General features: G+C 41.3%; 63 protein-coding genes, 1 pseudogene and 1 other annotated feature (1 of these 65 only partly in view). Of the genes and pseudogenes, 43 read left to right on the top strand and 21 right to left on the bottom strand.

Annotation, left to right across the window (positions count from 1 at the left end; translation table 11 throughout):
• The 4 genes from AE2B122_RS10425 to AE2B122_RS10410 form a co-directional block, all read left to right on the top strand.
• A protein-coding gene (locus AE2B122_RS10425; protein WP_175074027.1) for a lasso peptide biosynthesis B2 protein crosses the window boundary here: on the top strand, positions 1 to 312 show its 3' portion. Its footprint begins 75 nt before the window's first position; only the last 312 of its 387 coding nucleotides appear in the window; its start codon lies off the left edge, out of view; it ends in the stop codon at positions 310 to 312.
• Between the two features lie 10 nt (positions 313 to 322).
• Positions 323 to 1984: an asparagine synthase-related protein gene (locus tag AE2B122_RS10420; RefSeq protein WP_175074026.1), complete on the top strand. Its 1662-nt coding sequence runs from the start codon at positions 323 to 325 to the stop codon at positions 1982 to 1984.
• A 42-nt stretch (positions 1985 to 2026) separates the two neighbouring features.
• A complete protein-coding gene (locus AE2B122_RS10415; RefSeq protein ID WP_175074025.1) occupies positions 2027 to 2161 on the top strand; it encodes a lasso RiPP family leader peptide-containing protein in 135 nt (44 codons plus the stop codon).
• Between the two features lie 86 nt (positions 2162 to 2247).
• Positions 2248 to 3876 (top strand): ABC transporter ATP-binding protein, encoded by a 1629-nt coding sequence (locus AE2B122_RS10410; RefSeq protein ID WP_175074024.1) that lies wholly within the window; start codon positions 2248 to 2250, stop codon positions 3874 to 3876.
• Between the two features lie 55 nt (positions 3877 to 3931).
• On the opposite strand, the pseudogene AE2B122_RS10405 reads toward AE2B122_RS10410, so the two are convergent.
• A pseudogene (locus tag AE2B122_RS10405) lies at positions 3932 to 4395 on the bottom strand (8-oxo-dGTP diphosphatase).
• 1 nt (position 4396) lies between these two features.
• The gene (locus AE2B122_RS10400) at positions 4397 to 4756 is read right to left on the bottom strand and encodes a Lin0512 family protein (RefSeq protein ID WP_095219699.1); all 360 of its coding nucleotides are present in this window, start codon (positions 4754 to 4756) and stop codon (positions 4397 to 4399) included.
• 112 nt (positions 4757 to 4868) lie between these two features.
• Between AE2B122_RS10400 and AE2B122_RS10395 the strand changes: the two genes are divergently transcribed.
• A complete protein-coding gene (locus tag AE2B122_RS10395; protein WP_095219700.1) occupies positions 4869 to 5321 on the top strand; it encodes an NUDIX hydrolase in 453 nt (150 codons plus the stop codon).
• 62 nt (positions 5322 to 5383) lie between these two features.
• Here AE2B122_RS10395 and AE2B122_RS10390 read toward each other — a convergent pair whose 3' ends face one another.
• Positions 5384 to 5665, bottom strand: a complete 282-nt coding sequence (locus AE2B122_RS10390; RefSeq protein WP_095271890.1) for a hypothetical protein — start codon at positions 5663 to 5665, stop codon at positions 5384 to 5386.
• 74 nt (positions 5666 to 5739) lie between these two features.
• Positions 5740 to 6735 (bottom strand): LacI family DNA-binding transcriptional regulator, encoded by a 996-nt coding sequence (locus AE2B122_RS10385; RefSeq protein ID WP_175074023.1) that lies wholly within the window; start codon positions 6733 to 6735, stop codon positions 5740 to 5742.
• Positions 6736 to 6914: 179 nt separating this feature from the next.
• Here AE2B122_RS10385 and AE2B122_RS10380 point away from each other — a divergent pair, with 179 nt between their 5' ends.
• Complete coding sequence (locus tag AE2B122_RS10380; protein WP_175074022.1) at positions 6915 to 8243, top strand: 6-phospho-beta-glucosidase; 1329 nt, start codon at positions 6915 to 6917, stop codon at positions 8241 to 8243.
• Positions 8244 to 8513: 270 nt separating this feature from the next.
• Positions 8514 to 8957 carry a hypothetical protein gene (locus tag AE2B122_RS10375; RefSeq protein WP_175074021.1) on the top strand — a complete coding sequence of 148 codons (444 nt, stop codon included), beginning with the start codon at positions 8514 to 8516 and terminating at the stop codon, positions 8955 to 8957.
• 172 nt (positions 8958 to 9129) lie between these two features.
• On the opposite strand, the gene AE2B122_RS10370 is transcribed toward AE2B122_RS10375, so the two are convergent.
• A complete protein-coding gene (locus AE2B122_RS10370; protein WP_175074020.1) occupies positions 9130 to 9570 on the bottom strand; it encodes a hypothetical protein in 441 nt (146 codons plus the stop codon).
• 262 nt (positions 9571 to 9832) lie between these two features.
• Here AE2B122_RS10370 and AE2B122_RS10365 point away from each other — a divergent pair, with 262 nt between their 5' ends.
• Positions 9833 to 10006: a hypothetical protein gene (locus AE2B122_RS10365; RefSeq protein WP_175074019.1), complete on the top strand. Its 174-nt coding sequence runs from the start codon at positions 9833 to 9835 to the stop codon at positions 10004 to 10006.
• Positions 10007 to 10191: 185 nt separating this feature from the next.
• Here the strand turns inward: AE2B122_RS10365 and AE2B122_RS10360 are convergent, their stop codons facing one another.
• Together AE2B122_RS10360 and AE2B122_RS10355 are read right to left on the bottom strand one after the other, a co-directional pair.
• Positions 10192 to 10584, bottom strand: a complete 393-nt coding sequence (locus AE2B122_RS10360) for a hypothetical protein (protein WP_175074018.1) — start codon at positions 10582 to 10584, stop codon at positions 10192 to 10194.
• A gap of 683 nt (positions 10585 to 11267) precedes the next feature.
• The gene (locus AE2B122_RS10355; protein ID WP_175074017.1) at positions 11268 to 11765 is read right to left on the bottom strand and encodes a PH domain-containing protein; all 498 of its coding nucleotides are present in this window, start codon (positions 11763 to 11765) and stop codon (positions 11268 to 11270) included.
• Positions 11766 to 11996: 231 nt separating this feature from the next.
• Here AE2B122_RS10355 and AE2B122_RS10350 point away from each other — a divergent pair, with 231 nt between their 5' ends.
• The 12 genes from AE2B122_RS10350 (at position 11997) to AE2B122_RS10295 (ending at position 22985) form a co-directional block, all read left to right on the top strand.
• Positions 11997 to 12392 (top strand): phage tail tube protein, encoded by a 396-nt coding sequence (locus tag AE2B122_RS10350; protein WP_175074016.1) that lies wholly within the window; start codon positions 11997 to 11999, stop codon positions 12390 to 12392.
• Positions 12393 to 12405: 13 nt separating this feature from the next.
• Positions 12406 to 13041, top strand: a complete 636-nt coding sequence (locus AE2B122_RS10345) for a hypothetical protein (RefSeq protein WP_175074015.1) — start codon at positions 12406 to 12408, stop codon at positions 13039 to 13041.
• Positions 13034 to 13384, top strand: a complete 351-nt coding sequence (locus AE2B122_RS10340; protein ID WP_175074014.1) for a hypothetical protein — start codon at positions 13034 to 13036, stop codon at positions 13382 to 13384. Before AE2B122_RS10345 ends, AE2B122_RS10340 begins: the two co-directional genes overlap by 8 nt.
• A 194-nt stretch (positions 13385 to 13578) precedes the next feature.
• Entirely contained in the window at positions 13579 to 15321 is a 1743-nt protein-coding gene (locus AE2B122_RS10335) for a hypothetical protein (protein ID WP_175074013.1), read from the top strand.
• Positions 15322 to 16086 (top strand): distal tail protein Dit, encoded by a 765-nt coding sequence (locus AE2B122_RS10330; protein WP_175074012.1) that lies wholly within the window; start codon positions 15322 to 15324, stop codon positions 16084 to 16086.
• Positions 16087 to 16097: 11 nt separating this feature from the next.
• A complete protein-coding gene (locus tag AE2B122_RS10325; protein WP_175074011.1) occupies positions 16098 to 17012 on the top strand; it encodes a hypothetical protein in 915 nt (304 codons plus the stop codon).
• 7 nt (positions 17013 to 17019) lie between these two features.
• A complete protein-coding gene (locus AE2B122_RS10320; protein WP_175074010.1) occupies positions 17020 to 18498 on the top strand; it encodes a phage tail spike protein in 1479 nt (492 codons plus the stop codon).
• A 13-nt stretch (positions 18499 to 18511) separates the two neighbouring features.
• Positions 18512 to 18697, top strand: a complete 186-nt coding sequence (locus AE2B122_RS10315; protein ID WP_175074009.1) for a hypothetical protein — start codon at positions 18512 to 18514, stop codon at positions 18695 to 18697.
• A 5-nt stretch (positions 18698 to 18702) separates the two neighbouring features.
• Positions 18703 to 19329, top strand: a complete 627-nt coding sequence (locus AE2B122_RS10310) for a hypothetical protein (protein WP_175074008.1) — start codon at positions 18703 to 18705, stop codon at positions 19327 to 19329.
• Positions 19326 to 21887, top strand: coding sequence for a glycosyl hydrolase family 18 protein (locus AE2B122_RS10305; protein WP_217468079.1), 2562 nt, complete (start codon positions 19326 to 19328; stop codon positions 21885 to 21887). The genes AE2B122_RS10310 and AE2B122_RS10305 overlap by 4 nt, the downstream gene beginning before the upstream one ends.
• Before the next feature lie 13 nt (positions 21888 to 21900).
• A complete protein-coding gene (locus AE2B122_RS10300; RefSeq protein WP_175074007.1) occupies positions 21901 to 22233 on the top strand; it encodes a hypothetical protein in 333 nt (110 codons plus the stop codon).
• A 308-nt stretch (positions 22234 to 22541) separates the two neighbouring features.
• Positions 22542 to 22985: a transcriptional regulator gene (locus tag AE2B122_RS10295; RefSeq protein ID WP_175074006.1), complete on the top strand. Its 444-nt coding sequence runs from the start codon at positions 22542 to 22544 to the stop codon at positions 22983 to 22985.
• Between the two features lie 392 nt (positions 22986 to 23377).
• Here AE2B122_RS10295 and AE2B122_RS10290 read toward each other — a convergent pair whose 3' ends face one another.
• Positions 23378 to 24034 carry a hypothetical protein gene (locus AE2B122_RS10290; RefSeq protein WP_175074005.1) on the bottom strand — a complete coding sequence of 219 codons (657 nt, stop codon included), beginning with the start codon at positions 24032 to 24034 and terminating at the stop codon, positions 23378 to 23380.
• 514 nt (positions 24035 to 24548) lie between these two features.
• Positions 24549 to 24899 carry a hypothetical protein gene (locus tag AE2B122_RS10285; RefSeq protein ID WP_175074004.1) on the bottom strand — a complete coding sequence of 117 codons (351 nt, stop codon included), beginning with the start codon at positions 24897 to 24899 and terminating at the stop codon, positions 24549 to 24551.
• An 817-nt stretch (positions 24900 to 25716) separates the two neighbouring features.
• On the opposite strand from AE2B122_RS10285, the gene AE2B122_RS10280 reads away from it, so the two are divergent.
• From AE2B122_RS10280 to AE2B122_RS10270, 3 genes are all read left to right on the top strand, one after another.
• Positions 25717 to 25950, top strand: coding sequence for a phage holin (locus tag AE2B122_RS10280; protein WP_175074003.1), 234 nt, complete (start codon positions 25717 to 25719; stop codon positions 25948 to 25950).
• A gap of 18 nt (positions 25951 to 25968) precedes the next feature.
• Positions 25969 to 26751, top strand: coding sequence for an N-acetylmuramoyl-L-alanine amidase (locus AE2B122_RS10275; protein ID WP_175074002.1), 783 nt, complete (start codon positions 25969 to 25971; stop codon positions 26749 to 26751).
• Positions 26752 to 26952: 201 nt separating this feature from the next.
• Positions 26953 to 28209 (top strand): DNA polymerase IV, encoded by a 1257-nt coding sequence (locus tag AE2B122_RS10270; RefSeq protein ID WP_175074001.1) that lies wholly within the window; start codon positions 26953 to 26955, stop codon positions 28207 to 28209.
• A gap of 1 nt (position 28210) precedes the next feature.
• Here the strand turns inward: AE2B122_RS10270 and AE2B122_RS10265 are convergent, their stop codons facing one another.
• The 4 genes from AE2B122_RS10265 to AE2B122_RS10250 form a co-directional block, all read right to left on the bottom strand.
• Complete coding sequence (locus AE2B122_RS10265; protein ID WP_175074000.1) at positions 28211 to 29530, bottom strand: MATE family efflux transporter; 1320 nt, start codon at positions 29528 to 29530, stop codon at positions 28211 to 28213.
• A 62-nt stretch (positions 29531 to 29592) separates the two neighbouring features.
• The gene (locus AE2B122_RS10260) at positions 29593 to 30744 is read right to left on the bottom strand and encodes an FtsW/RodA/SpoVE family cell cycle protein (RefSeq protein ID WP_175073999.1); all 1152 of its coding nucleotides are present in this window, start codon (positions 30742 to 30744) and stop codon (positions 29593 to 29595) included.
• Between the two features lie 100 nt (positions 30745 to 30844).
• Positions 30845 to 31345, bottom strand: a complete 501-nt coding sequence (locus AE2B122_RS10255) for a FixH family protein (protein WP_095219709.1) — start codon at positions 31343 to 31345, stop codon at positions 30845 to 30847.
• The gene (locus AE2B122_RS10250) at positions 31338 to 32717 is read right to left on the bottom strand and encodes a PepSY domain-containing protein (protein WP_095219710.1); all 1380 of its coding nucleotides are present in this window, start codon (positions 32715 to 32717) and stop codon (positions 31338 to 31340) included. Before AE2B122_RS10250 ends, AE2B122_RS10255 begins: the two co-directional genes overlap by 8 nt.
• A gap of 268 nt (positions 32718 to 32985) precedes the next feature.
• Between AE2B122_RS10250 and proC the strand changes: the two genes are divergently transcribed.
• From proC to AE2B122_RS10210, 8 genes are all read left to right on the top strand, one after another.
• Positions 32986 to 33855: a pyrroline-5-carboxylate reductase gene (gene proC / locus AE2B122_RS10245; protein WP_255212176.1), complete on the top strand. Its 870-nt coding sequence runs from the start codon at positions 32986 to 32988 to the stop codon at positions 33853 to 33855.
• 45 nt (positions 33856 to 33900) lie between these two features.
• A complete protein-coding gene (proB, locus tag AE2B122_RS10240; protein WP_175074094.1) occupies positions 33901 to 35004 on the top strand; it encodes a glutamate 5-kinase in 1104 nt (367 codons plus the stop codon).
• Between the two features lie 16 nt (positions 35005 to 35020).
• Complete coding sequence (locus AE2B122_RS10235; RefSeq protein WP_175073998.1) at positions 35021 to 36283, top strand: glutamate-5-semialdehyde dehydrogenase; 1263 nt, start codon at positions 35021 to 35023, stop codon at positions 36281 to 36283.
• A 240-nt stretch (positions 36284 to 36523) separates the two neighbouring features.
• On the top strand, positions 36524 to 37471 hold the full coding sequence (locus AE2B122_RS10230) for an iron-hydroxamate ABC transporter substrate-binding protein (protein ID WP_175073997.1): 948 nt from the start codon (positions 36524 to 36526) through the stop codon (positions 37469 to 37471).
• Positions 37472 to 37474: 3 nt separating this feature from the next.
• Complete coding sequence (locus tag AE2B122_RS10225) at positions 37475 to 38488, top strand: iron ABC transporter permease (RefSeq protein WP_175073996.1); 1014 nt, start codon at positions 37475 to 37477, stop codon at positions 38486 to 38488.
• Entirely contained in the window at positions 38478 to 39515 is a 1038-nt protein-coding gene (locus tag AE2B122_RS10220) for an iron ABC transporter permease (protein ID WP_175073995.1), read from the top strand. The genes AE2B122_RS10225 and AE2B122_RS10220 overlap by 11 nt, the downstream gene beginning before the upstream one ends.
• Positions 39516 to 39519: 4 nt before the next feature.
• Positions 39520 to 40266 (top strand): alpha/beta hydrolase, encoded by a 747-nt coding sequence (locus AE2B122_RS10215; RefSeq protein ID WP_175073994.1) that lies wholly within the window; start codon positions 39520 to 39522, stop codon positions 40264 to 40266.
• Between the two features lie 71 nt (positions 40267 to 40337).
• Positions 40338 to 40979, top strand: coding sequence for a FusB/FusC family EF-G-binding protein (locus AE2B122_RS10210; RefSeq protein WP_175073993.1), 642 nt, complete (start codon positions 40338 to 40340; stop codon positions 40977 to 40979).
• 41 nt (positions 40980 to 41020) lie between these two features.
• On the opposite strand, the gene AE2B122_RS10205 is transcribed toward AE2B122_RS10210, so the two are convergent.
• On the bottom strand, positions 41021 to 41692 hold the full coding sequence (locus tag AE2B122_RS10205) for a hypothetical protein (RefSeq protein WP_175073992.1): 672 nt from the start codon (positions 41690 to 41692) through the stop codon (positions 41021 to 41023).
• A gap of 334 nt (positions 41693 to 42026) precedes the next feature.
• Between AE2B122_RS10205 and AE2B122_RS10200 the strand changes: the two genes are divergently transcribed.
• The 6 genes from AE2B122_RS10200 to AE2B122_RS10175 all read left to right on the top strand — a co-directional run bounded on the left by AE2B122_RS10200 (position 42027) and on the right by AE2B122_RS10175 (position 46098).
• Positions 42027 to 42413: a PH domain-containing protein gene (locus AE2B122_RS10200; protein WP_095219721.1), complete on the top strand. Its 387-nt coding sequence runs from the start codon at positions 42027 to 42029 to the stop codon at positions 42411 to 42413.
• Positions 42414 to 42617 (top strand) — a binding site (T-box leader).
• Between the two features lie 40 nt (positions 42618 to 42657).
• Positions 42658 to 43116 carry an HIT family protein gene (locus tag AE2B122_RS10195; protein WP_175073991.1) on the top strand — a complete coding sequence of 153 codons (459 nt, stop codon included), beginning with the start codon at positions 42658 to 42660 and terminating at the stop codon, positions 43114 to 43116.
• Positions 43103 to 43888, top strand: coding sequence for a protein phosphatase 2C domain-containing protein (locus tag AE2B122_RS10190; protein WP_175073990.1), 786 nt, complete (start codon positions 43103 to 43105; stop codon positions 43886 to 43888). The genes AE2B122_RS10195 and AE2B122_RS10190 overlap by 14 nt, the downstream gene beginning before the upstream one ends.
• Positions 43875 to 44345, top strand: coding sequence for an ASCH domain-containing protein (locus AE2B122_RS10185; RefSeq protein WP_175073989.1), 471 nt, complete (start codon positions 43875 to 43877; stop codon positions 44343 to 44345). Before AE2B122_RS10190 ends, AE2B122_RS10185 begins: the two co-directional genes overlap by 14 nt.
• Positions 44346 to 44395: 50 nt before the next feature.
• Positions 44396 to 45049, top strand: a complete 654-nt coding sequence (locus AE2B122_RS10180; RefSeq protein ID WP_175073988.1) for a DUF3298 and DUF4163 domain-containing protein — start codon at positions 44396 to 44398, stop codon at positions 45047 to 45049.
• 86 nt (positions 45050 to 45135) lie between these two features.
• Positions 45136 to 46098 carry a Gfo/Idh/MocA family protein gene (locus AE2B122_RS10175; protein ID WP_371809517.1) on the top strand — a complete coding sequence of 321 codons (963 nt, stop codon included), beginning with the start codon at positions 45136 to 45138 and terminating at the stop codon, positions 46096 to 46098.
• A 37-nt stretch (positions 46099 to 46135) separates the two neighbouring features.
• Here the strand turns inward: AE2B122_RS10175 and AE2B122_RS10170 are convergent, their stop codons facing one another.
• Genes AE2B122_RS10170 through AE2B122_RS10150 form a run of 5 tightly spaced genes read right to left on the bottom strand, consistent with a single transcriptional unit; the run spans position 46136 to position 50246 of the window.
• The gene (locus AE2B122_RS10170; protein ID WP_095219728.1) at positions 46136 to 46792 is read right to left on the bottom strand and encodes an ABC transporter permease; all 657 of its coding nucleotides are present in this window, start codon (positions 46790 to 46792) and stop codon (positions 46136 to 46138) included.
• Between the two features lie 15 nt (positions 46793 to 46807).
• The gene (locus AE2B122_RS10165; protein WP_175073987.1) at positions 46808 to 47725 is read right to left on the bottom strand and encodes an osmoprotectant ABC transporter substrate-binding protein; all 918 of its coding nucleotides are present in this window, start codon (positions 47723 to 47725) and stop codon (positions 46808 to 46810) included.
• 18 nt (positions 47726 to 47743) lie between these two features.
• Positions 47744 to 48397, bottom strand: coding sequence for an ABC transporter permease (locus AE2B122_RS10160; protein ID WP_175073986.1), 654 nt, complete (start codon positions 48395 to 48397; stop codon positions 47744 to 47746).
• 18 nt (positions 48398 to 48415) lie between these two features.
• Positions 48416 to 49546: a betaine/proline/choline family ABC transporter ATP-binding protein gene (locus AE2B122_RS10155; protein WP_217468078.1), complete on the bottom strand. Its 1131-nt coding sequence runs from the start codon at positions 49544 to 49546 to the stop codon at positions 48416 to 48418.
• 16 nt (positions 49547 to 49562) lie between these two features.
• The gene (locus AE2B122_RS10150) at positions 49563 to 50246 is read right to left on the bottom strand and encodes a TetR/AcrR family transcriptional regulator (protein WP_095271953.1); all 684 of its coding nucleotides are present in this window, start codon (positions 50244 to 50246) and stop codon (positions 49563 to 49565) included.
• A gap of 162 nt (positions 50247 to 50408) precedes the next feature.
• Between AE2B122_RS10150 and AE2B122_RS10145 the strand changes: the two genes are divergently transcribed.
• The gene (locus AE2B122_RS10145) at positions 50409 to 52457 is read left to right on the top strand and encodes a CocE/NonD family hydrolase (protein WP_175073984.1); all 2049 of its coding nucleotides are present in this window, start codon (positions 50409 to 50411) and stop codon (positions 52455 to 52457) included.
• Between the two features lie 331 nt (positions 52458 to 52788).
• Here the strand turns inward: AE2B122_RS10145 and AE2B122_RS10140 are convergent, their stop codons facing one another.
• The gene (locus AE2B122_RS10140; protein ID WP_175073983.1) at positions 52789 to 53442 is read right to left on the bottom strand and encodes a DUF975 family protein; all 654 of its coding nucleotides are present in this window, start codon (positions 53440 to 53442) and stop codon (positions 52789 to 52791) included.
• Positions 53443 to 53636: 194 nt separating this feature from the next.
• Between AE2B122_RS10140 and AE2B122_RS10135 the strand changes: the two genes are divergently transcribed.
• From AE2B122_RS10135 to pbp4b, 5 genes are all read left to right on the top strand, one after another.
• The gene (locus AE2B122_RS10135) at positions 53637 to 53975 is read left to right on the top strand and encodes a PadR family transcriptional regulator (protein ID WP_175073982.1); all 339 of its coding nucleotides are present in this window, start codon (positions 53637 to 53639) and stop codon (positions 53973 to 53975) included.
• A complete protein-coding gene (locus AE2B122_RS10130; protein ID WP_175073981.1) occupies positions 53962 to 54711 on the top strand; it encodes an HAAS domain-containing protein in 750 nt (249 codons plus the stop codon). The genes AE2B122_RS10135 and AE2B122_RS10130 overlap by 14 nt, the downstream gene beginning before the upstream one ends.
• 100 nt (positions 54712 to 54811) lie before the next feature.
• Entirely contained in the window at positions 54812 to 55006 is a 195-nt protein-coding gene (locus AE2B122_RS10125) for a helix-turn-helix transcriptional regulator (protein ID WP_095219736.1), read from the top strand.
• A gap of 2 nt (positions 55007 to 55008) precedes the next feature.
• Complete coding sequence (locus AE2B122_RS10120; RefSeq protein WP_095219737.1) at positions 55009 to 55476, top strand: hypothetical protein; 468 nt, start codon at positions 55009 to 55011, stop codon at positions 55474 to 55476.
• A gap of 119 nt (positions 55477 to 55595) precedes the next feature.
• Positions 55596 to 56927, top strand: coding sequence for a penicillin binding protein PBP4B (pbp4b, locus tag AE2B122_RS10115; RefSeq protein ID WP_175073980.1), 1332 nt, complete (start codon positions 55596 to 55598; stop codon positions 56925 to 56927).
• Between the two features lie 28 nt (positions 56928 to 56955).
• Here the strand turns inward: pbp4b and AE2B122_RS10110 are convergent, their stop codons facing one another.
• Positions 56956 to 57549, bottom strand: coding sequence for a C39 family peptidase (locus tag AE2B122_RS10110; protein ID WP_175073979.1), 594 nt, complete (start codon positions 57547 to 57549; stop codon positions 56956 to 56958).
• Positions 57550 to 57671 lie beyond the last annotated feature (122 nt).

Genomic DNA, 57671 nt, shown 5'->3' with positions numbered 1-57671 from the left:
ATAATTGAAAATATAGAGAATAGATATGAAGAGCGAAAAGGAAACGAAGATTGGGAACAAATGAATTCCATATGCAAAAAAGTTAATGAAGCTGGTAGTATGCTCCAATTCAGAAATACTGAGATTTGTCTTCAAAGATCAATGGTAGGGTATTTCCTTTTAAGAAAGTTAGGATTTCATACTATCGAATTTCATATTGGGGTCGGGAAGGAAACCTTTGAGGCACATGCATGGCTAGAATGCGACGGAAATATTATCAACGATGATGAGGAATTTATTAGAAAACGTTACATACCTACTTTCTCAAAATGAGGTGATCTAAATGGATTATATTGGTTTTGTTTCAACACATAATGCTTACTCCAAAAGGAAGGATACTTACGTAGACTTGCTAGAATATGAAGTGCAAATTCAAAATAAAACTTATTATGTGTTTGTATCGGGAAGGATCCATAATCACAATAGTAAAGTTTATAAAGAGATTCAGGAGTATATCGTCAATAAATATTTACAAGAGGGATTAAATTTCTTAAATAACATAGAGGGATCGTACTCCATAATTTTGTTCGATCAGGCAAACAATAGTCTTATTTTAGGTAAAGACCCTATAGGTTTAAAACCATTATTTTATACTATTAATGGAGATGGAGTATTTTGGTACTCACGCATATCACTGTATACTAGTGACCATATCTCAAGCTTAAATGAAAGTTATATTAGTAACTTTATAATGAAGGAGCCATCTGCTCATAGTGCTACTCCATATCAAGAAGTACATCGTATAGAGCCAGGACATGTGGTACAAATCAAACTTGATTCACTTATGATTAGTAATCATAAGTATTATAAATTTCCTCAATACTCCATCGGGAGGAAAGGAGAAACGGAATTATTCTATGAGAAATTCTCTAACGCATTAAAAAATACATTCTCGGATATAAAAGATGAAAAGATAGGATTCTCACTCAGTGGCGGTTTAGACTCTAATAGTATTTATAATCTAGCAATACATCTAGGTCTTATTGCTCCTGAAAATGCTTATACATACTCTTTAACTTACAGTAGTCCAATGGCAAATGAAGATAGATATATTGAACAAGCACTACACTTAAATAAACCAAAACATAGTCAATTTATAAATGGAGATGACTTGTGGAGTTTTAAAGGAGGGATTGAAAAAATAAGCATATATGACGAACCTTATCCTTTTTTAACTCACCAACTAGCTAGTAAGATTCCTGAAGCATTACAGAAAGATAAAATAAGATATGTAATTAGCGGCCATGCTGGAGATCATGTTCTGCAATCCCAACTAGGAGTCTTTAGAGAAATGATACGAAAAAAGCAACTCACCCAATTTGTCTATCATTTTTTATATGTAACGCTAACCACCGGTATAAAAAACGCATTCTATTCTGAGTACTGGATGAAGACTCAATTTAAAAAAGATATACCTTGGATAAAAGCAAATTCTCATGTAGAAAATGACTTTACGTCGATACCTTATGGAACAGATGCTGCAAGTAAAGAGTCATACTTTAATGCAATTGTGTATCAAAATGGTCATGAATGGATTGCACCGTATATATACGGAAGAAATAATATAGAAATAAGATATCCATTTCTTGATCTTAAATTAATTGAATATTTATTAAATTTATCGCCGTTTTCTAAGATGGATTATCAATTTGACAAGCTCCTCCTGAGAAAATCATTAAAAAATGTATTACCCGAAGGCATTAGGACAAGAAATAATAAATCTACTAATGGACATTTAATAATTAAAGGATTCCAGCAAGAATGGGAAAATATAACCGATTTTTGGGATTTAGAGTTGGTTAATGAATTTGTACAAGTAGATAATAAACTATTTAAGGAAAGCGTTCAGAAGTTTTATCACGGCATTGTATCGGATTTATCTAACGTATCTTCTATTGGAAGGGCTTTGGCTTTAGAAGCTTGGTTAAGAAAAAGACTTTGTTAAAAGAGTAGTGGACCCATGTGAAATACTTAGGAGGAATATTGAATGAAAAAAAAATATACAGCACCTAAATTGGTTGAAGTCGGAAATGCAGTTGAGTTAACTAAAGGAAACTTCTTGTTTAATCTTGCGGAAAATTTAGAAGGAACAGCCTTTTATAGAACAAAAAAACACGTATAAACTGAAATGCTGTAACTGAATTGTAATTTAATATACTAAAAAATAACACATGGGTCCACCACTGTTTAAATAAAGGGATGTTCAATATGCTGAATAAAATAACTAAAGAGTTTTTGTTTAAAAATAAGTTGTCACTAGCTTTAATATCAATATCATTATTATTATTTGCCGCATTAAGTAGTATATTGCCGCTAATAAATAAGTTCCTAATTGATATTGTATTACCTAGGAATGATCAGAGCCAATTAATAATTATATTAGTATGTATCTCCTTTTTGGTTTCACTAACCATGTTATTTAACTGGTTGAAAAACCTGAACATAATTTTACTAGCGGACAAATATCAGTATGAACTTCAGAGTAAAGCCTTAGTCAGTATTGAAAACAAAGATTATATGGATATTAAGAATAATAAACAACTTCATAGTTATTTCTTTAATGATATAGTCAATCTTAAGGAAATTTTTCATAATATAATACCTTTAATGATTCAAATATCATTTCAATTGATAGGTGCTTTTTTGGTAATAAGCTACTTGAGGTGGGAATTTTTATTAATACTTCTTTTGATAATACCTCTAATGGTCTCTATATCTCTAAGGTTAAAGCCAAAATTAGAAAAGATGTCTTATATTTATCAGAAGAAAACGGGTTATAACCAGAATGCAATACTTTCGGTAACTAATAATATAAATGAATTAATGCTTTTACAAGGGCAAAAACCATTTTTGGATAGAAATAGGAAAAGACTTTATTCACAAATTAAGTATAGTAAGAAAATGGGTCATCTAAATGGATTATCTTCAACAATGAGCCAGTTAACCTATTGGATAACTGTTATTATATGTCTCTGTGTGAGTTCATTGTTCTTACTTCAAAATACTATCAGTGTTGGAACTTTCGTAGCATTAAATACGTATTTAATAACTCTTATTACTCCAGTAATGGGGGCTATCGAAATCTATTACCAGTGGAATTACTTAAAAGGATCAATTAAGAGATATAACGAATTGACTGAAGAAATACCAACGAGGAAATCAACATTGGAAGATTCCATTTACTCTATAAGTGTTAAAGCCACAACTATAAAAGTGCACAAATCCACACAGCCTTTACTCGATAATATAGAGTTGTCAGTAGCATCTGGGGAGCTTTTAGCTGTAACGGGTGAGAATGGAAGAGGTAAAAGTACTTTACTATATACTGTTATGGGATTATATGATAATTATGAAGGTCTTATAATTATTAATAATAAATTTTTATTGAAAGAATATAGGATTAATAATAAATTATCTTATCTTGGTCAGAAGATTGTAACATTTAAGGGAACCGTAAGAGAAAATATTACCTTATTTGGTGCATATGAAAATGAAGTATTGATGGAGATGCTAATTGAAACAGGCTTTCTAGATTTCATCTTGAAGTTTGAGGATGGTTTTAATCATTTAATTCATAGTGAGAATGAGCTATCTGGTGGACAAAGACAAAAAATTGCAATTGCAAGAGCATTAATGAAGAATGCAGATGTAGTCATTCTAGACGAACCCACGTCAAGTTTAGATGAAGAATCAGTAAGAAAATTTAAACTAGTCCTAAGCTATTTACTTCAAATGAAAAAAATTGTGATTTTGACCACTCATGACCAGAAGATTGTTGAATGCGCTAATAAGAATCTAAAGCTTGGCAATTCCAAACTTGTTGAATCTGTCTCTTAATGATTTCCTTGAATGATAAAGAATACCAAGAGGAAGTTGATAGACTTCCTCTTATCTATGTGTGAAGAATTACTTGTTCGTACGGTGGATCTTCAACTTCCGCATGCAGGTACAATTCAAATGTACCTGCATGCGGAAGAATAACGGAAAAACAGTACGGACTACATCCTGCATCGGTAGTTCCATTGCTTTAGATTTCGGAATCCACGTTGGATTGCCTTCTCTGGAATTTGTCAGCAGAGTGCCGGAAAAGGAGTACGTTACATAATAGAAGATTAGATAACGGACATTCTGTTTTTCATTCACATAATGCTGTACACCTTTATACTCCAGATTCCAAACGTCCAGCCCTGTCTCTTCCTTCACTTCGCGAATGGCACTTGCGGTGAGGCTCTCAGGGAAATCAACCTTCCCGCCGGGCGGGATGAAACCGCTGAAGTCATCATGCTGCCGGTCTAACAGAAGCACCTGATCTTCATTATGTATCATCACCATATTATAGATCTTGTGCTCGATCATATCAGTATCCTGTCTCGACGGAGGCATTCACGATATACATCATGTCGTTTTTATCCTGTTTCTCCTCCAAGTAGATAGCACTGGTAGTCAGCATACCGCCATCAATTACTTCTACTGTTACAGTTCCGTATGGAATGCGGGCTTTAACTTGCTCGATATCCAGCTTGTCCTTATCCGCAGGAACGGCCAAACGGACATTCACCTTCATATTATGCAGATCGTTTTCTGGCAGGACACTCGTAATACCAGGCATGGAGTTTGTATGTATAGCATTGACTACTGCACGTACTGCTGCCTTTGTGACGTTCTGACCGTGAACATCGACACCGAATCCGGTTTGGATGAACATGATTTTTTCCATATTATCACTCCTAGTTCGTTCTGATATAGTTACTGTATCATATTAAGATTAAAGAATTCTATCAGCTATATGTAAGATTTGGTAAACTGGTTGAGAGAAAGGGGATGTGCTTGTGAACTATGTGGAGAATCTTCGGAAGTACGTCGGGCATCAGCCTGTCATTTTAGTCGGAGCGTTATGCCTTCTTTTTGATGAAAAGCAGCATATCCTTTTACAGAAACGAATCCACCCGCCCGAAACATGGGGCTTGCCCGGCGGATTGATGGAACTGGGTGAATCAGCTGAACAGACAGCGGCCAGGGAAGTCCTTGAAGAAACAGGACTGACAGTGGAGGAACTGCAGCTGGTCGATGTGTATTCCGGTAAAGATAATTTTGCCGTCGCTGCTAATGGTGATGAATTTTATAATGTGACGATTGTTTACCAGACAAGTCAATATCATGGAGAATTAATGCTTGATGAAGCGGAATCTATGCAGCTGGCCTTTTTCCCGCTTGATGAACTGCCGGAAAAGATGGTCAGAAGCCACCGCCGATTTATAAATGATTTCAGCGAAAAGGAGTAGCTAATCAGCTATTCCTTTTCTGCTTCTTGAACATCCAATGTGATAGTTGCTAATTTAACTACTCATGGCATGGAAGCGACCGTATATTCAATTAGCACAGAAACGAGTGCGAGCACTACGATAAATACGGTGGATATAGCTAATAACCGATCACTGCTATCCAGCATATTTTCGCTTTGACGTCTCCGTATCATGAAAAATAAGGCTCCTAGTAATGCAGAACCTCCCCAAATTACCAAACCCGTCATAGTGAAAAGCTGCTCCCATGCTGCCAGCCAAAAGGTGAGTATACCCAGATGGATAGCGCATACCGTATAATTGGCTGTTCGCCTTAAAATCAACATGTTATCTCTCCTATAGCACTATCCTAGCACGCGGAACGATTCTACTTATATAAAACTTCTTGATAGCCTCATACCTAGACTTGTTTAACACCTCTGCTAGTAGACTGACGCTCTGTCAAGGAGAAGGAAAGATCAGCTGCTGTATATGGCGTTTCAGTCAACACTGCATACATGCGGCGGAACACTTCTGCTCCCATTTGTTTCAGTGGATTGCGGACATGCGTCAGCTCCATTAGCCCAGCTACATCGCTTTGGTCGGACTCGAAGCCGACTAATCCTAATTCATCGGGGATGCTGATTCCTTGCGCACGTGCTTCAGCTGCCATGCCAGCTGCAACATAATCACTTGCATGAATGACAGCATCAGGCATATCTTTACCGTTTAGAAGCTTCTGAAGAGCTATGCGTCCGTCATCGACAGTGAATGTCTCATCTAAGATCCATTCGGAATGGACGGGAAGGTTATGCGTTTGCAATATATCTTCAAATGCCTTCTTCCGTTCCAGGCTGTTTCGGCTTTCGGCTCTTCCGATAGTACAGGCAATACGGGTGTAGCCTTTCTCGATCAAATGCTCCAGCCCGAGCATGAACCCTTCGTAATGATTCATATATATAGATTGGATCTTTGGATGCTGCAGGGGCTCACATGTCATAATCGGACCGTACTTTGTATAGGTGGCAACCTTTTCCCAATCTAATCCGCAGCGCAGGATGATCAATCCGTCGAGACGCTTCTGACGCAGCATTTCCAATGCCTGTAATTCCTGATCGGCTTTCTCATTCGTTTGGTAAAGTAAGGTTTGATAATGGCAGGAGGTGCCAGCTTCGGCGATACCTTGAACAATTTGCATGAAATAATGACTGATGGAAGGAGAAACGACACCAATTGTATTGGTTCTGCCTTTTTTCAGCTGTACTGCATTACTGTTTTGGATGTAGTCGAGCTTATCAATGACTTGCTGGACCTTACGCCGAGTATCTTCATGGACGTGTGGATGGTGATTGAGGACACGTGAAACAGTGCTGCGGGAAACGCCAGCCATCTGTGCAATCTGCTTGATATTACTCATGTACATCACCTCTTTAGAAATCGCTTTCTTACCTTTATTTTAGCGGAAAATGTACGTTTTGTAAGCTTTGGACGACCTGTTTACAAATTCCTTACGAATTTGTGCTTGACCTGGGATGCATTCCAGCATTTAAGCTATGGCTGTAGATCCAAAACGTAACCATATAGGAGGCTTTAATCATGGGAAAATTGAAGATCGTTACAATCGGCGGCGGTTCCAGCTATACTCCGGAAATCGTAGAAGGGTTCATTAAACGCTATGATGAATTGCCAATCACGGAGCTTTGGCTTGTTGATGTAGAAGCAGGAAAAGAAAAGCTTGAGATTGTAGGAAATATGGCAAAACGTATGGTCGAAAAAGCAGGCTTGCCAATCGATGTGCATTTGACATTGGATCGCCGGGAAGCTTTGAAGGATGCAGACTTTGTTACAACGCAATTCCGTGTTGGACTATTGGATGCACGTGCGAAGGACGAAAGAATTCCTTTGAAATATAATGTAATTGGACAGGAAACGAACGGACCAGGCGGATTGTTCAAAGGTCTGCGTACTATTCCAGTTATCCTTGATATTTGTAAAGACATGGAGGAGCTTTGCCCGAATGCATGGCTCGTAAACTTCACGAATCCAGCTGGCATGGTAACAGAAGCTGTGCTTCGTTATTCTAATATCAAAAATGTCGTCGGCTTATGTAATGTACCGATCATGATGAAAATGCAAGTGGCGGAGTTGCTTGGTGCCGATGGAGATCGGGTACACATCGACTTTGCTGGTCTGAATCACATGGTATTCGGCTTGAATGTATACTTGGACGGAGAAAATGTGACCGATACCGTGCTCGACAAGATGACAAGCGCTGATAAAAAAGAAATGACAATGAGAAATATCAAAAATCTTGACTGGGAACCTAGCTTTATTAAAGGTTTGAAAGCTATCCCGTGTCCATACCATCGCTACTACTACAAAACGTCACAGATGCTGGAAGCAGAGCTTGAGGAAGCAGATAACGAAGGTACGCGTGCCGAGGTCGTGCAAGGCGTGGAGCGCGATTTGTTCGAGCTTTACAAAGATCCTAATCTGGCACATAAGCCGGAGCAGCTGTCCAAGCGCGGCGGTGCGTACTACAGTGACGCAGCCTGCAGCCTGATCAACTCCATTTATAATGACAAACGCGATATTCAGACAGTGAACACAATCAATAATGGTGCTATCCAGAGCATCCCGAATGACTCTGCCATTGAAATTAACTGTGTCATCACAAAAGACGGTCCAAAACCAATCGGTATTGGTGACCTTCCAGTTCCAGTACGCGGACTTGTGCAGCAAATCAAATCATTCGAGCGTGTTGGAGCTGAAGCAGCTGTAACAGGTGATTACAACACTGCTTTGCTTGCAATGACAATCAACCCGCTTGTACCTTCTGATGAGATTGCGAAGAAGATAATGGATGAAATGTTGGAGGCTCATAAAGAGCATTTGCCACAGTTCTTTAAAAAGGTAGAAGCATAAGAGAAAATCTCAAATTTTTCCGATAGTGAAATATTAGACTACTATATTATCCTATTGCTTTTATAGAGGGTAATTAGTAGTCTGTTTTTTTGGTATTAAAAATGTTTACTCTAAACCTCACAATCCATAGACCTTGGATAAGATGATCCAATTAGATGGGAGTAGAGCTATCTTTCTTTTGTTCTGGATGTAATAAAAATACATAATAAAATTCATTTACCATTATTGTAATAATATGATATATTGAGATGAGTTTAAGGAGGTATTGTGGTGAAGAAAAAAATCTTAGTTCTTTCTATGGCACTTGTTATTTCGTTGTTAACCGTTTTTGTTGGTAGTTCTGATGTTTCCGCATACAGCAGTACGAGAGACCTGAAAATGAACAGTAATTGGGGATATGCTGGTACTTCTCATATGCAAGTAAATGATAGTGGTGGAAGTTCTACTATTCAGGTAACTTACATACCCCATCGTCAATCAGATGTATGGGTAAAAGCTACGGTTCAAAGATATTATTCAGGTAAATGGCATAATATTGAATCGAAAAGCGGCAGTGCAAAAAATTATGCGGGAGCCACTTATAAGAATTTTAATGCCGCTTTTTACGGCTATGCAAATAAAAAACAAAAAGTACGTGTAAGATTCCAACTATCAGATCCATCTGATAAGTCAGATATTTTGCAAACAGGATATTCATATAGTTGGGTTAAGTAATTAATAGGATTATTTAAAGGCTGTCAATTCATTAAGATATGATATTGACAGCCTTCTTTTAATGTTTCTCATCTCGAAACAGTATTTGTAAGTTTAAAAAACAAGAAAGATAGTATAATCTATCAGTTATTATGTATGTGATATAAAATAAACACTAATTTGTTTCGGACCGTTATTTTGTCCAAGAATAGGAGTAACCCGTTTGCATTACAGAACTGCCTTTACTGCCTCTTAGAGTATACCTAACCCTTACCTTCTGGTTTTTATTGGCGTAACCATAAAAAGTTGCATTGAAATTTTGTTTCTTAACACCCCATCCGTACCTAGCAGTACCGCTTTTAGATTCAATAGTCTTCCAATTTCCACTTACATATCTTTGAACACTAGCTGTAACATAAGTATCTTGATGATATGCAGGCTCAAAAGTACTATAAATTGTCGATCCGCTATCCCTTACATGCATGTATGCTTTTCCGGCATACGGCCATTGAGAATTCAGGTTCAAAGTTTTTGTGCCTGAATATGCCGAAGCATCTCCACTATTACTTAAAAAGACAAATCCCACACATGCGAAAATAAAAGTTAGTAATAATAGTTTTTTACTTTTTTTCATAATTATTCCTAATAATAAGTTTTATCTTATCATATAAAAGCATCTTGTGAACTAGTTTAGTAAAAAATGTTAAAAACATATAAATATGGAGATTAGTTACTTATGAACAAGAGTGTGAGGATATAGGAATTACTAAGGATATAGGGGTAGTGACTTAGTTCCCTGGTATATAACTTTTGAATATCTTTACTATTTATAGAGTTTTAATAGAAATAAATATATTAATTATGTATTACGATTACCATAGAGAGGAGGGCAAACAATGATTACAGATTATTTAAGTGAAACGATCCTTATTTCTATGTTAGATAGAGATTATCATATTGGTATTCTTACCAACTACGATGAAGTCAGTCAAATGATCACGTTATCCGTAGACCAAAAGGAAAAGTTGCTAAATACAAGATTTATCAAATCTATCGAGCTTCACGATTAACACTCATTAAGAATCCTGTACTTCAATAGTTTTTTTTGAAACCGAAGCAATTTGCCTCGGTTTTCTTCTGTATTACTCTTGGCTTTTGAGATGTAAAGCATCTTTTATGATATGCCTATGTTCTCTTTTTTACTAAAGTTGCGTTACTTTAAACTATATTTCTTTCATAAGTTTTATCTTAAAAGCTATTTAACAGTAAATGTGTTAGAGACATTTAAAAGTGATCCAGTTGGACCGAAATAAAACTTTGCAATGTAGTCATCACCAGCATCCCAAGCTGAACTTGTTTTTATTGTTGTATTAAAGTCTCCATTGGCATCTAGATATACATAACTTTCTGTTATGTATTCACCAAAAAGGGGATCACCTTTAACAATTTCGACTTTATATTGAGAGCCTGGGGGATAAGTATCAGAGGTTCCGGTGATTACAATGTTTTCACCCTTTGGATAAACAGCTTTATCGGTTGATGCATATGTAGCAGCCGATACTGGTGAACTTACTAAAAATAGTGAGATTCCAAAGGCTATAATAAAGCCGAGATAAATCTTCTTACTTGTAAGAATGTTCTGTAACATATTACTACCTCCTCTTTCTATTTTTAATTATTCGCCACAGAAAGCTAATTTCCTTCTTTATTATGGTTTTTATATCAAAAATATACAAAATTGGTAATGTGTAACATTCCATTATCCATTAGTAGGGGGATTTTTAAATATTAGTCTTAACAATTGAATGATGTTTTCTTATATAAGAGGGAGATTCTTCTTATTAATAAATTATAACAAGAATAGTTGCGCCGAACTTCTCTTTTTCTTTTTCGATGAGTTTCTTTACTTAAATCTTTAAGAAATCGTTGATTATATCACGCATAAGTCTTAATCCTTGTTTACTACAGAAAAACTCATTTGTCTGCCTGAATTTTTAAATGTGCTTCTTTAAAACTTTTTCTATAACTTAAAGAATGAATATCTTCGTAGTTTACTTATTTGAATGCTTCTCCAGAAAATAAAGTTTTACTTCCAAATACGGCACTGTTTAGGGGGAGTCGCCATTCCGCCTAATTTTTTTCACTTTATCCAAACATACTAAAACTAGATTCTTCAGCAATGGGTTCTTAAACATTGATTCTAAACTTTCTATATTGGTCACGTTAAGGCTTTTTAAATTATAATCTCTTTTGGTATGCATTACTGGTTAATCGATTTTTATAAAAGAATTTAGGACATTAACTAATAGCAATAGAAAAAAGGTAATTATATTATTCGATTAACTTATTTTTTAAATTATTAAACTCTGTATCAGTTATATATCCATCCTCTTTCATTTTTACTAATTGTTGAAGTTTCTCTATTGAATCATCTCCTCCTTTATTTTCATAGCTATTCGATTTATCTTCTTTTATTTGGTCTGTAATCTCAATTAACGCATTTCTCATAGCTCTTAAGCTGGTTTTACTAGTGCTATAAAATTTTAAAACACGCCCTGAATTCCTAACATATATATCTATTGTTGCACCTTTATAATTTTCGTTATATTCAATATAATGAATATCCTCATAATATATATCCTCAAATGCTTCACCAGAAAATAGTGACTTGCTGCCAAAAATGACACGAGATGGGGTAGCTGCTAGCTCTCCTAATTTTCCGTTTTTTTCTCCATAGACGCTATATCCTATTTCTTCGGAGACTGGATCTTTCATCATTGATTCTATATATTTGATATGTTTTGTCATCTTTACATTTTTATATGCCATTAATAGCCCTCCTATAAATTATTTTCCTTTTCTTCTGGACTTGCCCATTAACAATTCACAATTTTAAAACACATTGTTGTATTTATGATAACAAAGCAACTTAAATCTGTGAAACATAAGAAATGATGTAGTTTAACAGGATTTTTTATAGATTTTCACTTCAGGTACTGAGCTTCAATGACCTTTAAGATTAACTTGTAAGTTAAAAAAACACGAAAGGAAGATGACAATATGTCTCTTGCAGGAAAAAACACAGTAGTAAAAGTTTCAACGGATGGTGAAGCATTCACTCAGATTCAGGATCTAAATGAAGTTACTATGCCAATGGAGAGTGACAACCAAGATGTAAGTACTTTTGGATCAAGCAATGTCAAACGTCTTTATGGTTTAAAAGATACTTCTTTTGAATTAAATGGATTCTTTAATCCGGAAGACGCAGAAGGCCAGTTGAAGATCCGCCAAGCCCTGGTAGATAATTCTCCTTTGTTCGTTCAGTTTCTCCCAGATGGAACAACTGGTTTCCAACAAGAAGTGAAGGTAGCAAGCTATGAAGTTTCGGCTTCTGCTGATGGTGTAGTAGAGCTGGCAATCGAATTGGAAGGAACTGGGGCAGTAACCCTTATATAAGGAGGAGATTCACTTGGCATTTAGTGGCTATCAAGCACAACTACTGGCAGCAGGTTCTCCTGTTTCCTTTTCGGAAGAAGCAGGGTCAACAAGCGATTATCAAAAGTTTGTGATCACTGATGATCAAAAAAGCATTTTTGATCATCAAGCAGAGCTTACGGTTGAAGAAAGCAAAGACGGTTCTAGTTGGACCTTATCGGATTCTGCTTCCTATACTGTTAATCGGCTGGAAGGCTCCGTTACTTTTCTTAAACCTAGAGAAACGAATATTTCTATTCGTTTCTCAGGCTCTTATCTGCCGTTGTCAAAAGCGGGGCAGTCATACGAATACACGTATACGATAGAAGTGGAAAATCAGGAAGTGCCTGAATTTGGAACTGCTTATCAAAAACGCGCAAAAGGACTGACATCTGTAAGCGGTGAAATTGCAAATTGGTACAATACCAATTCGTTACTAGGAACAGCATTACAGGAAAATAAAATAGTGGTTATACAATTTAGATCCATTGATGCTGCTGTACCTGATTTATCCGTGTGGGCAACAATCAGTGCATCTGAAGTAGCTAGTACTGCTGACGGTATAGTAGAAGAAAGTATTGAGTTTGAAAGTACAACAGATTCAGATGGAAGGATGTTTAACTTTGGGTAAATTACGCGATAGCATTTTGAACATTAACGATATTAAAGTGGAGAAGCTGTATATCCCGGAATGGGCTGTAGAGGTAGAGGTTCGAGGTCTTAGCGGATCTGCACGAAATCGTATTCTAAGTAAGGCCTTGGATAAAAAAGGAACGTTGGATCTTGATTCCATGTACCCTGATCTTATTATTGCGTCTCTTTATGAACCGGAATCCAATGAGAGAATTTTCGATGCCGCAGATCGGGATCAGCTTAACGCGAAAAGTGGAAAGGCACTCGAGCGTATTGCGCGAGTTGCTATGGCACTATCAGGTCTGGATGAAGGACAGGTAGAAGATAAAGTAAAAAACTAAAGAAACACCCTGAACGCAGGTTTTATTTCGATTTAGCCGAGCGTTTAGGGTGTACTGTTTCAGAGCTATTGGCAAACATCTCTTCTGAGGAGTTAACCGAATGGATTGCATACTTCAAAATTCTGAATGAAGAGCAAAAAGAAGAAGAGAGAAAACAAAACGCAAAGAGAAAACATTAGAAAGGAGGAACACTATTGCCTGCTAATAATGCTACTGAGGTTATAACACGAAATGCTGATGAAACTGCTAACACAGCTAGAAATTTAGAAGTACTTCGACAAAGATATGAAAACCTTGGTAATACTATGACGCAATTCTCCGGCTTTGCAACAGCTGCTGTTGCGCCATTGGTAGCGTTCCAAGCAACAGCACTGGCAGGTGCAAAACAAACAGAGGAAGGAAAAGCTGCTTTAGAAGGGTTTCAGGCTACTATTACCAGCTTGCAGACGGCATTAGCACCATTTGCTACCGCCCTACTACAGCTTGGCACAACAGTATTGACGCCATTAATTGGTATCATCCAGCAAGTAGGTGCATGGTTCAGCAGTTTATCTCCTACCTTGCAGATGGTAGTGACTGGATTTATGACATTTGCGGCGTTCCTGCCAACGATCATTACATTTATTGGTGGCCTGTTAAGCACATTTTCAATGCTTATACCTGTTCTTACTGTAATTGGTACAGCAATTGGAAGTTTAGGCGGAGTTATGGGCTTATTGATTAATCCAGTAACATTGGTTATTGCAGGTATAGCGGCTCTAACAGCAGCTGTAATTTATGCTTGGAATAATTTCGAATGGTTCCGGAATGTGGTTACCTCTGTGTGGACTGCCATCAGTACTGGATTTAGCGCTCTTGTAGCTTATCTCCAGCCAGCGATTACTGCTGTCGTGAGTTTCTTCTTACAGCAGTTCAATCAGATTAAAGCATGGTGGGCAGAAACGTGGCCGCTAATACAACAAATATTAGTGAATGTTTGGAATTTCATTTCACCATTTCTTCAATCCGCTCTATCTGGCATCGTGAGTGCAATGCAGGCAGCGTGGGGATTTATTGGACCACTTATACAAACGACGATGAACGGTATTATGACCGTTATGCAGTATGTGTGGCCGCTTGTTGAATCACTAATTGTTTCAGTTTGGAACAATATCAAGGGTGTCATCAGTGGAGCGATTGGTGTAATAACAAATATTCTTTCACTTTTTGCTAACTTGTTTACAGGTAACTGGTCTGCTGTTTGGGATAGTGCTTTAAACATTCTTAAAAATGCTTTTACACTTATTTGGAATTTGGTGCAGTTATGGGGGATTGGTAAGGTTCTTGGGCTGTTCTCAAAACTGGGATCATCTGTACTGGGAGTATTCCGTAATATGGGTTCTTCCATCATGGGTGCATTCCGGAATATGTGGAGTACTCTGACAAGCAGTGCGAGCTCAGGCCTCTCCACGATAACAAGCTCGATCCGAACAGCTTTCAGTGGCATTCTAAGCTGGTTCACCAACTTGGGATCCAGTTTCTTTAACGCCGGAAAGGGCTTGATTACGCAGATTTCCAATGGAATTAAGAACGCTGCCACTGGGGTTCTAAACACAGTGAAAGACTTGGCCGGAAAGATTCGGGACTTTTTGCCATTCTCACCTGCAAAAGTAGGACCATTATCTGATTTAAATCATTTGGATTTTGCTGGTCCTATTCAGTCCTCCATCGCAGGCGGCATGCCTAAAGTGCAAGGTGCAATGAGCCATTTGCTCCGTATGCCAACATTAGATACTGGAATGGCAAGTGGTGTCCAAGTGTCATCCGGCAGTGGAATCGTTAATAATTTCAATATCAGTGAACTGGTGGTACGTGAAGAAGCAGATATCGAATTGATCTCGCAGCAGCTTTATAAACAGCAAAAACGTTCATTACGCGCATCGGGGGTGAATGCTTAAATGAGCTTTGGATTCACTTTTAATGGCAGGCATAGCAAGGAGTTCGATATATCGGTAACCAATGTTGAACGACCTATCTTGCCGGCTGTTCAATCAAAGACCGTTACATTTCCATCTGCTCACGGTGCCCATTACTTTGGTTCGACCTTTGATCCTCTAGAGATCACGGTAGAAGTCGTGTTTTCAGAAGTAAGTCTTAACAGATTACAAATAGTTAAGAGAAATATTGCTGCATGGCTTTCTCCCGTCCTGGGAATCACAGATTTGATCTTGGATGATGAACCAGATAAGAAGTACCGAGCAGTTGTATCAGGGGAGACCAGCCTGGAACAGATCCTGGCAATTGGCAGAGGAGAAATCACATTCCTTGCACCAGACCCGTTTGCTTATGCAGTCGACGATGAGGAATTCACCTATACAGCACGTGGAAATTTCAATTTTAACCGTCCTGGTACAGCAGAATCGTTCCCGCTTATTTCGGTAACAGGGAATATGGGAGCAAGTGCTTTGCTGCGATTGACACTTAATGGAACGGCTGTGACCTTTACTGGAGAACTTACAGAAGATGAGGAACTTCTAATTGATTGTGCCTTAAAGACAGCTTCCATTTTAAAAAATGGTTCAGAGAGCAAAAGTGCCATTAATCACTTGGATGATTTACGATTTCCCATTGCTGTACCTGGAAACAATGAATTGATCATTTCATCTTCTGGTGAAGTGACAATCAATGAAATAACCATCACTCCTAGAAGTAGATGGATTTAGGAGGAAGGTATATGTCGATTACACCTTATCATGATCTTAAAAGTACTGATATATTATCAGCACATATCTCTGGTCTGCAGCATTCCATCAATAAGCTGGAATCCGTTCTCGATATGAAAACACAGTCTATTGCCGGACATACGCTGGCAGCTGTTAATGATCAGGCGGATTCAGCTTATCATTATCGAATCTATGAAGGTAGTATAAGGAACTGGCTTGAAAACCCAGTTCCTCGTATTTACCGCAATAATATGGAAGTCGCAGGTGATGAATATACCATTCAGCCTTCTTATGGTGTTGTGGTGTTTCATGAACAGCAATCCCCAGAGGATATCATAACTGTAGATGTGAATTATGTCGATTCAGGCAGTAATTTCAGTGACCAGTTAATCGGAATGACTCCATTTTTGCAAGCATCAGGCGTTTGGAGAACGAATTCCATGAATGCTAGTAATGTCACTCCGAAAATCTTGATTGCAGCTAATTTAATGGATGCCTTCCCTTTTCCGGTTTCTGAGAAAACCACCTATGACGCTATTGCAATAAAAGTGGATGGTGCTGGAGCATCAGGAACTAAAGCTCGTCTGGGAATTTTCAAGGATAACGGGAATTGTTACCCCGGAGAATTGGTAGCAGACGCTGGTGAGGTAGGGACAGACACAACAGGTGTGAAATCTCTACCAATTTCGTTGACTCTACAAAGAGGCCTATATTGGATTGTGCGTAATTCGAATGGTGGACCATCTGTATCGGGAATTGCTAACACGGATGCTATCAATCTGGGTATCGATGACAGTCTGTCAGGTGCGCATGCAGGTGCTTATCGTATTACAAGCTCTTACAATGCACTGCCAAAAACTTTTACCAGCGGGGCGGATCTATTGTATCGTACTGCTTATGCTTCGGTGTGGCTAAGAAAGGGTTGAGTGATGTATGTCACAATATAACACTTTAAACACACAATATAACTCGCTAAATAAACAAAAAAGCTACAATTCATTTTTTAAGAGTCAATTTCTTGTTTTTCATAATCAGCTTCCAAAAGCAAGACCTGTTATTTTAGATCAAAATCAGCAAGTACACTGTATTATAGAAAACCCACTGGAGCTGCAGCTGAATCAAGAATTAAACGGAAAAGATACAATCGAATTCACCACCCCTTATGTTGACGCGAATGCCAAATATCTGGTGAACGAAGCAATTGTAAGGCTGCTCGATTCTGACTACATTATTCGAACAGTTACAAAAACACGGGACCGTGACGGGAAGAAGACAATTTCTGTTTATGGAGAAGCACTGTGGTACAACTTGCAGTATGCAGCTCCTTTAGGCACCACTTCCTGGACGGAAACAACTCCGAAACATGTATTAAGGGATATCCTAAAGGACACAGAATGGTCATTAGGAGAAGTAACCAGTGCCACACTGCGTGATTTCAGCATTGATTCGGAGCTCACAAACCGATTGAAAGCACTTCGAGATGCAACCGATTTGTGGGGAGGGACACTTGTCTTCGATATCAAGAATCGCATGGTTCATTTAGTGGAAGGAGATCTGGGTGATCCGGGTGTTTCCATTGTTTATCAGAAGAACATGAAAACAGTTGAAGCCATATACGACACGCAAGACTTGATCACAAGATTATATCCCTATGGAAAAGGCAGCTTAACAATTGAAGATGCAAATGACAATCAGTTATATGTTGAGAACTATCAATATACGAATGCTGTAAGGGTCAGAACATTTAAAGATACTAGGTTCACAAACCCGTATTATCTGAAAGAAAAAGCAGAAGAAATCCTCGATCAATTGAGTATCCCGCGAGCCAGCTACAGTATTACAGCGGCTGACCTTTCTGATTTGACTGGACTAGAGCATGAAGCATTCAAATTAGGCTATCTTGTCCGTGTGTATGACGAAGAACTGGATGTAAATCTAAAAACGCAAATTGTGAAGTGGTCTTACAATGTGTTGGAGCCTTGGAACACAGAATTGGAATTATCTACTTCTACCCCTGGCTTGGAAGATTTATTGAAAAATGTAACAGAAGCTGCTAATCAGGTTCAATCTGAAGATTCCCTGAGTGAGACAGATATTTTGAATCTTTCACCCTACAATTATTTATTGAATTCCCGTGCAGAAGACGGGGATGCTTATTGGGTGAATAATGGCTGGCAGATTGACAGTACAGAAGGTTATAGCGGAACTTCTTCCTTCTTTTCACAAGGAGAGTATGATGTTGAAAAAACGCTATCGCAAACTGTGTATCCTTCTAATCGAGAAATGTATACTTTGAGTTTTCGCTCCATGACCGAAGGGTTGACAGTAGGTACTGACGGAAGAGTAGGTATAGAAGTGACAGTCACTTATGAAGATGGTACAACCGACACGGAATTCCTTTCACTAGCATAGGAGGAGGGATTATATGTTATATGATAAGAATGCGATGACAGTTAACATGAATGGCAAGGTGGAGAGCATTAAAGTGGAATTAGTTATGCGAAATACCCGGGGGTCAGTAAAGATATCTGATCTCCTCCTTCAAGGAGGAAATGTTGCTACTGAATGGACTAGTCACCCAGCTGAATTGAAATGGTCATTGGATGGGTGATGTCAGTGGAAAATTGGACACGATATTTCAGCAGTATTCAAGTAAATAAAAATAAGGCAGTTCATTCACTGCGTATCACTGTTGTCAATGACAAGACAGAAGGGAAGCTCTCTTTTACTGACCTTATGCTGCAGGAAGGGGAAGTAACTTCTGGCTATATAACAGCAAATAAAGAGATGCTGGCGAAGGAAGTCATAAACAATGAAGAGATCGCCACCCGACATTTTAATGCCGTCATAAGAGGAAAACAATCATTAGGTATTCCGAATCGATCCCTACCTGTTAATGAAATCGATTTGAATGCGCGTACTACAGGCGGCATGGATTTCACCGTGCATGCAACTTCCCCAGTAGCACAAAAAGGAATAAAAATCGATCAATATTATGGCACTCGCCCTTTTAATCTGATACGTGGATTAAATCAAGGGGATACATTTCAATATAAAGCAAGCAGCAGAGAGCTTCTGATAAACGCACAGCATTTTGAACAGCCGGATGTAAGGTTCCAACAAATTCCTGCAATCAGCGGGAAATTTAACATTGAGATGCAGCAAGAGGACAGACCCAGCTCTGGATACGTACTGTGCGAGGTGGAAACGTGGTTGAAAGGGAAGGGCAGTGAACGATTATGAGTATATTGAAAACAAAAAATCGTCATATGATGGTTTGGCCTACCGGTTATGGACATCTTCAAAGAATCAGTGATGTTGGAGATAAAATCACTCAGGTTGGGTTATTTTTCTTCAATATTAAATCAGACGGATCTATTTGGAGTGCTCTGGACACTGATAGTAACAATTTGAGTGGAAATTACCCCAATTTGGACTCGACTATGGATTATGCTCGATCACTAAGCGCAAAGTGGCCCCATATTAAAATGCTGATTACAGTTAAGAACGATGGCTTTGAATCAATATTACGCTCCATATTGACCTCTCCCGTTGCTACTGAACGTTTTATTAACCATATTAATCAATGGCTGGATCATTATTCTTGGGTGGATGGTGTGGATCTAGATTTGGAAAGACTTCCAAACGACTTGGAGCAGCAGATATATCAATTATATAAGAAAATTCATGTAAGTCTTAAAAACAGAAGCGCTAGTCGACATATTCATGTTGATTTACCGCCAATGACAGGTCCCGGCGAAACTGTGGGACCTGAAACGTGGTGTGACTACGGGCGTATGCGACCATTTGCTGATACATTTCAAATTATGACGTACGGATTCGCATGGGCAGGTTCTGCTCCAGGACCGACTTCCCCGGTTGAGTGGCTGAAGCGTGTATTGGAGTATGCAGTGAGTGCTTTTGATCGAAATACAGTATTTACTGGTATCCCAGCCTACGGTCACAGATGGCAAATCTATGATTATCCAAAGAATTTAGATGATAATTATCGTGGAACCGCTGGTGCATACGATCCATTCCTACAATGGATGCTTGGCGATTTATCTCATACTGACAGTTACCGTACTGGGACCGAAACACAGGCTTATGTTCCTTTTGCTTCCTTTATTGATGAGGATCTCTATCATTGGCTGTATCTTCACGTTTATGACTATCCAGGAGCTAAAGATGTAAATGCGACTGACCTATCGGTTGGAACATATGGAAATAAAGATTTCTTGACTGCTTATCAGAAATTCCAGAAAACTGCTTTTACTGGTGAGATCATATCGCTAAAGGGTACGGATTATTCCAAAAAAAGCGGAGCCATTGGTGAAAATGAAAATACTGGTGTTGTATATCCAAGACGACCTGCACCCCTAGAGGATAGCAATGGGGAAATAGCGGGTTATGAGGATGAAGGAGAATTGATTTGGAATTTTACCATCCCTGAGCCTGGTGTGTACACGCTGGCGTTGGAAGTGAATTTCACATGGTGGAACAGTCAAAAATTGTCCTTTTTATTAGATGGGAAAGCGTACGCGGTTGGAAATGTTGAGCAGTGGTATCCGTATTATCGTCTCAATCACTGGTACAAGCTGGACGCAAAATCTTTTGCAGCTGGAGAACATACCTTAGTTTTGAAGGGGGCAGACAGTGAATATAACACGCAACTTTATCAAATCAAAGTAGTGAGAGGATTCACGGAAGAATTCACGTGCGGTAATGCTAATTTCGAGTTAAAGCCGCGCCATTTCATCGATAAAGACCGCAATCCTGCTTGGCCATATCAGAATAAATTCAGACTGACGCTAGAAACACTCCGCAGGGATCCGGAGAATGTAACGATGTGGTATGACGATTTTCGTGATTGGTCCTCTTCACTGCCAAGTACGTATTACAATGCTAACGGCAACTGGGAAATCGAGAAACCAAATGATACCGGAACAGCCCGTGAATATACCACCCTTCAAGGCAGTGGTCATGTTGAGATAGACTATGCATCTTTTCAAAGTGTACATGTCAAAGCAAGAATTCGGTTAGATCAAGAAAACAACAAGGCTGGTGTTACATTTGCTAATCTTTGGTGCTGCTTAAATAATGCTACCCAGACGATTCAGTTATATGAAGGATCAAATCTGCGTCGCGAATATTCTTTGAACAATCCAATTACAGCTGAGACATTTTACACAATATCGCTACGGATAAGAGACAATATTGCGGCTGTCTTTTTGAATGACTTTAAATTATTTGAAATCAGCTTGAATAGTGGAGTGCGTAATGGTTATTGTGGTTTGAAAGCCGACCGTGGTGTTACCAGTGATTTATTTGTCATCTCTGATTCCTATTGGTATTACCCGCAGGAAGCGTTTGATGTAGTTATTCCAAACGGAGAAACTGTCCGTTTGGGCCGCATACCGCGGGAGAATATTGAATGGGAGGACAGATGGGGTTATTTCAAGGTAGCAGAAGGGGAAGAAATTGATACCCGGCTAGCTCCGGAAGATGGGCTCAGCAGTTCCATCAGTATGGACTGGGATTATTTGCATTCAAAAGTTTTTGAATTAGCTGAACCGGCCGACTATCCTTTATTGGTAAAACCTTTGGATATAGGGGTTTGGTTATCTATTGTGTTCTTAGGGGATGCAGATGGTTATAGCATTGTTTGTTTCCCGGATGCGGATACGCTGATGAATCTAGGGAATATTGCTGCCTATGAATTTGCCATACATGGAACTGGCATGTGGAATATCGGGCAGGAAGATGATAGGTTTTGGAATATGTTAGTCAGTCATGTATAAGGAGGGGATTGACTTGACGAGAGAGACACCAGGTGTAATGATTACCCTTCGAGAAATTTATGATTCTGTTCAAGGTGTCGGGGACTCTTTAGAACGCATGGAGGGTAAGTTGCTGCACTTGGAAGAGAAATCATTGCTTGCTGTAAAAGCTGATGAAAGAAGCCAGGATGCCCTTGATATGGCTAAAGAAGCATACAAGCTTGCTAAAGAATCCAATGAGGCTATAGAAAGCTACCAGCAGACGAAAGAGGAACAAAAACAATGGTATTCGCGTACGATCATTGCAGCCGTTATACCATATATCATATCAGCCATTCTCGGCTTACTTTATATCTTGGGCAATTGAACATTTGGAAAGAGCGTAGATGACATCTACGCTCTTTTTTACAACCTGAAGTAAGGAATATAGATAAACTTTAGAGTTTTAACACATTTATCGATAACGAAAATGACAGATACTAGAAGTTATTGCTAGTAAAATAAGGATATAAGAAGGGACCTGATAGAACAAAAAATAAAGTCTGAGGAAATCATACTATTAAAAGTCATTTTATACTAATTTATTTCCATATACGCATTGTTTTTGGGTATAATAGTTAAATAAAAGGGGAACTTATGTTCGGTTTTTATATAAAGAAAGGGGACTGATCATACATGTACTTGCACCAGGAAATCAGTAAATCCGAAAGAAAGAAACTTGTAAAGAATATTGAGAAGCATCTGAAGAATTATAACAACTACAAGGTAGCTATCCTCAACTTAAATAAACAACTCGAATTCATATCTTCAAAAGAGAGCAAAGAGCAAATCTTTGCCGGTGATATTAACGCCAGAGGTATTATCATTCATCCGCAAACATCCATTGATAGACTATCTTATGAGCTCCAGCAAATTGAGCTTATTAAGGAATCCATTGACGTATCCATGTCGGAATTAACCGAGGTAGAGAGGCAGTTTGTTACCTATCGTTATTTTAAAAATTGGTCCATTGAAAAAAGTGCTATGGAGATCGGTTACAGCGATAAAGCACTATTTGTGATACGCAATCAAGTCATGGATAAGCTGCTCATTAGCTTGGGCAGTGTTATACTCATGTGATGTTAAATATCCAGTAAGATACAGCTGGATCAGAAAATCCGAAAATCAATGCAAATTCTTTAGAAGAATTGCATGAGTTCGGATTTTTTGTTTTGGTTAGTTAATAGGTGCAAGCTTATTATGTGACGAAATACACCTGGTTTACTTGGGTCGATGATAATGAAATAACAAAAACATACTTTCTATAAGCATCAAAAAGATTACATTCACCCTAATAGGAACATGCGTATTCAAACCCAAACAACCAATTACTGATACAATATCAGTAATTGACTATCTAAGGCGATATGATTCCTGTCTCAATAAGGTGGTTCTCACTTTTTCGTTATTATCCGCGTTTATTTTGTCTAGTTTACAAGTCTGTATAGGCTTATTAAAGTAGCCAGATATTATTACAAATTGTGGGCTAAAAACGCTCTGAAATTCTCTTTTGCCCTTTCTACCCGTTTTCTAACTACACTACTGTATGGTTTTTTAAAAAGGTACCATGAGAGGTCTTTGCCATAATATCCTTTGTAAAGTGAAATGATGATCTTTGCTTGATTTCTATTCTGTTCGGCAAATCTTTTAAAGATATCTTGGATTGTATAAACCTCGAGATACTTTTCTTCTGCTGACGGAATTTCACCAATAGAATCTAAAATAGTTTTATCAAATTCGTCATTATTTGAAGGAGAATTTATTGATAACCACCTTGCTTTTTCGTAGGTTCTATTATCTTTATCAGTTTTTCCTCCTTTTACTTCGTAGTGTTTCCAGACGGAAGCTTCAGCTAATTTTAACCTATATAGTATCAACGGCTTAAAATCTCCATCAAAATCTTGATAATCGTTAAGGGTACGCCATAAACAAAAGGTAAATGAAGAATAAAATTCTTCGATCGGTATAGCTAATTGAAAAGCTAATGCTCGTTTTTCTGCGTTTATTGCACACTTCCACAGATAACCTTTAAAATCTCTGTATATCACATTAAATGTAGTTTCATCACCTTCATTATAGGTAGATGCTAGATCCTGAATTTTGTTCCAATAAGATATTCTGTTTTTCACTTTGCCAACCCCTTCTTCATGCTTTACGTCAAAAGTAACTGAAAAAGGGGGAGCTAAATTCGAAACTAAATCTATAAAAAAACAGCTTGTTCTCAAGATGAAAGCGTATATTTTTCAAAATCATTTCTGGTTTTTGTATATAGAAAATGATTAGTTTTTATGGCCAGCTGTATTAAAAATAAAAATTATTAATATATCCTCTTAAGTTAAATTTCTCAAATGTTATAAGCACCGAGTTTATGAAGGAACAGATTATTCGATCCATTCCCCAAGTCTAATTTTGACACAGAAGCCCTCTGTAATCGTGGTTTGCTATCCTCTCCTGTAGAGAAATATATATAACTGATTATTACAACCATTTTGTTTACCATTGTTCTATTTTTTAAAATTGATTTTAATGCTCAAGATCATCCTAGGATCAGAGATTTTCTTTCTCTAATCTTTTGTTGGATTCATATTCCTAAATTGGATAAAAAATAAAACAGAGACGCAATTAAAGCATCTCTGTTTCATATTAGCGAGTAAACTCGTAGCTGTAAGCAGTTTGCATTAAATTAGTATAGCCTGTGCCACCATCATACAAATAAACACGAACTTTGAAACGTCTAGCTCCAGCGGTAGAGTAATTGTAGAAAGTTACACTTCTTGAGCTACCGCTAGAAGCACGACCGCCGTTTTTCGTTTCTTTAATCCTCCAAGAATAGTTTACAAATTCCATCAATTCAAATTTAACGTTGACATCACTGTTTCTGGAAGAATTAAATGAAGCGTAAATATTTTTATAATCCTGAGACGTTGAAATTGAAACTTGTTCACCTGCGTAAGCAAAGCTGCTGTCTAATTTGAAATTAGTATATTGTGCCATAAATAATTATTCTCCCTTTTTTCTAATTTGAGCATTTTACCGTCTTGCTCAGGACAAATCATAATAAATTATTGCTCACTTTTTTTGTAACTTTCGGGTCACCTATAGTTAATATGATCTCTTCAACCTATAATGGTTGTTGGTCCCCAGTTACTTCATTAATGCAAGTCCTACGTTAATAATGTAGAACCCTGTCTTCTCCAGAATCTTTACAAACAGCCATCAAACCAACTCCTTCGTTTTTTGTTTAAGGGATTTCATTGTCCTCACAATAGAATGTAGATTTATTGATTCCATTTGTGACATTAAAAGATATATGTATAAAAAATATCGTAGTCGTGATTAGCTAATTCGTAATAAGAATGATGGTTTAAGTAGAGAGAAAAAAGCTCCTGCTATTTTATAAGTTATCTATCTTTATAAGAAGAAAGATAGACATTGAATAAATTGTAGGCATGGTTAACCAATAATGCTTATCAGTCTTTTATAGCGATTTGACTTTATTAGATAACTATACAACTCTGGCTTCTTCCCACGTTCCTAACAGATTCTTATACATAGTATGGTTAATTAATTTCGTATTACATTTGAGATAAATGTCACATTCTATTATTTATTGCGACTTATTTATTAGAAGGTTAATATATTGGCGGTAATAAAAATAGCCGTCACAAATCAAAGTTAACCTTTAGAAAGTACAGCTTTGATTACGGGTATTGGTTGGAATGCATTTAGTATTAAAGACATATTTGGTGTCACCATCTAAAGAAAACCCAAGCTTACTTGTAGAACTGTATAAACAAAGGAGGTTCTTATTTTGGACAGAGGGACATTTGTTAGAACTCTAGTACTTTTCATTGCTTTAACTAATCAATTACTTACTATCTTCAATAAATCGCCCCTTCCGATAAAAAGCGAGGATTGGGAGCAATTTGTGTCTCTGCTTTTTACTTTTGCAACATCCATTTGGGCATGGTATCGAAACAACTACATTACTGCTAAAGGAAAAGAGCAAAAGCGGATTTTAGAAAAGGAAAAATTGATTAAATAGCGGAGTGGAGGTTATAGAATGGCTAAAGTTTTTATTGATCCTGGACATGGAGGAAAAGATTCTGGTGCTTCATCGTTTGGTTTGAAGGAAAAAGACATCGTGCTTATGATAGCCAAAAAAATCGCGAGCCAGCTTAAGGAGAACTATAACGACATTGAGGTGATGATGAGTCGTACGGATGATGTATTTATCTCGTTAAGTGAGCGTGCAAGTATGGCTGACAAACGGGGAGCTGAATTGTTTGTTAGTATTCATATAAATGCTGGAGGTGGGGAAGGATTTGAAACCTACAGATACATCAGTACTTCCGAATATGGAGATACTGGTCGTGCTCAGGATGTTCTTCACGAAGCAATTTACAAAGAGATTAAGGCAGAGAATGTTAAAAATCGAGGGAAGAAAGTTGCCAACTTTGCTGTATTAAGAGAAACCTCAATGAAAGCAATACTGACTGAAAATCTATTTATTGATAATGAGAAAGATGCGGCTCTTCTAAAAGAGAGTGGATTCTTAGATAGAGTAGTGCTTGGCCATGTTAAAGGAATAGCAAATATACTTGAATTAGAACAAGCAGGGAATGAAGCTGATAAAAACAGCAATAGTCTTGTTGTTGTTAAAGATAATTCGGACGGCTGGCTATGGACATATAATTCAGCGGATTGGGATGACAAAGCGATAAAGGTTAAACCTAATGAGGCCTTTACAATTGTAGGTACGTATATGGTGAATGGTAGTAAAATGTATAAGTTAAAATCGGGATTATATATCACCGCGTCTCCTAAATTCGTAAAAATTAAATAGTTTACAGGTAGTGATATTTGAGAGATGCGCAATTATTATTGTGCATCTCTTTTTAAATAATTGGCTTTTTCTAACATTGAACAAGGTAAAGGTGGTAACTGAGACTGTTTTTCCTCCCCATCCAAAAATTACAGCTACTATAACTGGCTCAAATCGGGTAATCTAAAGTAAGAACATTTGTTCCCTTTGGAGGTGGAGAAGATGGATTACAGCGGATTTCAGCAGCATGAGGTATTGTGTGTGGATATGCGAAGCTTCTATGCAAGTGTGGAATGTGTGAAACGCGGGCTTGATCCGATGACAACACTGCTTGCGGTGGTCGGGGATACGAAGCGGCCAGGGAGTATCGTGCTGGCTGCCAGTCCTGCATTAAAGAAGAAGCATGGCGTCAGTAATGTGAGCCGTTATTTTGAACTGCCGGAAGATCCGGAAATCGTTATTGCCGAAGCACATATGAAGGATTACTTGGAGGTTTCGGTGGCAATCACTGAGCTTGTGCATGAGTATGTCCCGATGGAAGCAATCCACGTTTATTCAGTCGATGAATTCTGGGTGACACTTGATGGTACGGAAAAGCTGCACGGAACTGCGGAAGAGACGGCTGCCAAGCTGCAGGCGGATATCCTGGAGCAATTCGGTGTTACGGCAGCTATTGGAATCGGCGATAACAAGTTCCTGGCCAAGGTTGTGATGGATATTCATGCAAAGAAACAGACCTCTGGTATTGCTATTTGTCATTATCAGGATGTACCGCGTTTATTATGGCCGGTTCCGATTCAGGATATTTGGGGGATTGGACGACGCATGCAGCGTAATTTGAACCGAATGGGTATTGTTACGCTTGGACATCTGGCTCACACTTCCTTGGAACAACTCAAGAAACGGTATGGTGTGATGGGTGAGCAATTATACTGGCATGCATGGGGAATCGATGAGAGCGAGGTGCTCGGTGATTTCGTCAAGCAGGAACAAAAAAGCTACGGACACGGCATCACACTGCTGCGTAATTATCGGGGAGAAGAAATTCCGACCATCATTCTGGAGCTGTGTGAGGAGGCATGCAGACGGGCAAGACGAGATAGGAAGGAAGGCAATACAGTCCATCTGGCCGTTGGATATGCCAGTCAGCATGGTGGCGGCTTCAGCCGGTCCCGTTCCTTTACGAGCCCTTCGAATCTGACGACGGATATGTATAAGCTCTGCCTTGAACTATTTCATGAGCACTACCAAAAAGGCCACGAAGTCAGACGGGTGTCTGTCTCCCTGACCAATTTATACGATGAAGAAGCAACGCAGCTTAGCTTATTTGAGGACAAAAGCAAGCAGAAGGATCTGAGTCGGACGATGGATCAGATTCGTGCGCGTTTCGGCACGACTGCCATTCTGCGCGCCAGCAGCCATACAGCTGCTGGGATGACAATTGAACGCAGTACGAAAATTGGAGGCCATCAAGCCTGACTTATGCTGCTGCCGTCTGCTGGAACAGCCGGCGCAGCTTTGGTACATACATGATAAGAAAGACGGACCGGCCGAGACTGAACAGCAGGAAAGCAATCCAGAGTCCATGATTGCCAAGCGGCTGCAGAGCATAAAGTGCGGCTAGATAAAGCAGGACAGCAAAAATCATAGAGTTACGGACAAAGCGAACTTCTGTCACGCCTGTGAACACGCCATAGTGGACAAGGCCAAGGCTGGCAACAAGCGGAAACAGGACAAGCCAGTTGGCATAGGAACCTGTCAGCTCAATAATATGCTGCTGATCGGAGAACAACGGATAAATCCACTTTTGACCAGCAAGGAACAAAAGCGCGAGAGTCACCCCGATACCAAGCCCCCATTGCAGCGATAGACGCAGAGACTGTGAAAAGAGTTTCTCATTGCGTTCCCCAAGTGCCCGACCGGCCACAATGCTGGATGCATTAGCGAACCCGTCAAAGAAATAGGCCATCATATAGTGAATCTGGATCAGAATGGCATTGGCTGCTAGCATATCTTCCCCAAACGCAGCGCCCTTTGCTGTAAATAGGTTAAAGACAATAAGCAGGCATATCGTCCGGATGAATAAATCTTGGTTGACTTTCATCATCTGCCACATCGGTTTAGGATCGACTGCGCGTCGTAAAACCTGCACGAATGGGTGCTGCCAGATGCCTCCAGCATATTTCCGCAGCAGGACAATGCCGAATACACAAGAAAAAATCTCTGCAATCAGCGTAGAAGCACCTACACCTGCCACTCCCAAATCCCACACATGAACGGAAAGAATACAAAGGATAATATTCAGTACATTCGTGCTTATTTGGAGAATAAGCGTTGCTTTGATATAGGACATGCCGATTAGCCAGCCAAGGATGACATAGTTGGCAAGCGCAAATGGTGCACCCCAAATCCGGATTGAGAAGTAAGCCGAAGCACTGCTATTCACTGCATCACTCGCTCCTAAAAAGGAGAGGGAGTAGTGCAGGATCGGCTGTTGTATGAGAACGAATAGCAGACCGACAATAAAAGCAACCAGGAAAGGACGCATTAGCGCCATTGCATGTTTTTCTTTATCCAGACTGGCAGATGCTTGAGCAGCAAACCCAGAGGTGCTCACCCGAAGAAATCCGAAAAGCCAGTACATCGTATTAAATATGATCGTACCGATGGCGACTCCGCCAATATAAGAAGCATTGGAAAGTTGGCCGACAACAGCCGTATCAACAACACCGAGCAGCGGAGTTGTAATCGTCGATAGAGTCAGCGGAAGAGCCAGCGCTAAGTAGTTTTTATGCTGCATACACTCACCTTAATAGTAGTAATTACGATATAATATACCGCACATATTCGCAGAAGTAAACGCTATTTGTTTCCGAACATAAACGTCATCGTATTAACACGCATATTAAGTATTAATCCTAGAGAAGCGAGTGTAATAACGAGTGCACTGCCTCCGTAGCTAATAAGCGGCAATCCTAGTCCAGTAACGGGCATTAATCCGATACTCATACCGACATTTTGGAATATCTGAAAGGTCAGGAAACCAGCAATTCCTGCACCAATCAAGGTACCGAAGGAATCATGATAGCGCTGAGAAATCATGACGATTTTATAGATGAGCATAAAGTAAAACAGCAAGACGATACTTGTTCCGACGAAGCCGAAAACACCGCCAATGACGGCGAATATCAGGTCTGAATAGGCGTATGGCACATGCGGCAGGTGTTCATAGCCGCTCACATTACCAGATCCAATCGCCATGATTGATTGATTCAGCTGATAGCCGGAAATAGTATATTTCTCTGGCTGCAGCCAGCCGTAAAATCGGCTTGCTTGATAGCTTGGCAGCATACCGAGTATCCGATCAAGAAAGAAGTCAGTTGCAACGAAGTATGTAATTGTCAATGCAAGGATGATCGTTAATGGTACAGAGAAAATAATTAGTATTGTTTTTATCCGGACGCGGGAAACAAGCAGCATCGCCCCGTAAATAGCAAGATAGACCATCGCATTACCGAAGTCCGGAAATTGCATCACGACAGCAACAGGGATTAATGTGATAACCGTAAGTTTGCCGACAAGCAGTATTTCCTCTTTTAGTGTAGGAGATGCATCGGTTCCTTTACTGATAACCTGTGCCAAATACAGAATTAAGCCGATTTTCATCGATTCAGCAGGCTGGAATGAAAAGCCGCCGATCGAGTACCAGCCGTAGGCTTCATTAATTTCTTTGGAGATGCTGGAAGGTGCAATCAGGATACCTACTAACAAAAGCAGGAAAAACAGATAAACAAAGAGGGACAAACGCTTCAATATATCGAGATCGAGAAAATATGACACAATAAAACAGCCGCCTAAACCGATCACATACCAGACGACTTGCTGCAGGGCGAAATATTCTCCTTGCAGGAGTTGTACTTGATATAAACTGACCAGGCTGACCAGTCCGAGCAGTATGATAAGTGAGAAATAGATATAATCGAATTTTTCTAGATATGTTTGCAGTTTTTGCATGCTTGTCACCATTTCATCATAAGTATAAGCTACTGTTCTATCGTAACAGAAATTTCCAATTAAAAAAGCCGTATTCTCGAGAAATACGGCTTTTTCCTAGTTAATGATGATGGTGGCTTCCACTATCATCCTGTTTTTTCTGTTCTTGTTCCTGTTTTATCTTTTCTATCTCTTCTTGAGTCAATTCACCAACGCGAATTTGCTTCGTCGGCATCAAATGAATATTATCGACCGTCACATCTGCTTTTACAAAATATACGCCATCCGATGGGAAGGTATATTCCAAGAGATATGTTCCGTCTGCATCCAATGAGGCGGGGATTTCTTCTGCATCTGCTTTGTTTTCATCTTTCCAAATTAGAAAATTGACGGTTGCTTCCTGTTCAAGTGACTTACCATCTTGCGTAAGCTTTACGTCAATTTTCGGAGCAGAACCTGCTTCAATGGATTCAGGAGCTTCGATGTTCACGTTAACTTCTTCCCGTTTGGCATAGTGATCTGCTGCTTCAGGATCGGCAGAGCATGCAGCAAGGAGAAAGAACGTCAGTAACAACGGTGTAAATTTAATGAATCGCATCTGCTTTTCTCCTTTCTTACGCATTGAAGAACCTCTTCAGTGCAGGTACTCTCGGGATGACAAACCGATCAAACAGCCAGACGACGATAATCGAGATACCGACAAGCGGGAAGATGATGCCAAGAATGATCATCAATACAATAACACCCTTCATAACTTTGTCGGACGGTGCTTTTGGTGACCCTAGCTTACCTTCCGGTTTTCGGGAGAGCCATAGTATAAAGCCGCTCACAGCAATTCCGACAATTCCGATACAGACAAGCAAACCGATAATCTGATTCCAGATACCGAATTCCGTTCCTTTATGAATAGTAATACCATAAGCAATAACCTTACCAAGCGTATTATAATTATCATAGCGATAATCTGCCAAAACAGCACCAGTATACTGATCAATGTGCATCGTCACTTCATCACGAGCTTTCGGCGGGAAAGCAGACAAAGTGAATACACCATCCTGCGTTTGCGGAATCATGATATTGTAGCCCGGCTTTACACCTTCTTCTTCGGCTATTGATACAACATCATCAACTGATAGCTGTGTATATTGCTGATTTGTAGAAACAGGGACTGGTAGGTTCTCCGCTGACCAAGGAACATCTGCGATTTCCTTCGTTTTCACATCAGAAGCTGGAGCATCACCAACCCACACAGAAGGTGGATAGCCGACACCTGCATTTGTAGTAAGTATCTGGAAATTGTTTCCCCATAAACCTGACCAAGGAAGACCAGTGAGTATCAGGAACAGCAGACCTAATGAAATCCAGAATGCAGGTACTACGTGCAAGTCGCGTGCCCGCAGTTTTTTCCCTTTGTTCAATCGAGGAACCAGGACTCCACGGATTTTCGATTTACCTTTCATCTTCGGCCAGCCCAGGTAGACACCAGTAATGATCAGAATTAGTGCCCAGCAAGCAGCCCACTCGACAATACGATCCCCGACAGTTCCCATTAACAGCTCACCATGAATCTTTTCAAATACATTGACGAGTTTGTAAGAATCTTCTAATTTACCGAGTATGACATTTTCATAAGGGTCAACGTAGACGGTAAAAGCTTTACCGTCTTCAGTAATACCAACCTCTGCTGAACGGTCTGGACTGTCACTTGGACGATACGACGTCACTGCTGCATTCGGGTTCACAGCTTCCACTGTATTAATTTGCTCGGATGGAGTTGTGACTGTAGTTTGCGGAGTGACTTCATAATAGTCTTTATAAAGGGCTGCTTCGATTTGGGGTTTAAATAGGTAAACGCCGCCTGTGATAGCCAGAATAATGAGGAAAGGCATGATAATAAGACCTGCATAGAAATGCCAGCGCCAGACAGACTGATAAAGTGACCGACGCTTCTGTTGTTTCTTCTTCGACACCGACGGCTCTTTTTGTGCCTCCATATAGGGACAACTCCTTTTCGTCTATAGTAAATGTAATAATAGGCAAAGTAGTACAAGCCTAAGCTTAGGACAATTTTCACCCCCTTACAAGTAGGTAAATGGAGGATATTATGACCATTCCTTGAACTTGATGGATAATAATTTATAAAGCGTTTTCATCCGTTAGCTCATGGGGCTGAAACGTTGGTGGGACGGGCTTTGGTGCTGTGACATTCCTTGACATAGTATCCTATAGTGTTAGCATAGATAACTGTTAACAAGGAACGAAATTAATTCTCAAAAGGAGCGATTAGGTATCTTAATTAACAAACGGATTTTGTATGTCGGAGCAGGATCGATGGCAGAAGGAATGATAGCCGGGATGAACGGGTGTGATAGCTTGCATAACGTGCAGATATATGTGACGAATCGAACAAATTCGGAGCGTCTGTATGAGCTGCAGGAGCGCTACACTATTACCGGTATTCCTCAGGCTGAGGTGAATTGGGGCAGTATGGATGTCATCATACTCGCGATGAAACCAAAGGACATAACCGCTGCATTAATCGATTTGAAAGATAAGGTTCAGGAAAGACAGCTGGTCATATCGGTAGCTGCAGGCATCCAGAATGAACAGATTGAGCATTATCTGCCGGAAAACCAACCCGTTGTTCGTATTATGCCTAACACATCCAGTACCATTGGTGAATCAGCGACGGCTATTGCACCTGGTACCCATGTATCCGCCGATCAGCTTACGTTGATTAGCGAACTGGTCAATACATTTGGTGAGTCATTTGTAATTGCAGAAGAGCAGATGGATGTCTTCACAGGAATGGCTGGCAGTGGACCTGCCTATTTCTATAAGCTGATGGAGCACTTTGAGGAAACAGGTGTAGCTGCAGGCATTGACCGTGAAACAGCAAGAAAGATCGGAACGCAAACGATGCTGGGAGCGGCCAGAATGCTAGTAGAAACGGAAGAAGAGCCGGCCATTCTGCGGAAGAAAGTAACCTCTCCAAATGGAACAACTGCTGCCGGACTTGAAGCACTGAATGATGCTGGAGCAGGAGAAGCGATGACAAAAGCGATTCTTTCTGCAGCGGAACGATCCAACGAAATCAGTGAGGAGCTTAAAAAACAGCTTTTGACACGCTAACGCATGATAGTGAAAAAATGAAAACTGGAGGACGTTATCATTTCTATTCAAGCAACAGAACCGAAACGTATTGTCGTCAAGATCGGAAGCAGTTCATTGACCAGCCTGCATGGAGAAATCAGCCGTAAGAAGCTTGAGAAACTAGTGGAGCAGCTCGTAAAGCTGAAAGACAATGGCTATGAGGTATTGCTTGTATCATCGGGAGCTGTGGCAGCCGGTTATCGCAAGCTCGGTTTTCTGGAACGACCGAAGTCCCTGCCGGAAAAGCAAGCTGCTGCATCTATCGGGCAGGGCTTGCTGATGGAAGCCTACTCGGATTTGTTCCTGTCCCATGGTTATGTAGCGTCGCAAATTTTGATTACACGTGGCGACTTCTCGGACGAAACCCGCTATAATAATGTTAGAAATACGATAAATGTATTAGTTGATCGTGGCATCATCCCGATCATAAATGAAAACGATACAGTGACAGTCGATAGGCTGCGCTTTGGAGATAATGACACACTTTCGGCAAAGGTTGCCGGATTGGTCGGTGCAGATTTCCTGGCTGTCCTTTCTGATATTGACGGTTTGTATACGGATAATCCAGTCAAGAACCCGGATGCAACACGCATCGAGCTGGTGAAAGCCATCACGCCAGAAATAGAGGCTGCTGCAGGTGATGCTGGAAGTGCAGTCGGAACCGGCGGCATGAAGTCCAAGCTGGATGCATTCAAGATTGCGATGGCATCTGGTATTAAAGGTTTTCTTGGCGATGCAACAGAAGAAGATATCATCTATAGTTCTGTGTTGGGTGAAGCAGATGGAACGTACTTCGAAGCGGATCAGGATATGGATTACTTGAATCGCAAGAAACAGTGGATTGCCTTCAATTCCGGACCAGTAGGTGAAATCATCTTGAAGAGAGATGACCAGACACCACATTCAGTTGAATTCCAGAATATCAGCACCATCAAGGGCAATTTCAAAAAAGGTGACGTCGTGCGCATTCTGGATGAAACAGGAGCTCGAATCGGTCTGGGTATCGTGAATCAAGCTGCGTCCGAACTTTGGCAGGAATTGGCGAGTCCGGTAAGGAATATAGAAGAGACGATAGTCGATCAGGAAGCGTTTGTTTGTGAACTAGAGCATACTGTACCAATTCGATGACAGAAGGAGGAATACTGTGGAGCATATAAAGGAAGTAGTAACAGTCGAGGAGCAAGCCATTGCAGCGAAATCAGCAGCTAAGCAGCTTGCACTCCTGACAACAGCTGAAAGAAATGAGGCACTGGTTGCAGTTGCGGCGCAATTGGAAAAGGAATATGAAGTCATTCTGACTGCGAATGATAAAGATATGCAAGCAGGGGAAACAAAAGGGTTCGATGCTGCTTTTCTTGATCGCTTGAAGCTTAACCGCGAACGTATCGAGGATTTTGCAAGTGGATTGAAGGAAGTAGTTGAGCTTGAGGATCCAACTGATCACGTGGTCAGCGAATGGACACTGGAAAACGGCTTGCATGTTAGCCGTATTACGGTGCCGCTAGGCGTTATCGGAATGATTTATGAAGCTCGTCCTAATGTAACAGCAGATGCAACGGGTCTGGCGCTCAAGTCAGGTAATGCGATCGTCTTGAAAGGCGGATCATCTGCAATTCATACGAATACAGCAATCGTAGAGGTCATCAAAAAAGCACTCCAGCAGACAAAAGTTCCTGCGGAGGCGGTTCAGCTTATCCAATCGACTGATCGGAAGGAGACGGCGAAGCTCTTTACGATGAAGGAGCATATCGATGTGCTTATTCCTCGCGGGGGTGCATCACTCATCCAAGCCGTCGTTGATTCTGCAACTGTTCCAGTCTTGGAAACAGGTGTAGGGAACTGCCATATGTACGTGGATAATACAGCACAAGTTGATATGGCTATCTCCACATTCCTGAATGCCAAAACGGATCGTCCGGCAGTTTGCAACGCATTGGAAACATTGATTGTTCACCGGAAATGGCTGGAGACAAACAAGGATGCATTAGTACAAGCGCTGCAGGAAAATGGTATTCAAACACATGGAGATGACATTGCAGTACAGCTTTTACCAGACTGCAAACCTGCAACAGAAGCGGATTGGGCAAATGAATACTTGGGCCTGGACGTTGCAGTACGTGTCGTTGATTCAGTAGAGGAAGCCATTGACCACATCGACCGTTATGGTACAAAGCATTCAGAGGCAATCATTTCTGAAGATGGCGAAGCAGTAAACAAATTCATGAAAGCTGTTGATGCAGCAGCACTTTATCATAATGCATCGACGCGTTTCACAGATGGTCATGCATTAGGGTTCGGAGCTGAGATCGGTATTTCAACACAAAAGCTTCATGCCCGCGGACCGATGGGCTTGCCGGCATTAACGACGTACAAGTACGTTATGAAAGGCAACGGTCAAACAAGATAACAAAAAGCTCATCCTAATGGATGGGCTTTTTTTTGTTATAAGTACGAGCGGTATAGGTTCATAGTTATCAAGGCTGCAGATTGAGATTTCTGCAGCCTATTCATTTTTTCTATACAGCAAATTTCCATTTATTTATTGCATAAATTCTCTATTTTGTTATAGTTGATTATGATAATCATTATCAATTAGGCGATTGCTTTAGTCCTGATCAAGCTAAAGTACGAAAGGGAGAAGAGCAAAATGAAGTGGAAAACAGTAACTGGTATTGGTCTTACAGCAGCCTTGAGCTTTTCTTTGGCAGCTTGCGGAAATAGCGACGATACAGCATCTAGTGAATCATCGGATAAGAAGGAACAGCAGATTACATATTTGGATAAGGAATACTCGCTTCCAGCAGAAACGGATACAATCGTGACAGCAAGTCTCGAGTCAATGGAGGATGCAGCTGTATTGGGAGTAAAGCCTGCCGGGGCGCTATCTGTAGGTGGTGAAACCCCTTCATATTTAGAAGCGGATTTATCAGGTGTGGAATTGATTGGCGAGAAAATGCAGCCAAATTACGAAACGATTCTTTCACTTGAGCCCGATGTGATTCTAGGATCTTCTAAGTTTCCTGAGGATGTTAGTAAGTCACTAAATGACATAGCTACGACTATTCCATACTCTCATATCTCGGAGAACTGGGAAGCGAATCTGGAGCTGCTCGGTTCCTTGACTGGCAAAGAGGATGAAGCTGAACAGATCATTTCAGATTATGAAAAGGATTCGCAGGAAGCCAAAACGGAACTTGGAGAAGTGCTTGAGGATAAGCAGGTGTTAGTAGTCAGAATCCGGGCAGGCAGTCTGTACGTTTATCCGCAGAATGTCTATTTGAATCCTGTATTATACAGTGATCTAGGCTTGCAAGTACCTGAAGTTATCATTGAAGCGGAAGCACAGGCGGAAATTTCCTTGGAGAAGCTGGCAGAAGTAAATCCGGATTATCTGTTCCTGCAATTTGAAACGACTGAAAATCCTGAGAATGCTAGTGCTTTGGAAGACCTGCAAAACAACGACATATTCAAGTCTATTAATGCAGCGAAGGAAGATCATGTATTCATGAATGCTATCGATCCATTGGCACAGGGCGGAACGGCATGGAGCAAGACAGAATTCCTGAAAGCAGCAACTGAAAAGCTGGCTGAATAAGCAATGTATGGCACAAAGAATAGAATTGCTTGGATAGTGCTGCTCACTGCTCCTTTGACAGGAGTGCTCGTTGTATTGGTTTCAGTATTATATGGGGTTAAGGATATGCCAATCAGTACGATTTGGGATGCGATTTTACATTATGATTCTGACAATGTAGACCATACCATCTTGCTGACTGCGAGACTGCCAAGAGCTTTGGCTGCCTTGCTGGTAGGTGCTTTCTTAGCAATAGCTGGGTCAATTATGCAGGGCATCACACGGAATTATCTTGCTTCTCCATCTATCATGGGAGTCAATGACGGTTCTGCACTAGTAATTACATTGTGCATGGTCCTTGTTCCTGGTCTATCTGATCATATGATGATTCTTTACTCTATGGCAGGCTCTGCAGTGGGTGCCGGTATCGTATTCGGCTTTGCCTCGCTGCTGAAAAATGGAATGGCTCCAGTTCAACTGGCTATTATCGGGACAGTCATCGGAACATTTCTCAGCGGCTGTGCAGCAGCTTTCGCCTCCTATTATCAGGTGTCACAGCATGTAAGCATTTGGTATAACGCGAGAATGGACGGAGTAGATGTCCATATGCTGAAATTGGCTGTGCCGATTGGTCTTATTGGACTGGTTTTGGCTATGTCGGTATCCAAATCGGTCACGATCATGGCACTGGGTGAGGAAGTTGCTGCGGGACTTGGGCAGAAGACAGTTTATATCAAGATGATTAGCATGCTCAGCGTCGTCTGCCTGACAGGGACAGCTGTCGCCTTTGTCGGGAAGATAGCTTTTGTCGGACTTGTTGTCCCGCATATTACCCGTTTTCTAATCGGGGTTGATTACCGTCTGCTCATTCCTTGCTCTGCAGTGATTGGCGGAATATTCCTCTGCTTATCCGATGTGGTCAGCCGCTTTATCAACGCACCGTTCGAAACACCAATTGGAGTAGTGACTGCTTTTATAGGCGTTCCATTCTTCCTTTATCTCATTTGGAGAAAGGGAGGGAAGCAATATGCGGCTTAGAATCGGCTCAAAATTAATTCTAAGTGGAATGATTATTAGTTTGCTGCTGCTTCTTTCCATCTATCTGCATATAACGAGCGGCAGCTATACGATGACTGTAGGAGATATTTCTCGAACATTATTTGGATTGAGTGATGATCGCAAGCTTGAATTGGTTATCTTTCAGTTCCGTCTGCCGCGGATTGTAATTGGAGCACTTGTCGGCGCAGGTTTAGGCATCGCAGGAACTGTGATGCAAGGAGTCACACGCAATGGATTGGCCGACCCGGGAATACTCGGCATCAATGCTGGTGCGGGAACAGCCATTGTTATATATATCTTCTTTTTCCAGGGGATGATTCAATCCGAGACAATTGGTGGTTGGTTGGCGGTCTTGATGATGCCGATATTCGGCTTCATTGGCGGGCTGCTGGTGGCACTGCTTATTTTTGCTTTCTCCTGGCGGCAGGGAACGCTTGATATGCAGCGGCTCATCCTGACGGGTATCGCTCTTGGAACAGGATTTGGAGCGTTGTCGCTATACATATCGTTGAAGATGAATGCGAATGATTTTGAAATGGCCACTGTCTGGACGACAGGCAGCATTTATAATGCGAATTGGATTTATATCTGTGCGATGCTGCCTTGGATCATCATCCTTGGTGCAGTGCTTTACCGGAAATCATATTTGCTCAATTATTTTCAATTGAGCGATGACTCGATTCGGAGCTTAGGCATCCGTAATGAACGCGAAAAGGCGATACTGCTGCTAGCAAGCATTGGCCTGGTGAGTGCCTGTGTGTCCGTTTCCGGCGGGATTGCATTTGTCGGATTGATTGCACCGCATATCAGCAGGCGTCTTGTCGGAAATGATTACCGATACAATATGCCAATCAGTGCTTTAACCGGCATGGTGCTGCTCGTCTTTTCAGATTATATTGCGAAGACTGTTTTTGCGCCGGCAGAACTGGCAGTAGGAATTGTTGTATCAATTATAGGCGTACCTTATTTCTTGTACTTACTGGCAAAAGCAAACAAAGGAGGCTGAAAACATGACAGAGGAATGGACACTTTCGGGGAAAGAGCCGGGAGTGAATTACCGTGTGCAACTATTTATCCCGGATCAACCCCCTCAATCAGAAGATGGCTATCCGGTTATCTATATGCTGGATGGAAATGCTTATTTTGGATTCGGTGCAGATGTCATACGCAATCAATCTCATAATATGCTTAAAACTGGAGTGGATCCGGCAATAGTTGTAGGTATAGCATTAGATGCAGAAGAGACGGTTATTAGGGAACGGCGTTTCTATGATTTTACACCGCCAGCATCAGCTTATAAATTTCCAGATAGAATGAAATGGAAAACAACCGGAAAGTATGGAGGAGCAGATATTTTCCTGGATTGGCTCATAGATGAGCTGCAGCCGAGAATCTTGGAAAACTATAACGTTCAGCATGATAAGCAATGTCTGTACGGTCATTCCTTGGGTGGATTGTTTACGCTGTACAGCATGTTCAAACGTCCAGAAGCTTTCCAATGCTATTTGGCTATCAGTCCTTCTATCTGGTGGAATGACAAGCATATCTATTCCTTTTTGAACAAAGACCAAGATTCCAAGCTCTTCATTGGTGTAGGGGAAAAGGAAGGTTTTATGGTAGAAGATGCGTTGGCGCTCTATCATCGTTTACCGAGCTCTATAGATGAAAAGACTGTATACTACGTTGCAGATGATGAAAATCACGCGTCAGTCGTTCCTGCTACGCTTAGTCGAGCGTTCCGCTATTTCTTCAGCTAACCCGGTTTTTTTGTTTCCTGCTCGATATCTGCTAAAATGAGAGGAAGCGATCAAAACGGAGGGATGTCCACATGCAAGCCTTTATCCGGAACGACCAATATAACAATATTAAGGAACAGGTACAGCAGCTCGTGAATAGTTCTGCTGCTGTCAGAGATATAGACATCATTTTTGGACTCCGCTCATTAGCTGAAGAGAAGATTCTGAATCGATTCGAGAAGCTCTCAGAGGAAGAGGCAGAAATGATTAAAAGAATCCAGGGTGTGCAGGATGAAATCGATGCAGAGCTCTTTTTAGCTCAGCTGCGTCCATCCATCAAGCCATTTCCTGCGCTTACGGAGCAGCAGCTGCGGAAGCTATTCCCGAAAGTGAAGCATTTACATGTACCGAAACTTGATGAAGTCGATTGGGAAAAAACATCCTATCTAGGGTGGAATGATCCTGGTCAGCAGGCAAAATACATGGTCGCTCCACATGAGGATGGCATGATGGCCGCCCGCGGCACTATGACTCCATCCTCTCAGCCAGGGATGTGCACCATTTGCAATAAGCTAGAAAGTGTAGGATTATTCATGGCAGATTCAATTGGGCGCGGCCAAGGGACGTATGTAAAACGAGGAAACTATGTTTGCAGGGATAGCGCCAAGTGTAATCGAAATCTAACAGATATCAACCGGTTCTACAGCTTCATCTCTAATCTGCATGCATCATAAATAAAGAAGGAGCACATGCCTTGAGGCGAGTGCTCCTTCTTTTATTCTTCGGGCAGATCAAAAGTCAAATCAGCTGCCAGCAAGTCTTCTTCTTTATCAGTGATACTGGAGATACGCAATGAGAAGGAATCTTCTTCTTTGTAATCTTCCTGATCCATGAGGAAGACAACATATTTGGTCGAAGTCTGGCCAGGTTCGATTTCACCAGAATCTGCTTCCAAAACATTATGGTTCAGGATCCGGTATGTTGGAGTTTCAAGAAAAGCACCCATTTCCTTTAATGGTACCGCACTTTCCCCATCATTCTTCACTTCCAGCTTCGCTGTCGCTGCAACGATTTTCTCCGGATCCTCGAAACCGGTGAAGGAATCCTCATAGGAATCTGCCGGTTTCAGCTTCGTATATTGAATCCCTTTCAGGGTCACTTCCAGATTGTCATCATTTTCGGACTGATCAAAGTTCTGTTCAGCTAGCATTTCCTTATCTGCAACCGCATCTTTCGTCAGGCGGTCCGGGAAGTAGGGATTTTCTGCTGTCACAGTGTCCGTCAAATTGACAGACAATGCATCTGTATCTTCGTTTCCTTCTGTAACTGCTGCTTGTGCCGCCGGTGCCTTTGGCTCTTCGGCTGCTTTTTCGTCCTTACTGCAGGCGGATAAGGTCAATGCGATTGCGAACAACAATACTGCAGCTGGAATACGGAACAGTTTCATATACTTCTTTCATCCTCTCTTTTAACAAGATAGTCTTCTAGAAAATAAGTAAATTAAGACATAAATATCATACCGTAACCCTATATGGAATGAAATGAAAAGAGCCTAATTTCCTAGAAGAAAGTCTAGGAAGGGCTGGAAAAATTGGAGATGAGAGGTATCATTTCTTTCTGTTAGCTGGTAAAATGTAGGAGAGTATGAGCGGTGTATAACAAACAGAAAAGAGTTACATCTACCGCATTTTTTTATTGCATAAATTCTGAAGTGCGATATATATTTAGAAAGTATGAATCAGGATTGGAAGCAAGTACATTAAGTGAGGAGAACGCGGAAAATGGGGCAAAGAAGAGATCTGAAGGAATTGTCCATGTACCTAGAAGAAGACGAACGGATTTTTCTCTACGTACAAAGTAAGCTCGACGAGAGGAATGGCATCCTTGGTGTCACGCAGAACCGAATCCTGTTTACGCACAAACCGTTGATAAAACCAGCTTATCTGGATACGACCAGCTATGACAGCATCGACTATATCCTTTATACAGAGGGTACAGGGGAAGGCGAATTATCTATCCATATGAATAATGGAGATATAAAATATGTAACAAGCCATCGCCTGATCCATCTAAAGGGTGTAAGTGATATCGTCAGGATGTTCGTTAACAATCATCAGCGTGATCTCTTGTTCCGGAATACGTTCAATCGCAAGCAATTGTTGGAATAGATAGACGCAGGGAACAGAAGTAGTAGGATGGAAAACTGTCATAGAGAGCTGCCGGAAGGTGCAAGGCAGTCAGAGAAACATCCGAACTCATCTGTGAGTGCCCGGGAGGAAATGCCTGGTCGGCTGGCAGCCGTTATCAGCTTTGAGGGTGAGCTGGCTTTCTCACCGAAAAAGAGTGGTACCACAATGTCCATTGTCTCTTTAGGAGATGGTGGACATTTTTTTATATAAGGAGGAGTGCACTATGGAGAATTGCTTTATCTGTGACAAGCATGCAGGATGTATAGAAGTGAGCGGTGATTGTATTTATGAAGACCAATATATTTATATGAGTCATATCGATAAAAAGGGACAACCGACTTATCTTGGTCATATTATGCTCGATTTGAAACGCCATGTCCCACAAATCGGGGATATGTCGGAGGAAGAAGCGGCTGCATTCGGTATTGCAATGAAACGCGCTGCAAAGGCATTGCAGGGGACATTGCAAGCAGAGCATGTGTACACACTTGTCTCCGGAAATGCTGTGCCTCATGTTCACATGCATATCATTCCTAGATATGCAGGAACTCCTGAAAAATACTGGGGACCGATGGATGTTTATGCTTGGCCAGATGCGCCTTTTGGCGGAGAGTTGGAAATAAGAGAGGTCACAGCAAAACTACAGTGCTTTATGAAAGAGAATTTCCGTGCAAACGTTTAGTTGGACAGGCGATCAACATACATTCCTGGATGAACCCGATGTGAAGCAAATCGAGAGTCTTGTGTTAGGAAGACTTGGTGGAATGACCCAGGCCGGTCAAACAAAAAACGAAGATGGAGTAGTATTGTTCATCGGAGAGAATTGGGAGTTCATACTTCTGATGGATGCGCATCATTCAGCAGATAGTGCTAGACTCGTTGCTGAAACTTTTCTGCAGGTAGAGCCTGAGTTACGAAAAGCTTGCGATGCAGCATCAGCATTTGGACAAGTACCTGCATTCGTTACAGATCAATTATCCCAGCCTTCTTTCATGGAAGCATGTCGAAATGTTAATGGGGAGACTGCATGTCTCTTTGTCTTCCGTAAAGATGCGTATATCTGGTGGCTATCAATAGGGGATTGTCTCTTCTATCTTTTCCATAGTGAATTAGCGGAAATGGGTGAGTTTGAGCAAAATACCCGACACTTTTATGAATGGATCGGTCAGCAGAATGCCTGGTCATTACATGTTCCCTCCTATACAACTGGTACACGGCAGCTAAGAAAAGGAAAGAATCAACTTTTCATGACGACAGATGGGCTGCTGGAATGTCCCGGACTGAATATGGATGGTCAAAAACTATATGATTTGTTATCCAGAATGAATGATGATTCGTTTGTGCAGCGGCTGCTCTCCGATTTGGAATCTCATTCTGTTCGGGATAGCTCTACATTCGTTTGCTGGACAGTAGATATTGCAGAGGAAGGATTGATGCCAAGTGACAAATTATAATGAGCAAATAGAAGCTTTTTATCGAACGTATTTGGAGCAAAACCCAGAGGCACCACAAACTTATACAGCCTGGAGCTTCGGTGGCGATGATGCTTTAGCGGATGAACTAGCTGAGCTAGTTGTTCAGGGGACCAAAACAGCAACATCTTCTAATCATCTGCTGTATGAATTGGAGAATGAGCCTGTCCCAGAACCTGGTCTTCATAGTATTGTTCTCGACAGAGCAGGAAATCCTCGTGCTGTGATTGAAATTATACAGGTAGAAGTAAAATCGTATAAAGAGGTTGATGAGACTTTTGCCTTCAAAGAAGGTGAAGGTGATCGTACACTTGCTTATTGGCGTTCTGTTCACGAGCCATTCTTCTCAAAGGAAATGGAAGAAATCGGACGTGACTTTTCAGCTGACATGCTTGTTGTATGTGAGGAATTCGCTGTACGGTTTATCGCTCATAAATAATTAGTGTCCTGCACACACTGTAGACAAGAAGATACAGTGGAGGGAAACTGATGAAAAAAGCGATAATATTGTTTGCGTTACTTCTTGCTTTTTCTGCTTTAACGCACCCAGTTCAAGCACAGCCTAAGAAGAACGTAATTGTGGAAACAGAGTACTACGATGGCATTGAAGAGCTGAAATATCCGCAAGTAAAACATGCGGGAACACCTAAGCTTACGAGAATGATCAACAAGGACTTCAAGACGTATATCGAGAAAGCTGCAGCAGTACGCAAGGAGAATATAGAGGCTGGCAAAAAATATAATTATGATCCTGATTATCAGACTGATTTTGAAGTCAAATATAATACGGATCGCAGGCTTAGTATCCTGATGAGTAGCTATATCTTTACCGGTGGGGCGCACGGCTCTACTGTGGTAGAATCCTACAATTACGACTTAAAAGAAAAGAAACGCGTCTATTTGACAGATATCCTGCAGACACCCAGTCAGCTGAAGAAAGTTCAGCACTACATCTTTACCTATGCTAAGGCGAGACCAGAGATATTCTATCCTGATCTGAAAAAAGAGGACATCCACCTAAATGAGAATACGGCCTTCTTTTTTACAGATGAAGGCATAGCGCTTGTATTCCAGCAATACGATATTGCACCATATGTCTCCGGTAATCAAGTTATCAAAATACCTAAGAAAATATACAACTAAGAAAGAAGCCATGGAAGTATGCTGCATCCATGGCTTTTTCGGGTATATCTAATTAAATATAATAGAGAAATGGGGAGAAACAAATGATGAAGTGGGGAATTCTAGGACCAGGCTCGATTGCACATCATTTTGCGGAAGCTTTGCAGAAAGAAGGAGAATCCATTCTGGCGGTTGGCGCAAGGAACAAAGAAAAGGGACAAGCATTTGCAGAGAAATTCGATATACCTAGGGTGTATGAAGGATTCCAGGGTGTGCTGGATGACTCTGAAGTAGATGTTGTATACATAGCGACGCCTCATGCATTTCATTATGAAACAATCATAGAAGCCTTAAAGCATGGAAAACATGTGCTAGCCGAGAAAGCGATTACAGTGAACTCCAAGCAACTGGATGAAATCACTGCATTGGCAGCAGAGAAGCAGCTGATTGTAGCAGAAGCAATGACAATTTATCATATGCCGATTTATAAAGAACTACAGCAGTTGGTTGATGCTGGGAAAATCGGTGACATCCAGACATTAAGTGTGAACTTTAACAGCATCAAAGAAAATGATCCGAAAAATCGTTTCTTTAATCCTGATTTGGCGGGTGGAGCACTCTTGGATATAGGCGTTTATGCTTTGGCGTTTGTTCGTATGTTTATTCAGGAAGAGCCTAGTGAAGTTATCAGCACCGTTACGAAGCATGAAACAGGTGTGGACCAGCAGGCAGGAATAATTCTGAAGAACAAGAAAGGCCAGCTTGCTACCATCACATTATCCTTTATGGTGGAATCTCCAGAACGTGCTACAGTCATGGGTACAAAAGGATTCATTGATATGGAGAAGTTCTCCAGGGCCCAACATGCCACGGTTTGTTATGTAGAGCAAGGCAAAACAGAAACAATAGAAGCTGGAGAGACAGAGAAGGCATTGCAGTATGAAGTAAAAGCAATGAAGGAACTCATCGAAAAGGATGTTCCACATGTAACATTGCCCTATACAAAGGATGTTATGAAGATTATGGATCAGCTTCGGAAGCAGTGGGAAATAAGCTTTAGCTTTGAATAAAAAAATGCTCCGGACACTACCGGAGCATTTTTGCTGTTTAACTCAATTTTCTGCTGTTTGCCGGAGAAAGCAATTTCTCGAACCAACCCATAACTAAGTCGGCCATTACAGCCATGAGTGCAGTCGGAATAGCGCCTGCTAATATGATGGCGCCCCCTTCTGCTGCATTCGTACCTCGGACGATGATGGAGCCTAACCCGCCAGCGCCGATGAATGTTCCGATTGTGGCGATACCAATCGCAATAACAAGCGCAGTACGCAGTCCAGCCATAATGACAGATAGGGAGAGAGGAAGTTCAACCATACGCAAAATCTGGAATCTGGTCATTCCCATCGCATTTCCTGCTTCCTTCAATGTCTTATCTACTCCAAGTATTCCTGTATACGTATTTTTTATGATCGGGAGCAGTGAATAAAGGAATAACGCTAGGATGACTGTATTTGTCCCTAACCCCATCACCAGCATGAGAACAGCTAGTAATGCAAGTGCAGGTACTGTCTGGATGACATTCACAAAGGAAATGACCCAAGGACTGAGCTTGCTGTAGCGGGCAATCAATATACCGACTGGGATGCCCACGATACCCGCAAACAATACACCGTATGCAGACATAAGGAAGTGCCGATAGAACTCTGTCCAGATGTAAGCGCCGTTTTCGCTATAATATGTCATTAGTTCTTTTAATATATCCATCGTCTCTGCACCTCCTTAATTATCCTCAAAGTAGTTATGTTCCTCTAAATATTCTCTTGCTACTGTACTAGGTTCCTTTTTCTCGATATCTGCCTGGTAGTTCAGTTCAACGATTGTTTCGTTATTGAATTTCCCTACCATCTTCTGCAAAATATCATCAATCTCTGGATGTTCCCGCAGCACTTCATTCGTTGCTACCGGAGAAGCGTCGTAAGGGGGGAAGAAATGTTTATCATCCTCCAACGTTGCCAGGTTGAATTGCTTCAATCGGGCATCTGTAGAGTAAGCCAATACGGCATCCATTTTTCCGCTGTTCAATGCGGAGTAGACGAGACCAATCTGCATCGGGTAGACTTTGTTGAATTCGAATTCATATTCTTTGACGAATTCGTCATAGCCAATCCCTTCACGATTAATCCAGCTATTATCAACACCGAATTGATATTTGTCGGCTACAGATTTCAGATCGGAAACTTTCTCCAGCCCTTCTTCGTCAGCTACATCCTGACGGACAGACAGAACATAGGTGTTGTCGAATCCGTAAGTGTCAAACCATTTCTGATCGAATTGCTCCTCGAATTCGCGCTGCACAATCGCCATCGCTTCATCAGGATCATTCACCAAATCCATGTGGAGGGCACCGCTAAGGTCAGTACCTGTATATCTTGCTGCAGATATATCTACATCACCATTGACCATTGCTTGATGCATCACGATGGAGGATCCCAAGTTTCCGACGATTTCTGCATGCAGGTCGGTATAATGCTCGATCATATATTTCTGAATATAGCCTAGAGTCTGTGTTTCGGATGTGGTCACGGTACCGATTTTTATAGTATCGGCGGAGCTGCCACCAAGGCCGGGAAGCGAACAGCCAGAGAGAAGAAAGGCCGTCATCATACCAACCAAGACCAGTTTGATTCGCTTTTTCATACCTGTTGTCGCCCCTTTCTATGCTGTTTCATAATGAGTGCTCTTTGTAGTAGGAGTTAGCTTCTTCTCAACCTTGCCCAGGATGAAATCAGCAAGCAGTGCTAGGACTGTAGAAGGAATTGCTCCTGCTAAAATCAATTCGGGTTGATAAAGATTTAACCCATCAAAAATGAAGTCACCAAGACCGCCAGCTCCTACGAATGATGCAAGTGTAGCCCAGCCGATCAGGTAGACGGTAGAAACACGGATTCCTGCCATGATGATGGGAATGGCAAGTGGCATTTCCACGCTGAAGATAAGCTGTGTGCTTGTCATACCCATCCCACGGCCGGCCTCCAGTAAATTTTTATCGGTGTTTTTAATACCGATGTAAGTGTTACGCAGAATTGGAAGCATGGAATAGAAGAATAATGCAACGATTGCCGGTACCTTGCCAACGCCTAAGATAGGAATGAAGAATGCCAGGATGGCGAGGCTTGGGAAGGTTTGTATGATACTGACAATACGAATGACTGTATCTGCTGCCCGGTTGATCCGCGTCAGCAGGATGCCCACCGGTACTGCGACAAGGATACCGAGCAAAACAGCAATCAATGATATATATAAATGCTCCCACGTTTTCAGAGCAAGTGTACCGCCTTGTTCCTGGAAGAATTGAATCAATGTATCCATGTGATTTGGACCTCCTTCTTAATTGTCATCCTCATCACCCCAAATAGAATCATAGACAAGGTCTGCGAGTGTTGCTCTCGTAACGATACCTTTGAGCCTGTTTTGATCGTCTACGACAGGTACATATTTAGTATGTCTTCGCAGCATTTTCTGGATAGTGTCACGTATGAGGCTGTCTTCTTTCACCTTGTAAAGCTCTGTTTCATAGATTTCGCCGACGAGTGTTGATTTCTTACGATTCTCTTCTATATCCTCTACGTCGATGTATCCTTCAAGTGTTTGATCGTCTCCGATAACAAGCAAGGAATCCACTCGTTTTTCCTTCATGCGCTGAATCGCTGTCGATAATGTCTCTTCTTTATGAACTGTAGCAGGTATCTTGTTCATGATCTGACCAACTGTCGTGACATCTGGTTTTGTCTGGATAAGGCGTTCTTTTCCGATGAAGGATTCTACGAATTCGTTAGCTGGATTGCGCAGGATCTCATCTGGTGTATCTACTTGAACAATTTCTCCATCCTTCATGATGACAATACGGTCTGCGAGTTTGATAGCTTCGTCCATGTCGTGGGTAACGAAAACGATTGTCTTACCTAATCTTCTTTGAAGATCCTTGAACTCTTCTTGTAAGCCATCTCTCGTAATAGGGTCTAATGCACCGAAGGGTTCATCCATCAGAATGAGAGGAGGATTGGAAGCCAAAGCTCGTAGTACACCGATCCGCTGCTGCTGACCGCCACTTAGCTCCTGCGGATAACGATCAAGATATTCCTCAGGAAGATTGACCAATTTAATCAATTCTACAGCTCGCTCACGCCGCTTTTCCTTGGACCATTGCAACAGCTTCGGGACGAGCGTGATATTCTCACTGATTGTCATATGCGGGAAAAGACCGATTTGCTGAATGACATAGCCGATTTCTCTGCGCATCTGAACACGGTTCTGCTTCATGATATCCTTGCCATCGATCAAAATTCTTCCTTCTGTTGGTTCGATGAGACGGTTGACCATTTTCATACTTGTTGTTTTACCGCAGCCACTCGGACCGATAAAGCAGATGAATTCGCCTTTCTCGATCTGCAAGTTTAGGTTGTTCACAGCCTTCTTGCTGCCACTGTAGATTTTCGTTACATTCTCGAACGTCAGCACAAAAATAACCTCCTGTTTAAGGTGCAAATTTATTGTCTGTGAAATCAAATGATGTTTCATTACGGACAATTTCCGTAATATATCGCATCGTTTTTTGCATCGCAATTTCAGGATCATAAGTCCTGCGATGGTTCAGCACATTGTTGAACATCCCTTGCCAGATGAGGATAGTCAATTCGTTGATCGCATCTACATTCCTCTCGCTGATTTCACCAGCTTCTAATGCCAGCTCTAATGCAGAACGGCCGCGCTTGGACATATTGCGTTCCAGTAATGTCGGTTGAAGCTCCTCTGGGATGTTAAACAAATCCCTTGGAAACTTCGCATAATACCGCTCCAGCATATTTTCCGGGCTGTCACCAAGATCCATGATGAAAATAGCATGGAATAGCTTCGGGTGACGGAAGGAATACGTGCAAAAGCATTCCCAAGCCAGCAAATACTTTTCCAAAGGCTTATCGGAACGGTTCATATAGAGGACAACTTCGTCGGTATAATCCTTAAGGAATGTCATGGATGCAAAGAAAACGAGGTGAGATAAATCAGAAAAGTAATTGTATATCGTGGCACTGTTGTAGCCCGCACGATCCGCTACTTTACGGATCGTAACTTTCTCTAATCCCTCTTCGCGAATAATATCCGCTGTCGCTTCCACGAAATATTTCCACATGCGGCTTTTTTGGATTTCCTTTTTGTTCATAGTGCTTTTTTTCTCCTTTACATACGCGTTCGTGCTCGCCTCCCCATGGTTGTTAAGTCGTAATCGCGTATGTTATTATAATCTCGATTAAAAAGTAATCATGATTATAAAGTATAGCATAGAAGCTTAACAATGCAAAATTGCCTAGGAGGGAAGATAGATATGGTATTTAACGTCCGCGATAATCAGCTGCAAATTAAAACGACTTATCCGCACAAGGTAAAAGAAATATCCCATATATGGATTCCGATGCGAGATGGTGTGAGATTATCGGCGAGAATCTGGCTTCCTGAAGATGCAGAAGAAACACCAGTACCAGGTATATTGGAATATATCCCGTATCGAAAAGATGATTTTACTGCTTTACGTGATAGCATTCGTCATCCTTACTTTGCAGGTCATGGATATGCCAGTGTACGTGTGGACATCCGCGGTAGCGGGGATTCAGAAGGTATTCTTTATGATGAGTATTTGCCGCAAGAGCAGGATGATGCAGAAGACGTTCTGAAATGGATAGCTGAGCAGCCATGGTCAACGGGCAAAGTAGGTATGATCGGGAAATCATGGGGAGGATTCAATGGACTGCAGGTAGCTGCCAGAAGACCTCCAGAGCTGCAAGCAGTTATTACACTTTGTTCGACCGATGATCGCTATGCAGATGATGTCCATTATAAAGGCGGAGCACTGCTCGCATCGGACATGCTTTGGTGGGCATCAACAATGTTTGCGTATAATGCAAGACCGGCTGATCCGGAGATCGTAGGAGAAAAGTGGCGGGAGGACTGGATTCGCCGCATGGAAGAGACACCGCCATTTGCACAAGAGTGGGTGCGGCATCAACGACGGGATGCTTATTGGAAACATGGTTCCGTCAATGAGGACTATCAGGATATAGAAGTACCTGTATTTGCTGTAGGAGGCTGGGCAGACGGATATACGAATGCAATTCCTCGGCTTTTGGAAGGATTAAAAGCACCGAGAAAAGGACTGATCGGACCTTGGGCTCATGAATATCCAGATGTAGCTATACCGGGCCCATCTATCGGATTTTTGCAAGAATGTCTGCGCTGGTGGGATCATTGGCTCAAAGGGAAAGATAACGGAATTATGGAAGAGCCGATGCTGCGAGCCTGGATGCAGGATAGTGTACCACCTCAGGTAGAATATGAAGAGAGACCAGGCAGATGGGTAGCAGAAACACAATGGCCCTCACCAGTTATCAAGCAGAAGGAACTGTACTTGTTCAATCAAGAACTAGGCGAAGAGTCTAAAAGCGGTCTGCCTATAAATGTTTCAAGCATGCAGCAGCATGGACTTTATGCGGGAGTGTTTTGTCCATTTGGACAGCCAGGAGATATGCCATCTGATCAACGCTTGGAAAATGGATTTGCTACTGTATTCACCAGTACACCTTTGGAAGAAAGAATGGAAATTCTCGGGGCTCCGAAGCTGCAATTGGAAATAGCAAGTGACCAAGAACAGGCGCTGTTGGCAGTTCGTCTAAATGATGTTGCTCCTGATGGAAGTGTTACACGTGTAACATGGGGGGTGCTTAATTTAACGCACCGGTACAGTCATGAGTTTCCGGAAAAGCTGACACCTGGGGAGAAGATACAAGTAACTGTACAGCTGAATGATATTGCTCATGCAATTCCAGCCGGTCACCGCTGGCAAGCAGCCGTTGCACCGACATATTGGCCACATGCTTGGCCGTCGCCTAAAGAGGCAACCCTTACCATCTATCCAGGCAAAGAGACGAAACTGCTGCTGCCAACGAGAGAGACACAATCTATCGATGACCAGCTGTCTGCTTTCCAGCAGCCTGAAACAGCACCAGTACTGAAAAAGGAAGTATTGCGGCCGGAAAGTCGAAAACGACAGATACATTATGACATGGTGGAAAAAACATGGATTCTGGATGATTATTCAGATGAAGGTGCGCGTAAGCTTGCGGATAACGGAATGGAATATGGCAGTACAAACCGCAACGTTTACACAATTAAAGAAGGAGATCCGCTTTCTGCTAGTGTCCAATGTGATTGGACAATGGATATAGGGCGCGATAATTGGCAGACACACTTGGATTTGTCCTGCTATATGTGGTGTGATGAAGGGCACTTTTACCTTAAGCATAAACTTAAGGCCTTTGAAGGGGAGAAAGAAGTTTTTAAAAAGGAATGGAACGAAAAGATTCCTAGAGATTTTATTTAAAAAAACAGGCTGGGACAGAAGTGTTTTGACCAAACAAAAATCCGAACAATGCAGATTTCTCAGTGAATTTACATCGTTCGGATTTTGTTATTCAAATAGTGAGCAAGAATCCCGCTCCGGCAGAATACTTCGCTTTCCGCGGGCACGGCCTCAGCCTCCTCGCGAAAAAACACGCTGTGGGGTCTTCGGACTCGTGCTATTCCCGCAGGAGTCTTCGTATTCTGCCTACGCTGTTTGCGTCTCCTGTATGAAAGAGATGGTATTACGACGTAATAGCGGAGGGGATACACGGAGACTCACCAGTCGCCCGCGGTAAGCGCGAACTATCTAATTATGTCCCAGCCTGCTTTATTTTAAGTTCATAGAAACTGGCCATGGTTGTCCGGAAGTATGGTTCCAGCCAAAACAGGCCGATAAATAAGGTTAGAATGGATAACAAAGCCCAGCCTATAAAGCTCAGCTGCAATAAAAATAACTCCATCTTGTATCCGTGCATTTTTTCTTTACTTTCCTGAACAGCTTCGAAAATAGAATAATGTGGATTCTCCCGCAAAATGTAAAGTGTCTGGGAATAACTTAAATATTTGATGATGCCAGGTACAATCAACAATAAGGTCCAAAAAGTCAGCAGGATAGTCAAAATCAGTCCTGTCAGCATGTACCGCCAGAAACGCTTGAAAGGGGAAAAGATGAAGCCGAAGGAAGGTCGATTTCCTTGGACGAAGCTTTGAAATAGCCAAGTTGTTCCTATAAAAAGTGGCATAAGCAACACATAATCTAAAAGAGTATCTCGTATAAAACTTAACGACTCTTCCTTAATGGTGATTTCGTCTCCAACCACAGCAGAAAAGCCAAACCAAGAGTTTGTTATTATCTTTATGGTAAATGAAATGACCGAGAAGAGGAAGACAGCAAGTACACCTTTTCCCCAATTGCCGCTAAGACTGTCTAGTGCATCCTGTTTTAGAGTACGATTATCAATCACGTGTTTGTCCCCCAGCGTTTTTTCTAATGTATATGTCTAGTGCCGTCTTGAGCATACCATACATTAATGGAAAAGTATGGTTGTTATTTCGGGGAGCACATGTTAAAGTGTAACTATCTTGCAAAACAAAGTAGTGGGGTTCTTTTTTTGTCCAACTATCTTGTAAAACAATATAGTTGAGGAGGAAGTTGATTTTGTCATCCAGTCAATTATTAAAAGGCATCTTAGAGGGTTGTCTGCTTGCGATCATTGCTGAGCGTGAAACGTATGGCTATGAAATGGTGGAGAAGCTTGCTTCCTATGGTTTTACCATGGTAAGTGAGGGCAGTATCTATCCATTGCTGCTGCGTATGAAAAAAGAAGGCCTCGTTACGACAACCAGTAAGACATTACCATCAGGCGGACCAAAGCGGAAGTATTATAAGTTAACCGCAGAAGGTCATGCAGAACTGGAAGATTTCAAAGGGAGATGGGCAGTCATCTCTACGAGCGTGGATAACATTTTGAGGGGGATTAATCGTGACATTATCTAAGGAAAGCCAGACGTTTCTCGATAACTTGCGGATTTATCTATTCGCCAGCAACAAAAAAGAAGACGAAGTGAATGAATTAATGGAAGAGTTGGAAGATCACCTGTATGAAGCAGAGCAGAATGGAAAAAATGTCGAGCATATTATCGGGAAGTCTCCAAAAGCATATATGAAGGAAATAGAAGCAGAGGTGGAAACGGATGGGAGGTTTTGGCTTATATTTGTCCCGCTTATCCTGTTGAATGCCTTTGCATATCTCATCATGAATAAGGCGATAGCAGACGAAAGAGATTATTCCATGCTGGCGCTCATTGGAAATCCCTTAGTATTTATTGTTACCATACTCTTGCTGTTTGGAATGTATCGCTTTATAGCAGCAAACAAACTATCCAAAAAAGTGACCGTCATGCTATATATAGTGATGGGATTCGCTCCTACTGCCATGTTCACGGGAATACTGGTGGCAGATCTTTTTATTGAGACACCAATGCTGACAATCAGTCCAGCCATGAATATAGCAGTGATCATTGCCGCTTGCATCATTTTCATTGCTGCAGCACTATATTGGAAAGCGTGGATTTCCGTCATCGTGCCAGCAGTTCTTTACATTCCGCAGGTGATTTTACATTTCATTAATATAAATGAGCAAAGCAAGCTTATTATTATTCTTTCAATCATTATTTTATTTTCTCTATCTCTAATAATTTGGCAACTTAGACTAATTAAGAAAGATAATTAGCGCATGCTTAGGCATGCGTTTTTTATTGACTGGGGAGAGATTTGGATGTAATATATACCTAACAAATGTAATGTATATATTACATAGGAGATCCTGATACATGAAAAATAAAGTGAAATTTACACGGATGGAACAGAAAATGACGCAGGAGCAATTGGCCAGGCAAGTGCGGGTGACCAGGCAGACAATCGGTTTGATCGAAAAAGGAGAGTACAATCCCACGCTTCAGCTCTGTGTTGCGATCGCAAAGGCCTTAGGGAAGACATTGGATGACTTATTCTGGGAGGTAGATTGAGAGTGGAGAAGACATGGATTCGTTTTTTGCTGCCGGATGATGAATACAAGCGCAGGACTATACTCGTTTACTTTGCGGAAGCTGCCATTTTGCAGCTGATAGCTGTCTTGACTCTGATTGTTATTTCTCAATTTGATTTTATTCCTATGGATGGTGTCGTTGTTCTGATTGGGATGTTGTTCGGAACAATAGCTTACGTCTGGATTCGTTATATTCTGTCAGGTATGGAGTTTGCTGAAATAATGACTGCAAAAGCTTATAGACGAGAGAGGAAATTGATTATTATTAAATCAACGTCATTTCTTGTTATTATGTGTGCGAGCATTGCGTCATTCGATGTATTTGGCATGATGTCAGTCCCTCTTATAGAAGGTCTGATCGTCAGCTTCATAGCAGCATTACTGCTGTTCTTAACTAATTATGTATCACTGAAAAGGTCCTACTGGAAAAACCGAGAGTTGATTGACTGACCAGATCATTTACCTGTCGAGCACTGCATATTGCAGTGCTTTTTTCGTGTTTTTCCAATGCGGAAAGGAATTTGTTTTAGCTTAAGGGAAACAGTAGACAAGACAAAGGAGGAGTTCGGATGAAACGTCTTGGTCAGCAGTTTGCTATTTTCTCACTTATATTCTTGCTATTATTTGTCCCTACGTCAGCATTGGCAGTTACAACTGAGTACCCAACATTGGATAAGGCGAAGAGAGTTGAAGAAGCGGGATTCACTAAGGAAGGGTTAGCGAAAGTGGATGAATTAATTGAAAGCGATATCGAAAATGGATTTCCGGGAGCATCATTGCTCATTATAAAGGACGGAAAGATTGTGAAGGAATCCCGTTACGGTTACCGTCAAGTATATGACGGACTGGAGGAGCTTAAAAATCCTAAGAAAGTGAAAAAAGATACCTTATATGATCTGGCTTCCAATACAAAGATGTACGCAACTAATTTTGCGCTGCAGCATCTTGTCAGCGAGGGAGAAATCAGGTTGACGGATAAAGTCAGTGATTACATTCCAGAATTCAAGGATGAGGCAAATGCAGAGATAAAAGGGAAGAATACGATTTTAATACAAGATCTGCTGCAGCACCAGGCAGGTTTTCCAGCGAGTATTGAATTCCATAACCCGGATACAGCAGGTGCATTTTATTCGCAGGATCGAGAGCGTACAATCGAACTTTTGCCTCAGGTTCCGCTCCAATATGAACCAAGAACCAACCATCTGTATAGCGACATTGATTATATGCTGTTAGGTGTAATAGTGGAACGTATGACGGGAGAAAGACTGGATGCGTATGTAGAAGAGACTTTTTATGAGCCGCTTCGTTTGAAGAACACAATGTTCAATCCATTGGAAAACGGCGTGAAGGTGAAAGATGTGGCCGCGACAGAGCGTCTAGGTAACACAAGAGATGGGTATTTCTCTTTCCCGAATATCAGGACAGAAACGATTATCGGAGAAGTGCATGATGAGAAAAGCTATTATGCAATGGATGGTATATCCGGGCACGCGGGACTCTTCTCGACGACGAATGATATGGCTGTTTTGCTGCAAGTCATGTTAAATGGCGGCGGATATGGCAAACAGGAATTTTTTGGTGAAGATGTGATTGAGACATTTACAGCGGCTTCTCCTACAAATGAAACGTATGGGCTTGGCTGGCGCAGGAATGGCGATGAAGGGACGATGGATTGGATGTTCGGTTCGTTGGCAAGTGACACAGCCTACGGTCATACGGGCTGGACCGGTACAGTTACGATCCTCGACCCGGAATATGACCTTGGGATCGTCCTGCTGACAAACAAGAAGCACACACCTGTGCTTGATCCGGCAGCAAACAGTAATTTGTTTGCTGGAGACGAATATGCTACAGGCGATTATGGACCAGTTGTCCAGGCGATATATGAAGCGATGGAATGAAAAAACACGGTCATTTGACCGTGTTTTTCTATGTGATAACAAGGGCGCGCCTTCCCATTTCATCATAGATTCGGATAAACTGAGTTTTTTCTACCTTTACATGCTCGCCGCTTTTTTCTGTTGATTCACAGTCGTGGAAATAAACGTGGTCATCATCGATACCAGTGACGACGATGCAATGCAGCGGACGGGGTGCTTGAACGACTTTCCCAGCCGGAGTGTGCCAGACACGTGGTGTAGGCATGTCATGATGAATTGTAAACCAAACCAAAACAGGGCGGTCATTTGCTACATGAGTTTCAATGACATCCCATGCTTCTCCGTACAGTGCCGAGCTGCCGGGCCGGTACTTTTCTGCTACTTGTTTCAGCGGATTCGGGTTTATCGTAATACCATTATCGAATGGATCGCCGACAAAACCATCCTCCGGATCACCCCATATGCGGATTGTTCCATCCTCATTGCGTTCTACAGATGTTTTATCTATGGGCATTTCACGAGCTAATGATAGTTTATCGACATCTTCTCCATAATAGGACAGAGCCATTGCCAGCGCTGTTACTTCACATCCGGAAGGCAGCTCTGGGCGCTGCTTGATGTAGGGTACGTCTAGTAACCTCAAATCTCATCCCACCTTACGCAATTTTTCCTAATTATAGCAATAGAGCAGGGCCGTTGAATACAAGAAAAACTCCACCGAAAGTAAGATGTGGCCAAGAGACGAGCTTGGTATAATGGACAGAC

This window comes from Terribacillus sp. AE2B 122 (assembly GCF_902497585.1).
Classification (GTDB): domain Bacteria; phylum Bacillota; class Bacilli; order Bacillales; family Amphibacillaceae; genus Terribacillus; species Terribacillus saccharophilus_A.
Note: the sequence above shows the minus strand (reverse complement) of the source record. Positions and strands in the feature narration are given on the sequence as shown.

Excerpts from the sequence above, each read along its gene's own strand:
- AE2B122_RS10420 (WP_175074026.1), top strand. The coding sequence starts at position 323 with ATGGATTATATTGGTTTTGTTTCAACACATAATGCTTACTCCAAAAGG.
- AE2B122_RS10415 (WP_175074025.1), top strand. The coding sequence starts at position 2,027 with ATGAAAAAAAAATATACAGCACCTAAATTGGTTGAAGTCGGAAATGCA.
- AE2B122_RS10410 (WP_175074024.1), top strand. The coding sequence starts at position 2,248 with ATGCTGAATAAAATAACTAAAGAGTTTTTGTTTAAAAATAAGTTGTCA.
- AE2B122_RS10400 (WP_095219699.1), bottom strand. The coding sequence starts at position 4,756 with ATGGAAAAAATCATGTTCATCCAAACCGGATTCGGTGTCGATGTTCAC.
- AE2B122_RS10390 (WP_095271890.1), bottom strand. The coding sequence starts at position 5,665 with ATGTTGATTTTAAGGCGAACAGCCAATTATACGGTATGCGCTATCCAT.
- AE2B122_RS10385 (WP_175074023.1), bottom strand. The coding sequence starts at position 6,735 with ATGAGTAATATCAAGCAGATTGCACAGATGGCTGGCGTTTCCCGCAGC.
- AE2B122_RS10380 (WP_175074022.1), top strand. The coding sequence starts at position 6,915 with ATGGGAAAATTGAAGATCGTTACAATCGGCGGCGGTTCCAGCTATACT.
- AE2B122_RS10370 (WP_175074020.1), bottom strand. The coding sequence starts at position 9,570 with ATGAAAAAAAGTAAAAAACTATTATTACTAACTTTTATTTTCGCATGT.
- AE2B122_RS10365 (WP_175074019.1), top strand. The coding sequence starts at position 9,833 with ATGATTACAGATTATTTAAGTGAAACGATCCTTATTTCTATGTTAGAT.
- AE2B122_RS10360 (WP_175074018.1), bottom strand. The coding sequence starts at position 10,584 with ATGTTACAGAACATTCTTACAAGTAAGAAGATTTATCTCGGCTTTATT.
- AE2B122_RS10355 (WP_175074017.1), bottom strand. The coding sequence starts at position 11,765 with ATGGCATATAAAAATGTAAAGATGACAAAACATATCAAATATATAGAA.
- AE2B122_RS10350 (WP_175074016.1), top strand. The coding sequence starts at position 11,997 with ATGTCTCTTGCAGGAAAAAACACAGTAGTAAAAGTTTCAACGGATGGT.
- AE2B122_RS10330 (WP_175074012.1), top strand. The coding sequence starts at position 15,322 with ATGAGCTTTGGATTCACTTTTAATGGCAGGCATAGCAAGGAGTTCGAT.
- AE2B122_RS10325 (WP_175074011.1), top strand. The coding sequence starts at position 16,098 with ATGTCGATTACACCTTATCATGATCTTAAAAGTACTGATATATTATCA.
- AE2B122_RS10320 (WP_175074010.1), top strand. The coding sequence starts at position 17,020 with ATGTCACAATATAACACTTTAAACACACAATATAACTCGCTAAATAAA.
- AE2B122_RS10315 (WP_175074009.1), top strand. The coding sequence starts at position 18,512 with ATGTTATATGATAAGAATGCGATGACAGTTAACATGAATGGCAAGGTG.
- AE2B122_RS10305 (WP_217468079.1), top strand. The coding sequence starts at position 19,326 with ATGAGTATATTGAAAACAAAAAATCGTCATATGATGGTTTGGCCTACC.
- AE2B122_RS10295 (WP_175074006.1), top strand. The coding sequence starts at position 22,542 with ATGTACTTGCACCAGGAAATCAGTAAATCCGAAAGAAAGAAACTTGTA.
- AE2B122_RS10285 (WP_175074004.1), bottom strand. The coding sequence starts at position 24,899 with ATGGCACAATATACTAATTTCAAATTAGACAGCAGCTTTGCTTACGCA.
- AE2B122_RS10275 (WP_175074002.1), top strand. The coding sequence starts at position 25,969 with ATGGCTAAAGTTTTTATTGATCCTGGACATGGAGGAAAAGATTCTGGT.
- AE2B122_RS10270 (WP_175074001.1), top strand. The coding sequence starts at position 26,953 with ATGGATTACAGCGGATTTCAGCAGCATGAGGTATTGTGTGTGGATATG.
- AE2B122_RS10265 (WP_175074000.1), bottom strand. The coding sequence starts at position 29,530 with ATGCAGCATAAAAACTACTTAGCGCTGGCTCTTCCGCTGACTCTATCG.
- AE2B122_RS10260 (WP_175073999.1), bottom strand. The coding sequence starts at position 30,744 with ATGCAAAAACTGCAAACATATCTAGAAAAATTCGATTATATCTATTTC.
- AE2B122_RS10255 (WP_095219709.1), bottom strand. The coding sequence starts at position 31,345 with ATGCGTAAGAAAGGAGAAAAGCAGATGCGATTCATTAAATTTACACCG.
- AE2B122_RS10250 (WP_095219710.1), bottom strand. The coding sequence starts at position 32,717 with ATGGAGGCACAAAAAGAGCCGTCGGTGTCGAAGAAGAAACAACAGAAG.
- AE2B122_RS10230 (WP_175073997.1), top strand. The coding sequence starts at position 36,524 with ATGAAGTGGAAAACAGTAACTGGTATTGGTCTTACAGCAGCCTTGAGC.
- AE2B122_RS10225 (WP_175073996.1), top strand. The coding sequence starts at position 37,475 with ATGTATGGCACAAAGAATAGAATTGCTTGGATAGTGCTGCTCACTGCT.
- AE2B122_RS10220 (WP_175073995.1), top strand. The coding sequence starts at position 38,478 with ATGCGGCTTAGAATCGGCTCAAAATTAATTCTAAGTGGAATGATTATT.
- AE2B122_RS10215 (WP_175073994.1), top strand. The coding sequence starts at position 39,520 with ATGACAGAGGAATGGACACTTTCGGGGAAAGAGCCGGGAGTGAATTAC.
- AE2B122_RS10210 (WP_175073993.1), top strand. The coding sequence starts at position 40,338 with ATGCAAGCCTTTATCCGGAACGACCAATATAACAATATTAAGGAACAG.
- AE2B122_RS10205 (WP_175073992.1), bottom strand. The coding sequence starts at position 41,692 with ATGAAACTGTTCCGTATTCCAGCTGCAGTATTGTTGTTCGCAATCGCA.
- AE2B122_RS10200 (WP_095219721.1), top strand. The coding sequence starts at position 42,027 with ATGGGGCAAAGAAGAGATCTGAAGGAATTGTCCATGTACCTAGAAGAA.
- AE2B122_RS10195 (WP_175073991.1), top strand. The coding sequence starts at position 42,658 with ATGGAGAATTGCTTTATCTGTGACAAGCATGCAGGATGTATAGAAGTG.
- AE2B122_RS10180 (WP_175073988.1), top strand. The coding sequence starts at position 44,396 with ATGAAAAAAGCGATAATATTGTTTGCGTTACTTCTTGCTTTTTCTGCT.
- AE2B122_RS10175 (WP_371809517.1), top strand. The coding sequence starts at position 45,136 with ATGAAGTGGGGAATTCTAGGACCAGGCTCGATTGCACATCATTTTGCG.
- AE2B122_RS10170 (WP_095219728.1), bottom strand. The coding sequence starts at position 46,792 with ATGGATATATTAAAAGAACTAATGACATATTATAGCGAAAACGGCGCT.
- AE2B122_RS10165 (WP_175073987.1), bottom strand. The coding sequence starts at position 47,725 with ATGAAAAAGCGAATCAAACTGGTCTTGGTTGGTATGATGACGGCCTTT.
- AE2B122_RS10160 (WP_175073986.1), bottom strand. The coding sequence starts at position 48,397 with ATGGATACATTGATTCAATTCTTCCAGGAACAAGGCGGTACACTTGCT.
- AE2B122_RS10150 (WP_095271953.1), bottom strand. The coding sequence starts at position 50,246 with ATGAACAAAAAGGAAATCCAAAAAAGCCGCATGTGGAAATATTTCGTG.
- AE2B122_RS10145 (WP_175073984.1), top strand. The coding sequence starts at position 50,409 with ATGGTATTTAACGTCCGCGATAATCAGCTGCAAATTAAAACGACTTAT.
- AE2B122_RS10125 (WP_095219736.1), top strand. The coding sequence starts at position 54,812 with ATGAAAAATAAAGTGAAATTTACACGGATGGAACAGAAAATGACGCAG.
- pbp4b (WP_175073980.1), top strand. The coding sequence starts at position 55,596 with ATGAAACGTCTTGGTCAGCAGTTTGCTATTTTCTCACTTATATTCTTG.